The 43,115-nt window shown below is 46.0% G+C and carries 42 protein-coding genes, 1 tRNA gene and 2 pseudogenes; 21 read left to right on the top strand and 24 right to left on the bottom strand.

Going from position 1 to position 43,115, the window contains the following annotated elements; genetic code table 11:
- Positions 1-76: 76 nt before the first annotated feature.
- A pseudogene (locus QUA03_RS17465) lies at positions 77-394 on the top strand (cytochrome P450); the annotation flags it as partial.
- A 539-nt stretch (positions 395-933) separates the two neighbouring features.
- Here the strand turns inward: QUA03_RS17465 and QUA03_RS17470 are convergent.
- Complete coding sequence (locus QUA03_RS17470; RefSeq protein ID WP_006632921.1) at positions 934-1,221, bottom strand: hypothetical protein; 288 nt, start codon at positions 1,219-1,221, stop codon at positions 934-936.
- Positions 1,222-1,715: 494 nt separating this feature from the next.
- On the opposite strand from QUA03_RS17470, the gene QUA03_RS17475 reads away from it, so the two are divergent.
- The 3 genes from QUA03_RS17475 to QUA03_RS17485 all read left to right on the top strand — a co-directional run bounded on the left by QUA03_RS17475 (position 1,716) and on the right by QUA03_RS17485 (position 4,230).
- Positions 1,716-1,976, top strand: coding sequence for a MoaD/ThiS family protein (locus QUA03_RS17475; protein WP_333213508.1), 261 nt, complete (start codon positions 1,716-1,718; stop codon positions 1,974-1,976).
- 494 nt (positions 1,977-2,470) lie between these two features.
- Complete coding sequence (thrC, locus tag QUA03_RS17480; RefSeq protein ID WP_333213509.1) at positions 2,471-3,769, top strand: threonine synthase; 1,299 nt, start codon at positions 2,471-2,473, stop codon at positions 3,767-3,769.
- A 185-nt stretch (positions 3,770-3,954) separates the two neighbouring features.
- Positions 3,955-4,230, top strand: coding sequence for a MoaD/ThiS family protein (locus tag QUA03_RS17485; RefSeq protein WP_333054763.1), 276 nt, complete (start codon positions 3,955-3,957; stop codon positions 4,228-4,230).
- 227 nt (positions 4,231-4,457) lie between these two features.
- On the opposite strand, the gene QUA03_RS17490 is transcribed toward QUA03_RS17485, so the two are convergent.
- From QUA03_RS17490 to QUA03_RS17500, 3 genes are all read right to left on the bottom strand, one after another.
- Positions 4,458-6,332 carry a ribonuclease J gene (locus tag QUA03_RS17490; RefSeq protein ID WP_333213510.1) on the bottom strand — a complete coding sequence of 625 codons (1,875 nt, stop codon included), beginning with the start codon at positions 6,330-6,332 and terminating at the stop codon, positions 4,458-4,460.
- 267 nt (positions 6,333-6,599) lie between these two features.
- Positions 6,600-7,523 carry a 4-hydroxy-tetrahydrodipicolinate synthase gene (dapA, locus tag QUA03_RS17495; RefSeq protein ID WP_333187328.1) on the bottom strand — a complete coding sequence of 308 codons (924 nt, stop codon included), beginning with the start codon at positions 7,521-7,523 and terminating at the stop codon, positions 6,600-6,602.
- Between the two features lie 107 nt (positions 7,524-7,630).
- A complete protein-coding gene (locus QUA03_RS17500) occupies positions 7,631-8,674 on the bottom strand; it encodes an aspartate-semialdehyde dehydrogenase (protein WP_333213511.1) in 1,044 nt (347 codons plus the stop codon).
- A 118-nt stretch (positions 8,675-8,792) separates the two neighbouring features.
- Between QUA03_RS17500 and QUA03_RS17505 the strand changes: the two genes are divergently transcribed.
- The 5 genes from QUA03_RS17505 (at position 8,793) to clpX (ending at position 13,219) form a co-directional block, all read left to right on the top strand.
- Entirely contained in the window at positions 8,793-8,981 is a 189-nt protein-coding gene (locus QUA03_RS17505) for a hypothetical protein (RefSeq protein WP_333213512.1), read from the top strand.
- Between the two features lie 257 nt (positions 8,982-9,238).
- Positions 9,239-10,654: a trigger factor gene (tig, locus tag QUA03_RS17510; RefSeq protein ID WP_333213513.1), complete on the top strand. Its 1,416-nt coding sequence runs from the start codon at positions 9,239-9,241 to the stop codon at positions 10,652-10,654.
- Positions 10,655-10,782: 128 nt separating this feature from the next.
- Entirely contained in the window at positions 10,783-11,001 is a 219-nt protein-coding gene (locus QUA03_RS17515; RefSeq protein WP_333213514.1) for a hypothetical protein, read from the top strand.
- Between the two features lie 175 nt (positions 11,002-11,176).
- Positions 11,177-11,866 carry an ATP-dependent Clp endopeptidase proteolytic subunit ClpP gene (gene clpP / locus QUA03_RS17520; protein WP_333075055.1) on the top strand — a complete coding sequence of 230 codons (690 nt, stop codon included), beginning with the start codon at positions 11,177-11,179 and terminating at the stop codon, positions 11,864-11,866.
- Between the two features lie 9 nt (positions 11,867-11,875).
- The gene (gene clpX, locus QUA03_RS17525) at positions 11,876-13,219 is read left to right on the top strand and encodes an ATP-dependent protease ATP-binding subunit ClpX (RefSeq protein WP_333054758.1); all 1,344 of its coding nucleotides are present in this window, start codon (positions 11,876-11,878) and stop codon (positions 13,217-13,219) included.
- A gap of 240 nt (positions 13,220-13,459) precedes the next feature.
- Here clpX and QUA03_RS17530 read toward each other — a convergent pair whose 3' ends face one another.
- Positions 13,460-15,514 (bottom strand): DNA polymerase III subunit gamma/tau, encoded by a 2,055-nt coding sequence (locus tag QUA03_RS17530; RefSeq protein WP_333213515.1) that lies wholly within the window; start codon positions 15,512-15,514, stop codon positions 13,460-13,462.
- Here QUA03_RS17530 and QUA03_RS17535 point away from each other — a divergent pair.
- A complete protein-coding gene (locus QUA03_RS17535; protein WP_333213516.1) occupies positions 15,494-15,637 on the top strand; it encodes a hypothetical protein in 144 nt (47 codons plus the stop codon). The genes QUA03_RS17530 and QUA03_RS17535 overlap by 21 nt on opposite strands.
- A 415-nt stretch (positions 15,638-16,052) precedes the next feature.
- Positions 16,053-16,964, top strand: coding sequence for a hypothetical protein (locus tag QUA03_RS17540; protein ID WP_333213517.1), 912 nt, complete (start codon positions 16,053-16,055; stop codon positions 16,962-16,964).
- A 17-nt stretch (positions 16,965-16,981) separates the two neighbouring features.
- Here QUA03_RS17540 and QUA03_RS17545 read toward each other — a convergent pair whose 3' ends face one another.
- From QUA03_RS17545 to QUA03_RS17560, 4 genes are all read right to left on the bottom strand, one after another.
- A complete protein-coding gene (locus QUA03_RS17545; protein ID WP_333213518.1) occupies positions 16,982-17,704 on the bottom strand; it encodes a DevA family ABC transporter ATP-binding protein in 723 nt (240 codons plus the stop codon).
- A gap of 84 nt (positions 17,705-17,788) precedes the next feature.
- Complete coding sequence (gene devC / locus QUA03_RS17550) at positions 17,789-18,949, bottom strand: ABC transporter permease DevC (protein ID WP_333213519.1); 1,161 nt, start codon at positions 18,947-18,949, stop codon at positions 17,789-17,791.
- A gap of 172 nt (positions 18,950-19,121) precedes the next feature.
- Entirely contained in the window at positions 19,122-20,765 is a 1,644-nt protein-coding gene (locus QUA03_RS17555; protein ID WP_333213520.1) for an HlyD family efflux transporter periplasmic adaptor subunit, read from the bottom strand.
- A gap of 71 nt (positions 20,766-20,836) precedes the next feature.
- A complete protein-coding gene (locus QUA03_RS17560; protein WP_333213521.1) occupies positions 20,837-21,574 on the bottom strand; it encodes a phycocyanobilin:ferredoxin oxidoreductase in 738 nt (245 codons plus the stop codon).
- Positions 21,575-21,702: 128 nt separating this feature from the next.
- On the opposite strand from QUA03_RS17560, the gene tatA reads away from it, so the two are divergent.
- Entirely contained in the window at positions 21,703-21,894 is a 192-nt protein-coding gene (gene tatA / locus QUA03_RS17565; protein ID WP_006632937.1) for a twin-arginine translocase TatA/TatE family subunit, read from the top strand.
- 61 nt (positions 21,895-21,955) lie between these two features.
- On the opposite strand, the gene panB is transcribed toward tatA, so the two are convergent.
- The 7 genes from panB to QUA03_RS17600 form a co-directional block, all read right to left on the bottom strand.
- On the bottom strand, positions 21,956-22,732 hold the full coding sequence (gene panB / locus QUA03_RS17570; RefSeq protein ID WP_333213522.1) for a 3-methyl-2-oxobutanoate hydroxymethyltransferase: 777 nt from the start codon (positions 22,730-22,732) through the stop codon (positions 21,956-21,958).
- A gap of 155 nt (positions 22,733-22,887) precedes the next feature.
- A complete protein-coding gene (locus QUA03_RS17575) occupies positions 22,888-23,304 on the bottom strand; it encodes a retroviral-like aspartic protease family protein (protein WP_333213523.1) in 417 nt (138 codons plus the stop codon).
- 153 nt (positions 23,305-23,457) lie between these two features.
- Entirely contained in the window at positions 23,458-23,727 is a 270-nt protein-coding gene (locus QUA03_RS17580) for a hypothetical protein (protein ID WP_333213524.1), read from the bottom strand.
- A 249-nt stretch (positions 23,728-23,976) separates the two neighbouring features.
- Entirely contained in the window at positions 23,977-24,783 is an 807-nt protein-coding gene (locus tag QUA03_RS17585) for a hypothetical protein (protein ID WP_333213525.1), read from the bottom strand.
- Positions 24,784-24,878: 95 nt separating this feature from the next.
- Positions 24,879-25,358: a hypothetical protein gene (locus QUA03_RS17590; RefSeq protein ID WP_333213526.1), complete on the bottom strand. Its 480-nt coding sequence runs from the start codon at positions 25,356-25,358 to the stop codon at positions 24,879-24,881.
- A 19-nt stretch (positions 25,359-25,377) separates the two neighbouring features.
- Complete coding sequence (locus QUA03_RS17595; RefSeq protein WP_333213527.1) at positions 25,378-27,135, bottom strand: serine/threonine-protein kinase; 1,758 nt, start codon at positions 27,133-27,135, stop codon at positions 25,378-25,380.
- A 323-nt stretch (positions 27,136-27,458) separates the two neighbouring features.
- A complete protein-coding gene (locus QUA03_RS17600; RefSeq protein ID WP_333213528.1) occupies positions 27,459-27,701 on the bottom strand; it encodes a hypothetical protein in 243 nt (80 codons plus the stop codon).
- A 67-nt stretch (positions 27,702-27,768) separates the two neighbouring features.
- On the opposite strand from QUA03_RS17600, the gene QUA03_RS17605 reads away from it, so the two are divergent.
- The 3 genes from QUA03_RS17605 (at position 27,769) to QUA03_RS17615 (ending at position 30,127) form a co-directional block, all read left to right on the top strand.
- Positions 27,769-29,199 (top strand): form I ribulose bisphosphate carboxylase large subunit, encoded by a 1,431-nt coding sequence (locus QUA03_RS17605; RefSeq protein WP_333045238.1) that lies wholly within the window; start codon positions 27,769-27,771, stop codon positions 29,197-29,199.
- Positions 29,200-29,335: 136 nt separating this feature from the next.
- The gene (rcbX, locus tag QUA03_RS17610) at positions 29,336-29,746 is read left to right on the top strand and encodes a RuBisCO chaperone RbcX (RefSeq protein WP_333054738.1); all 411 of its coding nucleotides are present in this window, start codon (positions 29,336-29,338) and stop codon (positions 29,744-29,746) included.
- A gap of 45 nt (positions 29,747-29,791) precedes the next feature.
- Positions 29,792-30,127, top strand: coding sequence for a ribulose bisphosphate carboxylase small subunit (locus QUA03_RS17615; protein ID WP_190745620.1), 336 nt, complete (start codon positions 29,792-29,794; stop codon positions 30,125-30,127).
- 80 nt (positions 30,128-30,207) lie between these two features.
- Here QUA03_RS17615 and QUA03_RS17620 read toward each other — a convergent pair whose 3' ends face one another.
- From QUA03_RS17620 to QUA03_RS17630, 3 genes are all read right to left on the bottom strand, one after another.
- Entirely contained in the window at positions 30,208-30,846 is a 639-nt protein-coding gene (locus tag QUA03_RS17620) for a restriction endonuclease subunit R (protein WP_333213529.1), read from the bottom strand.
- 63 nt (positions 30,847-30,909) lie between these two features.
- Positions 30,910-31,143: a hypothetical protein gene (locus QUA03_RS17625; RefSeq protein WP_333213530.1), complete on the bottom strand. Its 234-nt coding sequence runs from the start codon at positions 31,141-31,143 to the stop codon at positions 30,910-30,912.
- Between the two features lie 10 nt (positions 31,144-31,153).
- Positions 31,154-32,377, bottom strand: a complete 1,224-nt coding sequence (locus tag QUA03_RS17630; protein WP_333213531.1) for a hypothetical protein — start codon at positions 32,375-32,377, stop codon at positions 31,154-31,156.
- 254 nt (positions 32,378-32,631) lie between these two features.
- Here QUA03_RS17630 and QUA03_RS17635 point away from each other — a divergent pair, with 254 nt between their 5' ends.
- A complete protein-coding gene (locus tag QUA03_RS17635) occupies positions 32,632-32,901 on the top strand; it encodes a hypothetical protein (protein ID WP_190660572.1) in 270 nt (89 codons plus the stop codon).
- Positions 32,902-33,007: 106 nt separating this feature from the next.
- Here the strand turns inward: QUA03_RS17635 and QUA03_RS17640 are convergent, their stop codons facing one another.
- The gene (locus QUA03_RS17640; RefSeq protein ID WP_333213532.1) at positions 33,008-33,382 is read right to left on the bottom strand and encodes a hypothetical protein; all 375 of its coding nucleotides are present in this window, start codon (positions 33,380-33,382) and stop codon (positions 33,008-33,010) included.
- Between the two features lie 261 nt (positions 33,383-33,643).
- Between QUA03_RS17640 and QUA03_RS17645 the strand changes: the two genes are divergently transcribed.
- On the top strand, positions 33,644-34,213 hold the full coding sequence (locus tag QUA03_RS17645) for a Uma2 family endonuclease (protein WP_333213533.1): 570 nt from the start codon (positions 33,644-33,646) through the stop codon (positions 34,211-34,213).
- Positions 34,214-34,220: 7 nt separating this feature from the next.
- Here the strand turns inward: QUA03_RS17645 and ruvC are convergent, their stop codons facing one another.
- On the bottom strand, positions 34,221-34,754 hold the full coding sequence (gene ruvC, locus QUA03_RS17650) for a crossover junction endodeoxyribonuclease RuvC (protein ID WP_333213534.1): 534 nt from the start codon (positions 34,752-34,754) through the stop codon (positions 34,221-34,223).
- A gap of 95 nt (positions 34,755-34,849) precedes the next feature.
- Positions 34,850-35,965 carry a magnesium chelatase ATPase subunit I gene (bchI, locus tag QUA03_RS17655; RefSeq protein ID WP_333213535.1) on the bottom strand — a complete coding sequence of 372 codons (1,116 nt, stop codon included), beginning with the start codon at positions 35,963-35,965 and terminating at the stop codon, positions 34,850-34,852.
- A gap of 228 nt (positions 35,966-36,193) precedes the next feature.
- On the opposite strand from bchI, the gene QUA03_RS17660 reads away from it, so the two are divergent.
- Positions 36,194-36,481 (top strand): hypothetical protein, encoded by a 288-nt coding sequence (locus QUA03_RS17660; protein ID WP_333213536.1) that lies wholly within the window; start codon positions 36,194-36,196, stop codon positions 36,479-36,481.
- A 454-nt stretch (positions 36,482-36,935) separates the two neighbouring features.
- Here QUA03_RS17660 and QUA03_RS17665 read toward each other — a convergent pair whose 3' ends face one another.
- Positions 36,936-37,604 (bottom strand): cadmium resistance transporter, encoded by a 669-nt coding sequence (locus QUA03_RS17665; RefSeq protein WP_333213537.1) that lies wholly within the window; start codon positions 37,602-37,604, stop codon positions 36,936-36,938.
- Positions 37,605-37,953: 349 nt separating this feature from the next.
- Between QUA03_RS17665 and QUA03_RS17670 the strand changes: the two genes are divergently transcribed.
- Positions 37,954-39,117: an aliphatic sulfonate ABC transporter substrate-binding protein gene (locus QUA03_RS17670; RefSeq protein ID WP_333213538.1), complete on the top strand. Its 1,164-nt coding sequence runs from the start codon at positions 37,954-37,956 to the stop codon at positions 39,115-39,117.
- A 318-nt stretch (positions 39,118-39,435) separates the two neighbouring features.
- Here the strand turns inward: QUA03_RS17670 and QUA03_RS17675 are convergent.
- Positions 39,436-39,508, bottom strand: a tRNA-Phe gene (locus QUA03_RS17675).
- A gap of 132 nt (positions 39,509-39,640) precedes the next feature.
- On the opposite strand from QUA03_RS17675, the gene QUA03_RS17680 reads away from it, so the two are divergent.
- Positions 39,641-42,340, top strand: coding sequence for a phospholipid carrier-dependent glycosyltransferase (locus tag QUA03_RS17680; RefSeq protein WP_333213539.1), 2,700 nt, complete (start codon positions 39,641-39,643; stop codon positions 42,338-42,340).
- 66 nt (positions 42,341-42,406) lie between these two features.
- Positions 42,407-43,039: pseudogene (locus tag QUA03_RS17685) on the top strand (ABC transporter substrate-binding protein); the annotation flags it as partial.
- Positions 43,040-43,115: the final 76 nt, after the last annotated feature.

Here is a 43,115-nt window from a genome sequence, read left to right on the forward strand (position 1 = left end):
CTGACCAGTTTTTTTTCAACAATTCTCTAAAAGCCTCTTGACAAAAGACTTACAGTCTTAACTTGTCACCAATGCCCACAGACGAGAGGATTTGTATCCAGAACCGCTGCAATTTAAACCGGAACGGTTTTTGGAGAGGCAATTCTCGCCTTACGAGTATTTGCCCTTTGGAGGCGGCAGCCGCCGCTGTATCGGCTTGGCGCTGGCGCAGTTGGAGATGAAACTTGTGCTGGCAACAATTTTGCGCGATTTCGACCTCGTATTGGCCGAGAAAAAGCCCGTACAGGCCAAACGCCGGGGGGTAACTTTAGGGCCTGCCGGCGGCGTGCGGATGGCCCTGCTGGGGCGGCGGATGCGGCAGCAGAAGCCTGAACCTGTCGCTACTGGGGTTTAAAGTCGCAGCGGTTACAGCGGGCGATCGAACTTTTTGCTGTGAGTGCTCACCATTTAGGGAGAAGGTGCGATCGTCCGCCAATGCCACCATTTTTTGTAGCACCCGCTACAGATAAATAGCTAGAATCCTTAACCTGTAAGCCTCCCCCCTCTCAATTTTCAAATTCTCAGTCTAAAATAATAGGAGCCTTGCAAACACAGCCTGAAAGCAAAAGTGGGTGATTGCAATAGTCCTCTTGATATCTCAAAAGCCTGCCTGCCATACTTTAAAAACATATGCATACCCTGTTATTCAGCAAGGTCGGAAGCGCGTTGGCATTGCCAGCAATCTTCCGGCCTCTTTATTTTTTGGGTTACTTAAGGCATTGGAGACAAGATGCAGAAGGCAAAGCAAAAGTATAAATTCTCCCCCTGTCCTCATCTCCCCCTATCCCCAATCTAGAGCTTGTGCCTCTAATTCCAATAGAATCCGATAGCAAGTTTAAGGAATCACTAAGGAATAATTAATAACTTGTTAAATTATCTCCTTTTGCCCTTATCTCAATCTTCAGTTTTCAGAAATTCCGATACCGAGACCGACTTTGGGAGACTCTCCAGATCTTGAATTTCGCTTTCGTGGGCAAAAAACTCGACTTCTTTGTCATCAATCTGGATCTGATAGCTAGCGGTAGCTGTCACAACCCGTCGCTTTTTTTTATCTTCTATTAAAACCCAACACACGACAGGTCTTACCCATCTCTCAACGTGCTGGCTTTGCTTCGTACTCCCAAAGGCATACCAGCCTTTAGCTTCAATAATTTGAAGCACTTTAAAATCGTTATTTGCCATATATCTCTATCGCATTAACTTCAGTATTGTTCTTAGATAAAAAGGCTATCTTGCTAAGCAGGGTAAAGGTTTGAACATCCCCAGCCGCACTTGATAACCTGATTTTTTGTCAGGAGAATCGGGTTGACAAGGCTTTGTATGCGTTGTGGCCCGCTAAATGTAGTGCGAGCTTTTTGTACTCTCCCACAATTACCGTAAAGTATCTATACCGCATCCTCAAAAAATATTCTCGCATTAGCCTCAACAGCAGCTAACTAGACCTTAGCTAGCTGCATATAACTGGATGCCAACTGCTTCTAACGCCTGGTTGGTGAGAGCGATCGGCATACAATATTGTTAAGACTTTTTGCTGTAATCAACTATCATCTTTACCCGATGGGGTAAAACTTAACTAGAGGTTGCCGCTTTCAATTCTAAGCCTCGGCGCGCCTAATTCCTAATTAATTGTATGGTGTAGTTGATAATTGCCAAACCGTCGATCGCACTCAACAGCCGTGTCTAACTCTTCTATTACCATCACCGTTAAACTGTTCGCCGCCTTCGGTGAAGCCTACGGCGTTTCGGAACTTACATTAGAACTTCCTCCCGAAACCCCAGTGTCTCATGTGCTCGAAAGCTCGATCGCCCAATATCCTCAATTAGAACAATGGCGAGATCGTACCCGCTTCGGGCTCAACCTGGAATTCGTCTCCCCCGACACCATCCTCCAAGACGGCGACGAAGTTGTCCTCATCCCTCCCGTCAGCGGCGGGTAGGCTAAGTTGGTTAATCTGAAATGTTGCACCATTCTCAATAAGCTTTTTATGAACAGGCAAGATGCCTGTTCCACAAGAAAATTCTTTGTGGAACAGGCATCTTGCCTGTTCTTGAGAATGGTGCAACATCTCAGTTAATCAAAATTTCGAGGTTTTGTAGTTGTGTTCGATCGCACGACTGCCCAATTGTTAGCCCAAAACAGATTTATTAAGTTTTGTAACAATTTCGTTGACCAATCATCCTTGAGATCGCTCACGCTGGCACGCGGGCCTGACAATCTGAATTCCCAGCCCAATACAGAAAACAAGTCAAATCCTTGTGGGGTGGGCGTCCCGCCCGCCCAAATATCAAAGTTAAATACACCACTGTTTAACCCAAAAGTAACTAAAAAATCAATCCCGACTAAAACAATCGGGTATGGTTGACGGGGTAAATTGACCGTGTTAATCTTGCACAAGACTAAGAAAACATCGCAAAACTAGAGAGTTGAGCTATGACCCAGGCGACCAGAACCCAATCCACAGCAGCAACCTTCACAGCCCTCAAATGTAAAGAATGCGGCGAAGAGTACGAACTCCAAGCCAAGCACGTCTGCGATTGCTGTTTTGGCCCGCTTGAAGTCAAGTACGACTACGACGCCATCCGCCGCACCGTCACTCGCCAAACCATCCAAGCCGGCCCCAACTCGATCTGGCGCTACCGCGCATTTTTACCAGTCGCTACAGATAACGTCATTGATGTCGGCACTGGGATGACTCCTCTATTAAAATCCCACCGCTTGGCGCGCCGCCTCGGTCTAAAAAATCTTTATATTAAAAACGATGCCGTCAATATGCCCACTCTCAGCTTTAAAGACAGAGTGGTGTCAGTCGCCCTCAGCAGAGCGAGAGAATTGGGTTTCACAACGGTATCCTGTGCCAGCACCGGCAATTTAGCTAACTCTACGGCTGCGATCGCCGCCCACGCCGGACTCGACTGCGTAGTCTTCATCCCCTCCGACTTAGAAGCAGGCAAAGTCCTCGGCACTCTGATTTACAATCCAACTGTCATGGCAGTTCACGGCAACTACGATCAAGTTAACAGACTCTGTTGCGAAGTCGCCAATACACATGGCTGGGGATTTGTCAATATCAACTTGCGTCCCTACTATTCCGAAGGCTCAAAAACCCTCGGCTACGAAGTTGCTGAACAGCTAGGCTGGCAATTGCCCGATCACATCGTCGCTCCCCTTGCATCCGGCTCTTTGTTCACAAAGATTTACAAAGGCTTTAATGAATTCATCGAAGTCGGTTTAGTGGACGAAAAGAAAGTCAGATTCAGCGGTGCCCAAGCTGACGGCTGTTCCCCAATCGCCCAAGCCTTCCGCGAAGGTCGCGATTTCGTCAAACCGGTGAAACCGAATACAATTGCTAAGTCGATCGCGATCGGTAATCCAGCCGACGGTATGTACGCCTTGGAAATCGCTCGCAAAACCAACGGCAACATTGAATCCGTCAGCGACACCGAAATCATCGAAGGCATGAAACTGCTAGCAGAAACCGAAGGCATATTCACTGAAACCGCAGGCGGCACGACAATCGCAGTCTTGAAGAAACTCGTAGAAGCAGGTAAAATCAATCCCGATGAAACCACCGTCGCTTACATCACGGGCAACGGTTTGAAAACGCAAGAAGCAGTTCAAGGCTACATCGGCGAACCCATCACCCTCGAACCGAAACTAGAAGCGTTCGAGCGCGCCCTAGAACGTGCCCGCACACTCGAACGCTTAGAATGGCAACAAGTTTCGGTTTAATAAATAGTCATTAGTCATTAGTTATTAAGCTGTTGACTAATGACTGAGGACTACTGATTAATAGTCATCAGTCATTAGTCATTAGTTATTAGTTATTAAGCTGCTGACTACTGACTACTGACTACTGACTACTGACTACTGACTAAGGACTACTGACTACTGACTACTGACTAAGGACTAAAAAAATGACCGTCAAAGTTTTAATTCCCACTCCCCTGCAAAAATTTACCAACAATCAAGCCACCATCGAATGCGCTGGCGATAACATTTCCGAACTAATTGAATCGCTGGAAACAAATTGTCCCGGCATCAAAAAAAGCCTGTGCGACGAAAAGGGAGAACCGCGCAGATTTCTCAACTTCTACGTCAACAGCGAAGACATCCGCTTTTTGGATGGCTCAAACACAGCCCTCCAAGATGGCGATGAAGTTAGCATTGTTCCAGCAGTTGCTGGTGGGTGATTTTGCAACCGCAGATGGTGGCCGATAAATACAGATGAACGCAGATAGAATTAATTACTATCTGCGTTCATTTGCGTTTATCGGCGGTTAAAAACTATTTTCTCACTTAGTGAGGAAATCTATTTGTGAAATCCCATCTAGGCTTGTAGTTGCGCTTGGGCATCCAAGCGCAACTACAAAACCTAAAACTCCTTTCTTGGTTCGCAGTGCGTCCGAGAATTACCGCCCTAAGAAGCTGCCCTTGCAGCAGTCCGGGGACGGCGCCGGCCCGTCACCTGATTGGCAGGAGATGGCAAGGATGGCGATGATGGCGATGGCGATGATGGCGAGGATAGTAGCTTAGGTGCTTCTAGGGAACCGGGAGATACTGCTGCTTTTTCCGATCGCACTGCTTCTTCAGGAATTTGCATCAGGAATACCAGCAGCGGATTGCTTTGCAGTTCCCGGCGCATCACCCGCTGAATTGCTTTTTCTATTTGGGTTTGCACTCCTACCCAGTCAATGTCAACTTGCGAGTCAGCAGTGGCGGGTTTGACAAATTCTGACCAGCGATCGCTCAAAACTGTTTCAATGGTTTGAGTGATTAATTTGATCACCTCCGCGCGATCGGCTGATGTCACTACACCTTTTAAGTGAACTTCTGGTTTGGCAACTAATTTGCCTTCCCAATTCAAAGCCGCCGCTACAGTTACAACGCCATCTCCGGCCAACTGCTGACGTTCCTTGAGGACGCTAGCTTTGACCACGCCCGATCGAGAAGCATCTACCAATTCAATTCCTGAAGGCACTTGACCAGCGACTCGCATTGAATTTTCAGTTAATTCTACGACATCGCCGTTATCAATAACCACCATATTGCTAGCGGGAATGCCCATGCTTTGAGCCGTCTTGGAGTGTTGGATCAGCATCCGGTGTTCTCCGTGAACCGGCAAGAAGAACTTAGGACGAGTCATGTTAATCATTAACTTTTGGTCTTCTTGACAACCGTGACCCGAAACGTGAATGCCTTTGTCGCGGCCGTAAACCACGTGAGCTCCCAGCATCATCAGTTTATCGATCGTGTTTACCACTGCGATCGTATTTCCCGGAATCGGATTAGCTGAGAAAATGACTGTATCGCCCTTTCTGATTTTCAGTTCGTGATGTTCGCCGTTAGCAATGCGAGTCATCGCCGCCATCGGTTCGCCTTGGGAACCCGTAGTTAAAATTAGTACCTTGTCTTCAGCCAAATTGCGGATTTCTTTCAGCGGTTTGAAAATACTATCTTCGCACTTGATGTAGCCGAGATTGCGGCAGTGAGCGATGACGTTAAGCATCGACCGGCCAACCACTCCGACATACCGATTGTTTTTCTTAGCCAAGTCCAAAACTATTTGCAATCGGTGTACCGACGAAGCAAAAGTCGTCAGCATCACTCGTCCCGGTGCTTGAGCGATAATTCTGTCTAAATTCGGCGCCACAGAACTTTCCGAAGCGGTAAAACCGGGAACTTCCGAGTTAGTAGAATCGCTGATCAAGCAAAGCACGCCTCTCTCGCCGTACTCGGCCAGCTTTTGCAAATCAAAATGCTCGCCGTCTACAGGAGTGTGGTCAATTTTAAAGTCTCCGGTGTGGATCACAATTCCGACAGGAGTGTGAATGGCCACAGTAAAACTGTCTGCCATCGAGTGAGTGTTGCGAATGTATTCGACTAAGAAATTCTTGCCAATTCTGACAGTATCCCTGGGTCGAACCGTTCTCAATTCAGTGCGGTGAGACACTCCGGCTTCTTCGAGTTTTCCGGCTAGCAAAGCCATCGCCAAACGGGGGCCGTAGATGACCGGAATTTCAAATTGTTTGAGGTGATAAGGGATACCGCCTATGTGGTCTTCGTGACCGTGAGTCACGATCATACCTTTAATTTTGTGGCTGTTTTCCCGCAAGTAAGTCATGTCTGGAAGGACAATATTTACCCCGTGCATTCCATCTGTCGGGAACGCTAAACCGGCATCTAAAAGAATGATTTCGTCGCCGTACTCGAACACACAAGTGTTTTTACCGATTTCGTGAAGCCCGCCGAGGGGAATAACTTTTAGAGCAGATGCAGTTGTATTTTTGATCATGCGTATCCTTTGTTAGTTATTTTTGTTATTGGTCTGTGGTCTTTGGTCTGTCGTCTTTCGTCTTTCGTCTACTGTTCGTTGGTAGGGCGATATTTTTCCAAATATTTATGGAAAAATCCCTGGCGGGTTTTACTATCCCGTACAGTCAGTTGTCTTTGGTCTTCATTCTTTTATCTTCAGTCTTTAATCCTTGACTGTTAGCTACTTACTAACACTTAATTACTAATGACTGATGACTCAGAACTAATGACTGATAACAACCAATATTCAGTTGTCTGAAAACTCGTTCTCGCTCGTCTTGCTAGCTGATACTGCTGCTAGCTGACTCAGTACGTCCTTTAACTTTTGAGTTACCTCAACGGGCGGATCGCACAGGGGCGGACGGGTGGAACCTACATCCCAGCCTTGAAGTTTAAGAGCTGTCTTGACGGGAATGGGATTTGTGGTGAGAAAAAGAGCTTTAAACAGGTCAAAAAGTTGCAAGTGAATCTGGGTAGCGACTTGAACTTGACCGGCCTCGAAAGCTTTGATCATCTGTTGCAGTTGCTCTCCTACCAGATGGCTGGCTACGCTAACTACACCAGATCCTCCTACCGCCAACATTGGCAAAGTTAAGGAATCATCTCCAGAATAGATGGCAAATTCAGGGGATGTCAAGCACCGAATTTGACTTGCTTGATCCAAGTTGCCACTTGCTTCTTTTACGGCCACAATGTTGGGGATTTCTGCCAATCGAGCCACCGTCTCCGGCAACATATTCTGACCAGTGCGACCGGGGATGTTATATAACATTATAGGCAATTCTGGAGCAGATTGCGCGATCGCCCGAAAATGATTGTACAAACCTTCTTGCGGGGGTTTGTTGTAATAAGGAACCACCTGCAAACAGCCGTCTAACCCGAGTTTAGCTGCTTTTTGGGTAGCTGCGACTGCTTCTGAAGTAGAATTCGATCCGGCTCCTGCGATTACCAACGCCTTACCGACCACCGCCTTTTGTACCACCTGAAATAATTCGTACTCTTCATCCCAGGTCATAGTGGGAGACTCGCCTGTAGTGCCGCACACTACCAAGCTATCTGTACCGCGATCAGCTAAATGAACTGCCAATTGTTCTGCTACCGCATAGTTAACACTGCCGTCTTCCTTAAACGGCGTAATCATTGCAGTCAGAACCCGTCCAAACTTTACCACACTTTCTCCGATTTTAGACTGTTGATTTTTGATTTTAAATTTTTGATTTCAGATGAAAGGTTTATCTAAAATCCCCAATTTCAATTTCCCAATTGCCAGGGTTCCCCCTAATTAGAAGCCACCGCCACTTGGGTTCGCAACAAATTTTTTTCTACCAGCAACTCAGCTATCTGCACCGCATTTAAAGCCGCCCCTTTGCGAATTTGATCGCCAGACAGCCACATCTCCAACCCGCAGGGGTGAGAAATATCTTGACGAATCCTGCCAACTAACACCTCATCCTTACCGCTAGCCTCGACAGGCATCGGGAAATAATTAGCTTGCCAGTCTTCTACCAGCTTAACCCCGCTTGCCTGCTTTAAGATTTCCCTGGCCTCGATCGCGCTAAACGGCTCTGCAAACTCTAGATTAATCGCTTCCGAATGAGCCCGCAGTACGGGAACCCGCACACAAGTTGCCGTAATTTTAATCTCGTCCGTACCAAATATCTTCCGAGTTTCGTTTACCATTTTCATCTCTTCTTCACAATACCCCAAATCGTTAATCGGGGTGTTGTGCGGAAACAAATTAAATGCTAACGGGTATGGAAATATATCTGTTTGGGGCGTTTCCCCCTGCAAAATTGCTCTTGCTTGAGCTTTCATTTCCTCCATTGCCCTCGCCCCCGCCCCGCTGGCAGACTGGTAAGTCGCTACAACGATGCGCTGTATCGGCCTAACTTTGTGAAGTGGCCAAACGGCAACCGCCATCAAAATAGTCGTGCAGTTGGGATTAGCAATTATACCTCGGTGAGTTGCTGCTGCTTGGGGATTGACTTCGGGAACCACTAGCGGTACCGTCGCATCCATGCGGAAAGCGCTAGAATTGTCAATGACCACTGCTCCGGCTGCCACTGCTTGCGGAGCCCATAATTTAGAAGTAGAACCGCCGGCAGAGGCGAGCACCAGATCTACATTATCAAACGATCGCGCCGAAACTGCTTCGACCGGCAGCATCTCGTCGCCAAAAGGCAAAGTTGTGCCTGCTGAACGTTCCGAAGCCAGCAGCTTCAAGTTAGAAATCGGAAAACTCCGGCTGTGCAATAGTTCTAGCAACTCGGCACCGACTGCGCCAGTAGCTCCTAAAATGGCAACTCGATAGGATTGAGACAAATTAGTTTCCTCCAAAAATTAAAGTCTAAAGGATCGAAATCAAAAAATTAAATAACTGCAATTCTCAATATCAAACTTAATTAATGTTATGCGATATCAGGAGCATGAGAGGATAGCAATGGTGCAGTTAACGGAAACGGCAGATCGAACTTCCCGATTGATCCGGGCGATCGTACCCAATGCCAGTTTAGCATCTTTCTGCCGCTCGCCCACGCCCAATCCGCATCCGGTTAAGTTTTGCGATATATCTGCATTTTCGCAGGCGCATCCATTGACCTTAACTAGCCGCAGAGACCGGCAAGATTGACATCACAGGGCGATATGTGCTATGGTGCATCGGCAATTAGTGGACTTCACCTCCACATTCCTAGCAGCAAAAGCTAGTATTCTCAAACCAAAACTATTTGGCAAGAGCCAAAAAAGTAGCCGGCAATGACTTACAGTCTCATCCGGTAAAGGTGTTGTAGTTGTGCCGTTACGAGTCAAAGCGTACAAAATTAAAATGCAGGCAAAGTCAGATTTGTATGTATTTTATGACACTATTGTTAAATATCACAAAAGCCGATGAAAGTAACCCAGGAAAAACTTCCAGCTAGCCAAATTGGTCTGGAAATCGAAGTACCGTCAGAAAAGTCAAAACAAGCTTACGAGCAAGTAATTAAACAATTTGCTCGCGAGGTTAGTATTCCTGGGTTCCGCAAAGGCAAAGTTCCCCGTCAAGTTTTGCTACAGCGCCTAGGCCAGAGTCGTTTGAAGGCGACGGCTTTGGAAAATTTGATTAATGATTCCCTGCAAAAAGCCCTAGAACAAGAAAAAATTGCGGCAATTGGCAGTTTTGAACTTCGCACCGAGTTTGAAGAATTATTAGAGAAGTTCGATCCAGAACAGCCTCTGATTTTTTCGGCGAAGGTTGATGTACAACCAGAAGTGAAAATGGGTCAGTACACAGGTTTGCAGCTTCAAGCAGAAGAAGCTAAGTATGATGAGACTCAGGTAGATGAGGTATTGGCAAAATATCGATCGGACAAAGCTACTTTAATCCCTGTAGAAGGCCGGCCGGCTCAGTTGGGAGACACGGCTTTGGTTGATTTCTCCGGTAGATTTGCAGAAGCAGCAGAAGGCGAAACTCCCGCAGAAATTCCTGGTGGCGAAGCAGAAGACTTCCAAGTAGAATTATCGGAAAATCAGTTTGTACCGGGCTTTATCCAAGGCATGATCGGGATGAATCCAGGAGAAACTAGAGAAGTTTCTGTGCAGTTCCCCGAAGAGTATAGCAGTGAAGAATTAGCCGGAAAACCCGCAGTCTTTACGATTACTCTCAAAGAACTTAAGGAAAAAGAATTGCCGGAGTTGGACGACGACTTCGCGCAAGAAGTCAGCGAGTTTGAAACTTTAGCCGAACTGCGCGAATCGCTCGAAACTCGGTTTAAAGCAGACCAAGAAAACAAGACATCCGCTAATAAGGAAAAAGCTATATCAGCAGCCCTCGTGCAGCTAATAGAAGTGGAAATTCCCGAAACAATGGTCGATCGCGAAATCGATTATTTGTTGAATCAACAAGCCGTCCAATTGAGAAATTACGGCATAGATATCAACCAACTGTTTACCGAAGAAAATATGGGCCCGATGCGGGAACGATCGCGCCCGGAAGCAATCGAGCGCCTCAAGCAGAATTTAGCTCTGGCAGAAGTAGCCAAGCTGGAATCCTTATCTGTTGAACCAGCAGAAGTAAAAGCAGAAGTAGCAAAAATCAGAAAGCAGTTTCCCAAAGGAGATTTTGACCCCCAAAGGTTGCAGGAATTTGTAGCAGAAGACTTGCTCAAACAAAAAACCCTGAAATGGTTGGAAGAAAAAGGAACAATCGAACTCGTACCTGAAGGCTCTCTGACTCCTGCAGCAGAAGAATCAGAAGAATCGGACGCTGAAGATTCAGCAGAAGCAGCCACGAGCGTTGAAGTGGAAGTCGTAGGCGAAGATTAGGGCGCAGAATCAAAGTAGTAGGGACACCGCACGCCAGCCCTTCTTCGTGTCAACAAACACGTTAAACCCGCAGTCCGGCAGGGGTTTAAACCCCTGCCTCAAAGCTAAAGTCCTCGCTATGAGGACTAATGAATTATTCAGTCCTCATAGCGAGGACTTTAGCTGTAAGCCCCGTGGAATTCATTCCCTGGCGGACTAGCGGGTCCACTGGTGGACTTGGCGGGCTGAAAGCTTCAGTGGACACTAATGGGGTATTGGAGTGTCCCTACGGCGGGGATCGATCGGGGGTATCTGAAGTGCGATCGAATTTTACGTTTAATGTCGAGCTACTGTTGAATTTGGGTTAAATAGTCACAAGATTTTTGCTCGACTATACCCAATGCCCAATGCCCCATTCCCCATTCCCCATTCCCCATTCCCCCGATATCTGTTCAGAAGAGGCATAATAGTTAAAAGCTGGCGGCTTAATTTAAAGCTTTCATCAGCAGCAGCAAATTGTCTAGAATCCTTGACTGGTGTCTTATGGTTGTATCTCAATCTTCCAATTACCTAATTACAAGCTATAACGATTTTGATGTCAGTTCCAGCCCCAGCAATGTAGTGCCGATGGTACTAGAACAGTCGGGGATGGGCGAGCGGGCTTTTGACATTTACTCGCGCTTGCTGCGGGAGCGAATTGTGTTTTTAGGAACTCCCGTAACCGACGAAGTTGCTGACTCAATAGTGGCTCAGCTATTGTATCTAGATGCCGAAGACCCAGAAAAAGATGTCCAAATGTACATTAATTCCCCCGGGGGCTCGGTGACGGCCGGCATGGCAATTTATGACACAATGCAGCAAATCCGCCCGGATGTGGTGACGATTTGTTACGGTTTGGCAGCGAGTATGGGCGCATTTCTACTGACAGCAGGAGCCCACGGTAAGCGGATGTCTCTTCCGAGTTCCCGAATTATGATTCACCAGCCGCTTGGAGGCGCTCAAGGTCAAGCAGTTGATATTGAGATTCAAGCCAAAGAAATCCTTTATCATAAGCGTAAGCTGAATCAACTGCTAGCGCACCACACGGGTCAACCGATCGACAAATTAGAGGCGGATACAGAGCGCGACTTTTTTATGTCAGCCGAGGAAGCCAAAAATTACGGTTTGGTCGATCGAGTTATCGCTAAAGAAAACCTTCCGGCGGCGGGAGAGAATGTCACTGCACTGAATTAAGAGGCTGTTATGTCTAAGTACGACTCCCATCTAAAATGTTCGTTTTGTGGCAAGTCTCAAGAGCAAGTACGCAAGTTGATCGCAGGACCAGGGGTGTATATCTGCGACGAATGCGTTGACTTATGCAATGAAATTTTAGATGAGGAGTTGTTTGATTCGAGTGCAGTACCCGCAGCGGCGGTGGCTCCGAAGCAGGAAACGACGCAAAAGCGCCGCGGTACTTCGGGCAAAAGTATGTCGCTGAGCCAAATTCCCAAGCCCAGGGAAATTAAAAATTATCTCGACGAAAATGCGATCGGGCAAGATGAGGCGAAAAAGGTGCTCTCGGTGGCAGTTTACAACCACTACAAGCGCCTCAGCTTTATCCATGCAAAAAATAGCGGCAAGCACCCGCCGGAAGAAGTAGAACTGCAAAAATCGAATATTTTGTTAATCGGGCCGACGGGCTGCGGAAAAACTCTGCTAGCTCAGACTTTGGCAGATATGCTGGACGTGCCGTTTGCTGTGGCTGACGCGACGACGCTGACGGAAGCGGGCTATGTCGGGGAAGATGTGGAAAATATTTTGCTGCGGCTGCTGCAAGTAGCAGATATGGACGTGGAAGAGGCGCAGCGCGGAATTATTTATATTGATGAAATTGACAAAATAGCCCGCAAGAGCGAAAATCCTTCGATTACGCGGGATGTGTCGGGTGAAGGTGTGCAGCAGGCGCTGCTGAAAATGCTTGAGGGGACGATCGCCAATGTACCTCCCCAAGGTGGCCGCAAGCATCCCTACCAAGACTGCATCCAAATTGATACCAGCAATATCATGTTTATCTGCGGCGGTGCTTTTGTCGGTCTTGAGAAAGTGATAGAGCAGAGAACGGGTAAAAAGTCAATGGGTTTTATTCAGCCCGGAGAAGCTCAGCCGAAGGAAAAGCGGGCTGCTGATGTACTCAAGCAACTGGAACCGGATGATTTAGTGAAGTTTGGGATGATTCCTGAGTTTATTGGGCGGGTGCCTGTGGCTGCGGTGCTGGAACCGCTGGATGAGGAAACGCTGATGGCGATTTTGACGGAACCGCGCAATGCTTTGGTTAAGCAGTATCAAAAGCTGCTGAAGATGGATAATGTGCAGTTGGACTTTAAGCCAGAGGCGATTCGGGCGATCGCCCAGGAAGCATACCGCCGCAAAACTGGAGCACGGGCGCTGCGGGGAATTGTCGAAGAATTGATGTTGGATGTGATGTACGAGTTGCCGTCGCGCAAGGATGTTGCCCGGTGTACGATTACTAAGGAAATGGTTGAGAAGCGATCGACTGCTGAGTTGTTGGTACTTCCGTCTTCGCTGCCCAAGCCAGAGTCAGCTTAAAAGTAGATATTCACAATCACTAGGTGACTCTAATTCAACCTAAAACTTTTAGGGTATTAAGGAACCTAGAAGGGCTGCTAGTCTTAGCAGCGCCCCTACTACAAAAACCGGGTTTCTCGGTTTTTTTTAGTGATCTATAGCAATCCTCGCATCATTTGTGAATGTCTTACTCCCTCCCCTTGGTAAGGAGAGGGTTGGGGTGGGGTAAAAAATTTACGACTCCTGCAAGGATTGCTATACTTACCAATCTATAAAATCATCCTCACCTAACTCAGAAGATAACTCGGAAAAATCCGGTTCAGATTCCAATCTAAAAGTTTCCGACTCCCAACTCTCCAAGTAATCCGACAAATCGACTACTTCCCCATCAAACATAGCAGCCAATTGCCTAGCCGTATTCGCGACATATTGAGCGTCATCACGCACCGCTATAGCCTGAGCTTTAGAGTCATTCTGAGAGTCGGTAGAGCCGTTGGATCGTGATTCGGAAATTAGGGGCACATTAACGGCGGTATTTTCAGGCTCTGGCGGGTGTTTTTGTTCTTCTCTCCTATTCCCCAAAAAATCATCTGGAATCTCCGAACTCGCCGAGTTCTGCACCTGTTGGCCGACATCATCCGCAGGATGAGAATTCCTGGGATTTTCGCCAACACGTCCGTTAGAACTTGGCAAATCCTTAGCGCGGGAATTATTAGTTTCAGCGGGATTTGTCAATCCCACTTTTACTGTTACTCGACGGTTAAAAATTTGCAAAAAAGCTTCTTCAATATTAGCTACTTTGTCTTTAACCATATTCAGCAACGGCTGGGAACTAATCTTAACATGAGCAGTATTATTGCTAAAAATGACTAGCTGTCCATGTTGGCGAAGCAGCGATTGAGTTCCATGCGGCCGCACGCGGTCAAGTACCTGTTCCCACACTCGATTTAAATCGATTTCATCGGCTGAATTAGTCGGTGAATAATTTGTTTGATTCGTTTCAGCAGTTGGTACAGGTGCGGGAATCGCTGCAGGAGGTGTGCTTTCTGTGCGATTAGTCACAGGCGGCGAAGTCGGTGGAGGATTTTGAGGTTTGGCAGCGGGAGGCGGTTCAATATTAGATGTCTGGCTCCCCCCCTTAGCAAGGGGGGGTTGGGGGGGGTGATTTTGTGGTGGTTGAGTAATATTTTTAGCTGGTTCCGCTGTTGGTTGCTGCTGAGTTCTAATTGCTGAAGGCAATAATCCCAATAGCGTTACTTCCAGCCACAAACGCGGCTGAGTAGTGTTTTTAATTTGCACTTCGTGGGTTTGCAAATGTTTCTGACCTGCCAAAATCAACTCCGCATCCCAATGGCGGGCAAAATCCCCCAGTTTTTCCCAAGTTGCCGATGTTAAAGCTACTAAATCTGACCGTTTCGGTGCAGCTTTGGCTATTAGTAAATCTCGGTAAAAGCTGGCGAGACTTTGCAGCACGATTAGGGGTTCCCGACCGCGATCCATGAGGTGGCGAGTCATGTCTATTAGTGCTGTAGCGTTATCTGTATCAATAGCTTGCAGCAAATCCATTAAATCATTTTCGGGGACTGCCCCGACTAAATCCCAAACTTTTTCGACTGTTACTTCACCCTGAAATAAGCTTAGTTGGTCGAGCAAACTTTCGGCATCTCGCAGACCTCCTTGGGCCATTTGAGCAACCATTTGTACGGCATCACTGGCAATATTGATATTTTCTAATTGGGCAATTTTGTGTAAGTGAGCAATCATTGCATCGAGGGGGATGCGGCGGAAGTCAAACTTTTGGCACCGAGAAATAATAGTTGGTAATACTCTTTGTGGGTCGGTTGTGGCGAGGACGAATACAACGCGATCGGGCGGCTCTTCTAATGTTTTTAATAAGGCATTAAATGCCTGGGTACTGAGCATATGAACTTCGTCGATTACATATACTTTATAGCGGCATTGTACGGGGGCAAATTGAGCTCGTTCGATCAAATCCCGAATGTTATCTACTCCGGTGTTGCTGGCTGCGTCAATTTCGATGACATCTAGTGTCGAACCTCGGGCAATTTCTTGGCAAACGTTGCATTTGCCACAGGGTGTCGGGGTAGGGGCAACCGTAGAAATACAGTTGAGAGATTTGGCGAAAATTCTGGCACTAGAGGTTTTACCGGTGCCTCTGGGGCCGGTGAATAGATATGCTGGTGCTATGCGCTCTTGTAGGATGGCGCTGGTGAGGGTTTGGGCGATCGCCTCTTGACCGACTAATTCGGCAAATGTCTGAGGGCGATATTTGTGATGCAGGGGTTCGTAGGTCACGATCGAATATTGGTGGTATTAGCTGTAATCTTAGCTAAGGAGACGTTGTTCGATCGCACCAGAGTTCGACTTTCACAGCAAGCAGCCCGGTGGGCTTACACGGCGTCCGTGACTCAACATTAGGAATTAGCACCCTCCTAACGTCCGCCCCTCGATCGTCCGGGCGATCGGCTGTTCTGCTTGATGTTTTCCGCTGCTGGCTCCCAGAGTTACTATTAATTTATGTGTATTTCTTTTTATTTTTCTAGAAAAGGAGACCCCCGAACAAACATTTTTTTTAGCTGTATTGGTATAATATATTACAGACAATTCACCATTTCAATTGGTCAGTACCAGCACGCGATTTTCCGATATTTCGGAAACTGGCTTGCAGTTAAAGATAAAGTATTAATTAGAGGGTGCGTGCTCCAGTTGCAGAAATCCAGTGGTACCAAGATGATGGTGGAATGATGTCAATGTTGGTTGATCCAGTTGCACTACCAGCTCTACTCTGGAGTCCTGTATAAATATAGCGTCAAATTTTACCCTTTAAAAGCCCATGTCAACCCAAATAATCCTTGTAGAACCAAGGTTGGCAGTAGCCTCTCCCAAACCTAAACAGGCTAAACCCGGAGATCCGTCCTCAGACCAACTCTTCATGGGAGCGTCGGGATTACTGTTGTTATTGCTTATCGGTTTAGCGGTGTTTACCAAGCTAAAACTCGACGATTTGAGTAAAAAGCTCAAATTTGAGGAGTTTAGAAATCGAGAACTCCAGAAAAAATACAAAATGGCTCTGGAAACCATGCTAAAGATGGAAAAGAATCCCGACCTTATCCACTCGCGAGACTTTAATTTAGACTACCTGAGAATGCGAATGGCGGAAGAAGTATTTCACTTTGCCATTGTGAACCAGATTAAGGTAAAAGTCAAAGAAAAAATTAGTATTGCCCTGCGTCCGACTCAGGGGGCAGTGGGAGATAAAAACGGGAATGCTGGTAGTGGCAGGCAAGTGGATTCGATGTTTGATATCGAATACGAAACTGGCGATCCGGCGGTAAAAATAGAAAAACGAGTGCTGTTTCGGATTCAAATTAAGCTGATGAAACTGCCGACTCAGGCAACATCAGCAACAATTAATCAAATTATTGACTGTTTGGAAACTTATCTGAGTCCTTCAGACGACCACGACAGTTGGCAGCCGACAATTCAAGGTCGCATCGTTCATATTGAGTGGGATCAAAAAGCCAAGCCGACGCCGATGTTGGTGCTGGAACAGTCGAATGAAGGGGTGAATGTTACCTTTAGGACTACGAGAACGCCTGCCGGCAGACCTACCAATGCCAATGATAGCCAATTGGTAGGAGCTAAGGGTCAAAAAAGTGGTAAAAGTAGTTCTAAAACTCCAGCTAAAGGTGCAACAAAAAGTCCTGCGAAGGTAGGAGCAAAGCGTCCCGGTTCTCGGAAATAAGTTGAGGTGGGTTAATATTATTTTTCCGAAAAAACGCCGGTTGTCACCGTTGTTGATGTATCTTGTGCGAGGTAGCCGTCTTCCATGTGAATAATGCGATCGGCTATGTCTAAAATGCGGTTGTCATGGGTGACAAGCAAAATAGTGCAGTGCTGTTCTTTGGCCAAACCTCGCATAATTTCTACCACATCTCGACCTGATTTACTGTCTAGTGCTGCTGTGGGTTCGTCTGCTAATACTAATTTCGGCTGGCTGACTAACGCCCGGGCGATCGCAACTCTTTGTTTCTGGCCACCAGAAAGACTGTCCGGGTAATAATCTATTCTTTCTCCCAAGCCTACAGCTTCCAGCATTCCTTCTATTTTATCATTAGTTTCTTGGGGAGAAAGATGGTTGTGCAGGTCGAGGGACATTTGCACATTTTGCCTAGCTGTCAAGCATTTGAGCAAATTGTGAGCTTGGAAAATATAGCCGATGTCGCGGCGGACTTTAACTAATTTATTTTTCGGCGTTCCCCGCAATTCTTGGTCGAGAATTTTCAGACTACCTTCTTGGATCGATCGCAAAGCTCCAATCAAGGTTAACAATGTGGTTTTACCAGACCCCGAAGGCCCAGTCATCAGCACGATTTCGCCCGGATAAATTTCGAGGTTGATATCAAATAATGTCTGTTTGCGAAGTTGTCCTTCGCCGAAAGAATGATTGAGATTTTTAATTGAGACAACTGGTAAAGTATTCATTCGTAATTTGTAGCTGTTAATTCGTAATTGATAATTGGTATTTCCTTCTTCCTTCTTTCTTCTTCCTTCTTTCTTCTTCCTTCCTTAAAAAATATCCGCCGGGTCAGCAGCCTGCAACTTCCTAACTGCGATCGCCCCGGACACAGCACACATGACAACTGTCATAATAAAAACAGTCATAGCTTTCGCCAAAGTCATATACATCGGTAAACTCGTAGCACTTCTCCCTAAATTGTACAGCACCAAAGAAACTCCAAACCCTGGCAAATAACCAATAATTGCCAAAATCAAAGCCTCTTGAAACACCACACCCAAAAAGTAAATATCCTTGTATCCCATCGCCTTTAGCGTAGCGTATTCGGGTAAATGATCGGTAACATCAGTATAAAGAATTTGATAAACAATCACTATCCCAACGATAAATCCCATTGCCGCGCCGAGAGTGAAAACAAATCCGATTGAGGTACTTTCCTGCCAATATTTTTTTTCAAAATCTACAAACTCTTCTTTAGTAGAAATCCTCACATCATTCGGCAACGTTGCCCTCATTTTATCAACAACAGCCTTAACATCTGTACCCGGCTGCAAGTGAACAATACCTATATCGATTAAACCTCTTGTTCTCCGCGTCGAAAAAATCCGCATAAAGTTCAAATCGCTGGTGACAAGATTCCCGTCGGCACCGAAAGAGGCTCCTATAGTAAATAAACCATCTACCTTAACGCGGCGATTGTCAACTTCAGTTTCAACAACTTTTCCCTGTTTGAAATATTCTGCTACCGGCCCAAACTCCGGGCGGGAAGCTTGGTCAAATAAAACCACATCTGAAATTTTGATTCTGTCCAAATTATTTTGGATTTCAGGCAGATCAAAAATGGGATGAGCGGGGTCAAAACCGATTACCATCAATTGGCGGGTATTTCGCTGGTTGGGATCGGGGTTTTTCCACAATCCAAAGCCTAAATATACCGGACTAATTGCTGTAACGCCGTCAAAACTCAAGGCTTGATACAAGCGACGCTGGGGAAAACTTTTCATGGCTATTAAAGCCGTTGACTGAGTGCTGGTGATAAAAATATCCCCTTTTAACTTTGAGTGAAAGGTGATGGAGCTTTCAAATAGCGCGTCTCTAAACCCGAACTGCATAAACATTAGCAAGTCGGCGAAGCCAATGCCTGCTAGTGCGACGGCTAAGCGCATTTTTTCGCGGGTTAACTGTGCCCAAGCTAGTGGTATTTTGGCCATAATCCTCCGATTTTAAATTTGAGATTTTGGGTTTTGGATTGAATAATTTTAGGATTTAAGCACGGGTGTTGAGGAAGCGGTTTTTTTACCCTTATATTTGATTCAAAACCTTAACCTCGGTTAAAAACCCCGTTGCTTGAGTCCCCATGCGTAAGTTCTGTCAAGGTAAAATTTAGATATCTATTTTGACTTCAACCTGCAAGTTTGTGAGGGCTGCAACTTTTTTGCTCGATTCCGGATCGAGGCGAATTCTTACTTCGATAACTCTCGCGTCGGTGTCGGCGGCGGGGTCTGTATTGAGGACATCTTTTTTGCCGATTTGTTTGCCGATGCGATCGACTGTTCCTTCCAAAGTGCCTGCAAATACGGGGCTGCTGACGGTAGCCCGCTGGCCGTTTCGCACTTTGGCGATGTCGGTTTCGTAAACTTCTGCTACGGCGTACATTTGGTCGGTGCCGCCTAGTTCTACGATGCCGTCTTGGGTGTTGACACGTTCTCCTTGTCGGCTGTGAACTTTGAGGATGTAGCCGGATACGGGTGCTTTGACGTAACTTAAGTTTAAGTCTACTTGAGCTTTTTGTTTGGTGGCGATCGCACTTTCTACGGCGGCTTGGGCTGCTTGCACGTCTTCGGGACGTACTTCGGCAATTTGGTCTAGATTTGCTTTGGCTTGATTGATTTGTTCTTGGCCAGTTTCTGCTTTTTGTTTGAGTATTGCTTCCGCTTGATTAATTTGTTCTCTACCAGTTTCTATCTTTTGATTTAAGGTTGCTCTGGCTTGGTTAATTTCCTGCCTACCTGTTTCTAACTTGCGTCTGAGATTGGCTCGGGATTGATTGATTTCCTGCTGGCCTGTTTCTACTGTTTGTTTGACTGTGGCTTTAGTTTCGACTATTTCCTCACGCAAAGTTTGCACTGTTTTTTCTAATATAGCTTGAGCTTCTTTGACTCTCTGGCGAGCCGTTTCTACTGCTAAGCGTTTGGTGTCGTAGGCGGAAGCAGAAATTGCGCCTGTTTCGGAGAGTTCTTTATTGCGTTGTTCCTCGGCTTCGGCGTTGGTTAATTCGGCTTTTAGTCGATCGACTGTAGCGTTTTGAGAGGCAATTTCGCCACGCAATTGAGCTTCTAGCCTAGCCAATTTGGATTGCTGCACCTCTGTTTCTCTTTGGAGTTGTGCCTCAAATTTGGCAAGATTAGCTTGTTCGGCTTCGGTTTCTCTTTGGAGTTGTGCCTCAAATTTGGCAAGATTAGCTTGTTCGGCTTCGGTTTCTCTTCGCAGTTGAGCTTCTAAGCGGGCGACATTCGCTGCTTCGCCTTCGGTTTCTCTTTGCACTTGTGCTTGAAACTTGGCAACTTCGGCTTTCCCAGCACCGATTTGACCAGTTTTTGCACCTGCTTGAATTTTCGCTAATTCTGCTTGTTTGACTTTGACTTCTTTGTCGGCTTGTTGGAGGATTGCTTGGAGTCGATCGCGCGTATCGAGAACTGCTATGATTTGTCCTTGACTGACTCGATCGCCCTCTTCCACCTGCAACTGTTCAATTCTTGCTCCCTCCGACGCCGAAGGGGCCGACAATTTGATGACTTCCCCCTGCGGAGTCAACCTACCCAAAGCGGTAACACTGGTGCGGGTAGCGACGGAAGTTGCAGCCGCCGTTGCAGCCGCCGCCTTTAACTCTTCGGCTTTTCTAATTTGAGATACTTGCCAAAAACCGACTCCTGTGGTAATGAGAGTTGCACCGATCGCTAAACCGATAATTCCTCGCCCTGGGGGTTTTAAAAATGATTTATCCTTGAGCCGTGATTCCTTGACCATTACTTATAAAGTAGGTGATTTCCTGATTAAGTTTTTTCCCCCTACTGTAAAGTATTGTAAACAATTTTCAGCTATTTAGGGATATCAAAAAGCACCTCGGTCATGTAATGTTCGGCCCAATCTTGACCGAAAGCTTTTTCGAGTACGCGGCGGGTTTTGTCGTTTTGCTGCTGCTGGGTGCAGTAGTAAATTTGAGCCTCTAGAATTTCCGATGCTTCGGCTGCAGAGACAGGTTCGGAAGCGACTGCCTGTTTGCAGTGAATTTCCACGTAGGATTCAACAATATCCAAAAACCGACTGTTTTCTTCGATGGACTCTGGTCGCACAAACAGGCAAAATTCTGAGAAAATATCCCCCCATTCGGGAATTTGGCGGGGACAAGAAAATTGCTTGATCGGCAAAATTCCCAGTTGGGTTCGGTAGCTTTGCGACAAAGTTCGATCTCGATTGAGGGGAGAAAGGTCTGCGATCGCTGCGCTAACTTGGCCTTTGCCTGCTACGATATCCGTACCGAACATCGGCAAAGCATAATTCGGTCTGGGAAACATCACGCAGTGCAGAATGTCAAGTACCGGCCCGACTTTAGCGAGTTCGAGGTGTATTTTTCGGAACTGGGGCGTTTGATAGCAGCGGTTTTCAATGATCAGTTTTTCTCCTTCCAACCGACCTTCTACGTATCCCAACTCAGCGGGCAGGTGGTAGGGTTCGAGGTCAAGATAGCGGTGCCATACTGCTTCCATCCGGTCTGCTAAATCGCGGATGAGATGGTGCTGTTGTTCGCGCAAAGAAGGCTGGGATATTTCTAACATTCCTATTTATCGGGGGATAGCTTAATAAAACTTGATTCTACTGTTGCAAGATGCAGGAAAAAAGGTAGATACTTTAACAATATCAGTAGATTGACTTACGATCGAGCAAGTTTTACAGGAGATTTTGTATGTTTGGTCTGGGATTGCCCGAAATGGGCATTATTGCGGTGGTGGCCATACTAATTTTCGGCCCCAAGAAGATTCCTGAGTTAGGAAATGCCTTGGGCAAAACGCTGCGGAGTTTTAAGGAAGGGGTTGGTCAATCTGAGGATGAAGCTGTTGAGAAGGATAAAGAGGAAGAGGGCCAGCCGAAAGTGTAAATTAGGTTTGTAGTGAGGATTTTAGTCCTCATTTTTAAGGGTTCAAGCCCTCACTACGAACCTATTCGGGAAATTTGCCTTCTCTAACTTCAAGGGAATAATCTTTCACAGCTTGGGTAATTGTTTCTCGCAAATTGGCGTAAGCTTTCGCAAAAGGTGGCTGTTTTTCGGAAAGTCCCAACAAATCGGAAGTAACTAAAACTTGACCGTCGCAGTGTGGCCCGGCGCCGATACCAATGGTGGGAATAGTTAATTTTTGGGTGATTTGAGCGGCTAAGTCTGCGGGAATGTGTTCTAAGACGATCGCAAAGGCACCTGCTTCTTGAAGGGCGATCGACTCTGCTATGATGCGATCGGCTGCTTGGGTCGTTTTTCCTTGTTTTTTGTAGCCGAGTTGGTGTACCGACTGCGGAGTTAAACCGACGTGTCCCATCACTGGAATTCCGGCAGATGTTAGCTGCGAAACTGTGGCGGCCATTGCTGGATATCCACCTTCCAATTTTACAGCTTGAGCGCCGGTTTCTTTCAAAACTCTCCCCGCCGAGTGCATGGCTTGCTGGGGACTTTCTTGGTAAGTCAAAAACGGCAAATCGACCACAATTAATCCTTGTTTAACTCCACGGCGCACTGCTTTAGCGTGGTGCAGCATCTCATCTAGGGTTATGGGTAGCGTTGTGTCGTACCCTAAGACTGTCATGGCGAGGGAATCGCCGACTAGGATGATATCTACGCCTGCTTGATCGATGAGTTGGGCGATCGCATAATCATAAGCTGTCAGAGCAACAATTGACCGCCCTTGTTGTTTCCACTGAATTAATTGATGAGTAGTGACTGACATTTTAGTGCAATAATATAATATTATTTCTGGATATTAGTAATCATATCAAATCCGGGTTCCATACTCCTCGATCATTCGGAGCTTGAAATCGCTTATTTTCCAACTAAGTCCGAGCAGAGAGAGACTAAGAGTAAGAGGCGAAAATTATCGGGATTTTATACCCGAATATAACTTTGGCTTCCCTCTGCTGGCAAAACAATCAACCGCTGATTTTTCAAATCCGCTTCTAAACCCAAATCTTGGAGGGGACTTAAGCCGAGTAAAGGTTCTTCTCCTGCGGGAATTTCTACACAATCATACCTGCCTTCTCGTCCAGCTACGGCAAGACCTACATTTTTGAACAGACGAAATTGTCTAGATCCTATTGCAGTATTTCCTTGGATTTCACCAACTAAAGTTAAACCTAACTGAGCGATAATATCTGCTGGTAAGCAGAGTCGAGTTGCGCCTGTATCAACTAAGACGTTATCGATGGTGATACAGCGTATTTGCTCTGCGGGGATGAACCCTCTTTCTGCTAGCATCTTGTCTACTTCGTTGGTGACGGTTATTGTTGCGGTGACTCTGCCCATTTTTTTATCCTTTTGTTTTGCTAGAGAATGTTTTCGTTGTCTTTCGACTAAATTATATACGATTCAGGGTGCATCTTCTATATTTTAACAATATTTGTAACTGAGAGCGCTGTTGTTATTTATTCTTTAAATTGGATTGACAAATATGGCAAATTAATAGCAAAAATGCTCTCTAATTATTGAATTGCGAAGATTCTGCCATTCTTGTTTAGAAACATCTGCACGAGTTTTGTCACCCGATGGATCGCGGAGCTCCCAAATTGTATCTGCAATGCGATCGAGCGATCGCCCATGAGAACGATAATCGAAGTCCCAGAAAGCATCACCGACGCAATCTCCTTGTGTAGTAATCATTTCTCGATCGACTGTACTACGAATAGCATTCCATTCGCGGATGTAGGCAGCAGAATCGTCATATCGCAATTTGCGACCTCCTAATTGAGGATTCACTCTATAAAAAAACCAATCCGTAAACCTATCCACAGCTTGAGTTCGTGATTCATAATCGCGCGCTGTAGCACTGTCTAGATTGGAACCAGCGAGTACAAGGGCTATAGCTAATGCACACACCCCTAAAAACTTCGATTTTGACTTAAGTGAAAGTGATTTAGTTAGCAAGATTAAACCCAATAAAAATTATCAATATCCCAGATATAGCTGGTAATAAATCTTCTATTGCCATCCATTTTTAGAACAAGAAACTCCTCCGGTTTTAGGTGCGAGCGTAGATAAACACCAATAATTTTTACCATCAAACACAACGCCTTTTTTGATATATTGTAACTCAGAGAGAGGTTGCCACGGTCGCTCGATATTAGACTCGTCATAATATCGATATAGTTTTCCCTTGACCTCTAAACCCTGATCCGTACCTCCCAACCAATAATGACCTTCTTCAATTATGTTTAATGACGATTTTTGTTGATTACTATCTGTCTTTTTCTCAATCCACCAATTCCTCACAAAACGTTTTGTATTTTCAGAACCTCTTGTTGTAGCGACTATAACTAGCAGTTCTCCTTGTTGATTGATAAACTCAAAACGACAAGGCCCCTCTCCTGTACCTGAACAATCCTTAATCTCTTTATATCCTAAATCAAATAGCTCTTTAACCGAACGATCTCTGAGGTTAGGTTGACCCTGTAAGCTGGGCTGCCACCCTTGTTGGATCAGGATTTGGCGCGCCTCTTTGTATGGCATACCTTGTTGAAGAGGTATTTTTTGAGTGGAATTTACAGAATTTTCAAGGCTGACTTGAACCTTTTCACTTAAAGCAACAATTGTTGAATTTTTGTCGGAATTATTGATGTAATTTTTTTGACTTCCTGTATCGACTTTCGCACTATTTATGCGGGGAATTTGTTGCTGTGGGGCAGCACCTGCAAAACTTGTAGATCCAATGGCGATTAGTCCCATCAATGGTGCAATAATTCTGGTTGTAATAAGAGTGCGATCGCCTATCCAACTTTTCATACTCATCGGTTAAAAACCTTTCTTTTTACAGAGTTGTGTAGAGATGACCTCTACTCTAGGAGTTATCTTCGATCAATGCTGCGCTGTAAGGCGATCGAATCTCACAGTCCACAATTAGAAATAAACATTTCGCGTCTAATTGCTGACCATTCACTAATGCCGATCCGATCGCTTTTGGGAATTTGCTGTCCGGTTCGTTGAGGATGGCGGCTATAAAAAATTGTATCTGCAAGTAAATCGTAGGTTTGCTCGTAGGTTTCGCCGTTAATTGTCGTGAATTCCCATCCTGTCTCTTCTGGGGCTGGCCTAAAACAGACTTCTTGTACCGACTTGACTCGTGGATCGATCGCTTCGCGCAATCTCCGCCATTGATTGCTATATTCGCGATCGCCCGCATGGAGTTTGCGATTGTTTAACTGAGGATTAACCCTGTAAAATAAGAAATCGGTCAATCGATCGACGGCTTGTTCTCGCGATTCGGCTTTGGCGAGATTGGGACTGCTGAGGACAAGGGCGATCGCCAGAGCACCAACCCTTGAAAATCTTGAGACAGACTTCATTGATAACAACTCGACTAACATAGTAATTTGGTGTTAATTCCTACTTCCAGCCCAACCACCTTAACAAAGGCACAACCAAATAATGACTAACTCCCAAACAAAGCCCGATCGCACTTCCCAACAAACCAAAAAACACAATAGAGCCCCAAACTTGCAGCCAGCCGAAGGTAACGTTAGACAGTGACAAAATCCCAAAGAAACTCCCCGGAAAAATGTTCCAAGCATTCAGCAACAGAAACATTCCCGTAGAAAAAACAGCGACTACCAAAGCGTGAACTAATTGATGGCTCCGCAAACCCATTCCCACAGTCAGAGAGGCGATCGCAAAAGCTCCCAAAATAACCCCCTGCACACCACTAGAAGCTGTTGCTTCCATCCAGCACAAACCCGCCAACAAATAGCCCTGAGCTCCCATCAATCCAGACAGCCAATACTGTTTTTGCTGGCGAAAACTCCCCGCATCCGTCAAACCGATCGCAGTTCCGAACCCGGCAAACCCAAACAGCAGCACTTCCGGCCCCACAGCGAAAGTGATGTTAGGAATTAATTGCTGCAAACCTTGATTCAGAAAACTGGCAATTTCCGGGCCTATAGGCGAAGCATAGCCCAAAACCAAACCGCCGATCGCCCCCGCAGTTCCACCAACGCCACCGAGTACCATTTCCCAGCCCGTATCCAGAGAAGCTACCACGATTTGGGCGATCGCGCCGAACACAACACCAGTCAGGCTGACAGTTTTTTGCGCCCCCGCCACCACTACTTGCCGGCAGAATTCTAAAATAGCTTGACCCGCAGGGGCGATCGCGATTTTGCCCTTACTCCTAGCATAAATCTCCTGCAAACGCGCCCGAACATCCCCAGCCGTCGCCGGACGTTCCCGCACGTTCGATCGCACCATATCGTCCAACAAATTCGCCAAAGGCGGACTCACAGATACAATGTGGCGCCACCGCAACTCACCCGTCATCGGATCTTCAATTTCCGCCGGATACTTCCCCGTCAGCAAATGAATACAAGTCCGCCCCAGCGCATAAAAATCCGTCGCCGGCACGACACCGCCGCCCACAATTTGTTCCGGCGGACTGTACCCGGGCGAAATCAACCGCGTCGAACTCCGAGAATCTTTCCCGCCGGATTCGACACCGCCCATCTGTTTAACTCCCCCAAAGTCGATCGTCACCAATTGCAGTCCGCCCAAACCCTTGCTTAGCAAAACTTGGGGCGATTCCGGGTCTCGCAGCATCAAATTTGAGGGTTTAATGTCGCGGTGAATAATCTGACACCTGTGCAACTCCTCTAAAATTTCCACAGCTTGACTCAGCCAACTAAACACCCATTCCTGCGGACATCCTTGAGGGTGCTCGTCGAGAACCTCTTCTAAAGTTTTGCCGTGAATCTTTTCCATTACCAAACAAGGCAGCCGCTTCGCCGCAGGATTTCCCTCCCCGCCTGCAAAATTTTGCGTTTGAACGTGAAAATAACCATCAGGCTCGACTCTAGGGACACCAGGGTGCCGCAAAAGTGCCAAAACCCAAGCTTCTTGCTCGAACAGTTTCAGCGCTTTCGGGGCAGTTTCGAGTAACACTTTCAGGACGCGCTCGGTTTCAGTTTCTGTGTCCCAAACTGTGAAAATGGCTGCAAAACCCCCGGAACCCAGGCTTTGTAGAGGCACGTAGCGATTTTTTAGCCGCAGGGGAGCCCCGCAACTATGACAAAAATTGTTGCCCCAAGTCTGAGGGTAGGGCCTTGGGCAATCTGGATTGATGCAGTGAACGGCTTTTGAAGGGGGGTGAGGCACAACCAGAGTAAAAATGGGACTAAATATCCATACTAGACTTACGCGCAGTTAAGGCAGAAACCAGGTTTTCAGCGAGGTTAAATTGCTGTAACGACGGATTTGGTTTGAGACACGAGCTTGCTCTTGCTGCACAAGCCCTGTCCATATTATGTGGTATGCTGTCGATTTTTGAGTTGGTGGTCTCCGATTAACGGGATTTGAGATTTGAGATTTTGGATTTTGGATTGCTACATACTGAATAACAGTTGAGATCGGGCGATCGATCTTAACTCCCAACCATAACTTTAGGTATTTCTAACTACTTCCCCCTTGCCGATTACCGATTACCAATTCTGATTTTTAAGTATTAAATTCTTTACATAAACCGTATTGATCCGCTGTTCGGCTCGCTGCACAATATATTTCGATCGCCCAAAATTCCCCCCCACTCTGCGATCCCCAGCCTTTCCTCCTGCATCCTTCGCCACGGGAATTTCATAAGATATGTTACAAATATTTTCGGAATGTAAAGCAAAATAAACAATACTTATGATGATTAAAAGAATATTAAAATTGGAGAGTGACACTTTGTTGATATATTTTTAACAGCCTGCGATCGGGCAAAAAAATTAAGCGAATACTAGGAAGCGAGATATGGCTTACGCGCAAACCCAAACTCAATCAAAGGCTGGGTATAAAGCCGGAGTTCAAGACTATAAACTAACGTATTACACGCCGGACTACACGCCGAAAGATACAGATATTTTGGCTGCCTTCCGCGTCACACCGCAGCCGGGAGTTCCCCCAGAAGAAGCTGGAGCTGCTGTGGCTGCTGAATCTTCTACAGGTACATGGACGACTGTTTGGACTGACCTCCTGACCGACCTCGACCGCTACAAAGGTCGCTGCTATGACATCGAGCCAGTTCCTGGTGAAGACAACCAATACATCTGCTTCATTGCCTATCCTTTGGATTTGTTTGAAGAAGGTTCAGTCACCAACTTGCTGACCTCTTTGGTGGGTAACGTGTTCGGTTTCAAAGCTCTGCGTGCTCTGCGGTTGGAAGACTTGCGGATTCCCATTGCTTACCTGAAAACCTTCCAAGGCCCTCCTCACGGTATTACCGTTGAGCGGGACAAGTTGAACAAGTACGGCCGTCCTTTGCTGGGTTGTACAATTAAGCCCAAATTGGGTCTGTCTGCTAAGAACTACGGCCGTGCCGTTTACGAAGTTCTGCGCGGCGGTTTGGACTTCACCAAAGACGACGAAAACATCAACTCGCAACCGTTCATGCGTTGGCGCGATCGTTTCTTGTTCGTTCAAGAAGCTATTGAAAAAGCCCAAGCAGAAACCGGCGAAGTCAAGGGTCACTACCTCAACGTAACTGCCCCTACCTGCGAAGAAATGATGGAGCGGGCTGAGTTCGCTAAGGAAATCAAAACCCCCATCATCATGCACGACTACCTGACCGGTGGTTTCACTGCAAACACCACCTTGGCTAAATGGTGCCGCCGCAACGGTATTTTGCTGCACATTCACCGCGCCATGCACGCAGTTATCGACCGTCAGAAAAACCACGGTATCCACTTCCGCGTGCTTGCCAAGTGCTTGCGGATGTCCGGCGGCGACCACCTGCACTCCGGTACAGTTGTGGGTAAACTCGAAGGCGAAAAAGGCATCACGATGGGCTTCGTAGACTTGATGCGCGAAGACCACATCGAAGAAGACCGCAGCCGCGGTATTTACTTCACCCAAGATTGGGCCTCCATGCCTGGTGTCATGCCAGTTGCATCCGGTGGTATCCACATCTGGCACATGCCAGCCTTGGTTGAAATCTTCGGCGACGACTCCTGCTTACAGTTCGGCGGCGGCACCTTGGGCCACCCTTGGGGTAATGCACCTGGTGCAACTGCTAACCGCGTTGCTTTGGAAGCTTGCGTCCAAGCTCGTAACGAAGGCCGCAACTTGATGCGCGAAGGCGGCGACGTAATTCGCGAAGCTTGCAAATGGTCTCCTGAACTCGCTGTTGCTTGCGAACTCTGGAAAGAAATCAAGTTTGAGTTTGAGGCAATGGATACCCTTTAAGAATTTTTGGTTTGAGATTTTAGGTTTTAGGTAGCAAACTTGCTGTGGAGTCTTTATCTTTGAAGAAGATTTACAAGTAAGTTTGCATCCAAAATCTAAAATCCAAAATCTAAAATTTGAGGGGGCTGGGGTCAAAATGGATCTCAAACAAGTTGCGAAAGACACCGCTAAGGTGCTGGCAAGTTACCTAACCTATCAATCCGTGCGGATGGTGGTCGCTCAGTTGAGCGAAACCAATCCTCCTCTGGCAATCTGGTTGAATGACTTTTCCACTAAGGGCAAGATCCAAGATGGAGAAGCTTATATTCAAGAGTTGCTTTTGGAAAATCAAGATTTAGGCTTTCGGATCATGACTGTGCGAGAGTATCTGGCTCACGATGTGACGGAATTTTTGCCAGAAATGGTTTGTACTGGCATTCAGCAGGCGAATATGGAACACAGACGCCAGCATTTAGAGCGAACTACGCAACTTAATTGGTCTGTTTCTAGCAGTAATCCTGAAACATCAATAGATTCTGAACCGAATCTGGATAATTTGTCGAGTTAATCGATCGACAAGTGCGATCGAACACACACCTTAGAGATACAAAAAATGAAGACTTTACCTAAAGAGCGTCGTTACGAAACTCTGTCCTATTTGCCCCCGCTGACAGACGCGCAAATTGCCAAGCAACTCCAATACATCTTGGATCAAGGCTACATTCCCGGCGTAGAATTCAACGAAACCTCTGCTGCTGAAATGCGCTACTGGACTTTGTGGAAGTTGCCTTTGTTTGGTGCTCGCAGCGTCCAAGAAATCATGGCTGAAGTTCAAGCTTGCCGTCAAGAAAATCCTAGCTGCTACATCCGCGTCATGGGTTTTGACAACGTGAAGCAATGCCAAGTGCTCAGCTTCATCGTCCACAAGCCTAACACCAGAGGCTACTAAAAAGTATTGGCTGGCTAATCTAACTTTTAGGTTAACAGTCATTGCAGATTGGAGGCGGGGAATGCTCCCTGCCTCTTTTTTTATAGTTTGCAAATAGCTTTTAAAACTTGCAGCAACAAAACTGACGATTCTGGCTCCATCAGGTTTAGCAAAGGCATTAGCTGATAGGTTGGGTTGTGGCCCCCCTGAATATTGACGAACTGATAGTGCATTCCGTTGGTTGTCAAACCCCAGATTGTGTCTTGATATTTTGAATTTTGATAAGCATAGGTTAGCAATTGGGATAAACCCATCAATGCGTTAATTCCAGAATTTTTACTTTCAATCACCAAAACCCAAAAATATGTATCGCTTCTGATGGGTTTTATTTTGTTGACAGCCAAGATATCAAATCGTCCTTTAATGATTGTATCTTCATCTTCAATGCTAATTTCGGCGATGTCTTGTTCTAAACTAATTTTAATCGGGCGGCGGTAGAAGCCAGCCAATCGCATTAGGGGAAAGGTAGTCAGAGCTTTTACCAGTCCTTCAGAAACTCGATCAGTTGAAATGTAGTCATCGAAATCATCCCTAGTTTGTATAAGTTCCTGCTGTTCGTGTTCTGTTATATCTTCAAGGGATAACAGAGAGGTAAATGAGTTCGTGTACTGCTTTTGAAAGTTGAATAGACGGTGTACTTCTGCTAATGTTAGGTTTTTGGCATTAATAGTTGTCGTCATATTTTAATAGTTATTGAATTTTTATTTATAATTATAACATAGACATTGCGGTAGTCCACGAACCTAATTTATCCTTTCCCCCACAATTCCATCAACTATTTCATAACCCCAATTAAAATGTCGATTTGCCAACTGCTGGGCCATGTCATATTCGCCTAAATTGCAGAGTTCAACTAACTTTTGATATCCTTCATCTCTTTCTCGCTGCAACCTTTCCCGCCGCAGTTTTTCCCTCTCTTCCTCAGAAGGATTTGGTCGCTCTTCTCCCAGCGGATTAATCTCGCTAACTCGTTTCATATCAGCCTCATTAAAAAGGGATTGATTCGACTATTTCACCGTCAACTATTTCGTACCCCCATTCTGGGTTGGCAGCGATTTGTTTTTCGACTATACTTCGACCCAGAGGAGTTTGGTAAGCTTTTTGCAAAGAGGAAATACTGGGGGTTTCGGCGACTGTTGGCAGCTCTTTTTGTTCGAGTTTTGGCGGTTCAGCAATTGTTTCAGATGTGGATTGATTGAGGGCTAATTGCGGCGCGATCGCCCCTAACTTCCGCATTACACTATCCTTGGTGATTTGCGGTTTTTCGTTGAAGGAAGATGGCAGATATGGTGTGTCAACGCCCTGCTGTTTTGCTTTGAGTGCATCATCGGCAAGGCGATCGCACTTTCGCAAAAATCCCTCCCACAAATCTTTGCCCAAAACCGGGTTTCTCAAATCAGCACGGGCTTTAGAGACTGCGGCTTCCAGCGGTTCGCCTTTGTGCACGTAATACTGAATTCGCTCCTCTTCAAAAGCAGGATAAGGCACTTCTGGTTCGATTTCCCAATCTCGCTTAACTTTCTGACTTTCTCCTAAAGGAATTCCGGCGATAAATTCATCCCAAAAAGTCGAGGTTAAGCCTTTTGTCATGCTGTCAATAATTTTAAATGCCCATCCAGAAGGATTGCCAAATCCTAAGTTGCGCTCTTGAGCATAGGCTTCTAAGGATCGTTGAAAGTTGTGAAGTTCTTCTTGGGAATTCCAAGGGCCGCTAAATCGGTAATTAGGGGTGACAGCCACAGCTATTTGTTGGCGGGGTTGCCCGAAATATTTGTCGGTTTTAACTACATGATTTGGGTGTGATGTTTCGCGGAAAATTTCTACAGGGTGATTGTTGTTTTCGCAACTTATCGGTGTTATAATATCTGGCGGATTCGGTGACCAAAAGTTATTTAGTTTTTCCTCGAAAGCGTCAATGTCCGCCCAGAGTTCTAGGGTGTCCGTGTTGGGATTTGTTAATTTTTCTTTCAGGAGCGATCGCACTTTTAGCAGGCGTCTCGCGAGTTCTTGTTCTTCGCGATTTAAACCAGTAGCTTTTTCAATTTCGCTGTTGTTAGTTTTCACCCATTCGCCGGAGTTGGACTGTTGTGATTGCCATTGCAATAATTGGCAAAGAAAAATACTCGCCGCGACTCCGCCGGTAATTGGGGCAAGTTTGGGATAGTAGATGGCGGGGTTTCCTAGATTTCCTAAAAATATTCCTATTTTCATTTTGTATATTCTTAATTCCCTTGAATCTTAGGGTTATTATTGGCGCAGCTTAGCTTGCATTCTCGGGGGCGCATTGGGACAACTTACCTCGACTAAACTAGCATGGAGAAACTTAAGATTTTCTTTAAGCTTCTGTCTATTCCTGACTGAATGGAGTTTCTAGAGTTAAAACGGGGATCGCTTATTCGATCGCCTGATTGACAGGAGTGAGTTAAACGTAATAATAAATTATTTACTGTAAAGCTCCTGCCAAAATGAATCCAGAACGTCAAGAGGCTTATTTGAACTTAATCGAGCGAGTGCTTACCTGTCCCAACGGCCAAGAACCAGAGGTCTTAAGTTCCTGTTCCGATTTAATTGATGCGGGATTTGTGCAAATGCTAATCCAGATATCGGCTTCAATGGCGCGCGAAGGTGACGAAGATACTGCTAATTTTTTAGTGCAACTTGCTCGTTTGCTGGGGAAATCTTTGGGTTTGTCGCCGGATTTGAGGCCGGCTGGCTACAGTAGTGCAAAGGGGTAGAGAAGAGTTGCCATCGCCTCGTTGTATCATGTTTTGAGAAATGAGGGCGATTCCCTACCCTTCGGGATAGCTGTGTTTCACCTAATTTTTAAATGCAGCGATGGCTTTACAGTTTATATTCGAGAGGTTCACAAAACTCATTCACCCCAGTTTTAAATACATAAATAATCACGGAAGTCACCAAAATATCAGGGCAAATTTTTGCTGCCACTAAATCTCTAAATGCAGCATTCAATTGTCCGTTTTTCAACTCTTCTTTAACCTCTGATTTGCAGATAGCAACCCGGCATCTTTTGGCCAATCCGTCTAACCAATTTTCCGAGATATTCGGTTCTTGCCCGGCTTGAATTGCTAGAGATATCGCTGCATCTTCGATGTTACCTTCGCAGTCTTCGATTGCGTCTAGGGCTTTTAGGGCTTCGGGATATTCCGCTAATTGCGAGCGAAATTGGGCAATTTGTTGTGAGGTAATAATCACCATATTATTTTCCTGTGTTCTCTGTTGGCGGGATAAGTTTAGCAATTAAAGTTGCTATTATAGCATTTTTTGATGGAGGTGGGAATTGGGCGATCGAACTTAATTACATTTTCAAATAATATTTTGCACTTCGCAATAGTCTGGCTGGGGCTTAAGCCCTCGTATTAAAGCTTAAGTCCGAGCTAGGAGGAGTGATGTTAAAATTGACCAAATGCGGCGCTAAAATAGGTTGGCAGGACTCATATTTATAAAGAGTTAGGAAAAATGACAATCATTACTTTAAACTTAGATACTGTCGAACTAACCGATGAACAGTTTTACCGTTTATGCCAGATGAATCGAGATTGGCAATTTGAACGGACACCTAAAGGAGAAATCATTATTATGTCACCCGCAGGCGGAGTTAGTGGCAATCGAAAAGCCTATTTAATTACAGATTTGGGCTTGTGGAACCGTAAAACCCAGCTAGGGAGAGTGTTTAGTTCTTCTACACTTTTTCGCTTGCCTAATAATGGCTATCGAGCTCCAGACGTGGCTTGGGTTAGCTTAGAAAGATGGTCTGCTTTAACACCAGAACAACAAGAGAAATTTCCGCCAATTTGTCCTGATTTTGCCATTGAATTGCGATCGCGTCCAGACCCCCTGCGGCCTCTTCAGGAGAAAATGCAGGAGTATCTAAACAGCGGTTTACGCTTGGGTTGGTTAATTAATCCTCTAGACGAAAAAGTAGAAATTTATCGCCCTTCTCGCGAAGTAGAGATTGTACAATTTCCTGTAAGTTTATCGGGAGAAGATGTGTTGCCCGGATTTGTGCTTAATTTGCCCATGATTTGATATTGTATCAAATTTTTCCTGTTTCCAACTGTATTTTCTTCGGACAAATATCATCATCGTACCAACCAGTCAAAGCCACCGCCAAAGCATCCGCTGCATCGTCCGGTTTCGGAATATAAGCCAACTCTAACTCCCGCGCCACGGCCTCTTGCACTTCAGATTTATCCGCATTACCGCGGCCGGTCAAAGCTTGCTTAATTTGAGCCGGCGTAAACTCGAACAGTGGCACTCCACACTGCGCTAATACTAGCGTCAAAACGCCGCGCGCTTGGGCTACCAGTATGGTATTTCCCATCTTGTAAAAGAACAGTTTTTCGGCAATTGCTATATCAGGTTTAATCTGTTCAATTACCTCGTGCAAATCGTCGTAAATTGTTTTCAAGCGCTGTCCCATTTCCTGTTTGGGTGTTGTTTGTATGACGCCACAATCAATCATGGAAACGCTGTTTTTATCTTGTTTACCGGGGACAATTTGACAGGAAATTGCCCCGTAGCCGAGATTTGCTAAGCCAGGATCTAATCCTAAAATTCGTTTTTCCATTGCCCGAATTAGTAATTGGAAATGGGGAATTAGGTATGAAAATTTGGGAAGGTTTCATCACCACCAATTACCCATTACCAACTACCAATTACTAATTACCCCTCAGTTGATTCCAGACCGAATACCCGATCGAACACTTTAGTCACTTTATACCCCGAATCTATTGATTCTAGCGGGTCTTTCCGCAACCGGTGCCGCAAACACAGAGTCATCACCCGGCGAATATCGTCCACAGTCACCTCTGTGCGGCATTCCAAAGCCGTGAAAGCTTTCGCAGCCCGATTCGTCACCAAATCGCCCCGCAGCCCGTCTACGTCCAATTCCGCGCAAACTTGGGAGATTTTTACCCGCAACTCTCGATCGATAGTTACCGATTTCAACCTTTCCTGGGCTTCCACCAACTTCTGCTGCATTTCATCTTGTTCGCGCTGATATTTTGCGAGAAACTCCGGCGGATTTTGGTCAAAACTCGATCGCTGTTCGACAATTTCCACTCTTAAATTAGGGTCTTTTACAGTGCGAATTTCTGCGTGCATCCCGAATCTGTCGAGTAACTGCGGCCGCAATTCTCCTTCTTCTGGATTTCCGGAACCGATTAAAATAAACTTAGCCGGGTGGCGGATCGAAATGCCTTCTCTTTCAACCGTATTCCAACCGCTGGCGGCCGAGTCGAGCAAAACATCGACTAAATGATCGTCGAGCAAATTGACTTCATCCACGTACAGAATGCCGCGGTTAGCTTTAGCTAAAAGACCGGGTTCAAAAGCTTTAACACCTTCCGACAAAGCTTTCTCGATGTCGATCGTACCGCAAACTCGGTCTTCGGTAGCGCCCAGAGGCAAGTCTACCATTTGGACTTTTTTGCGGGCGATTTTAATGTCAGTTTGAGATAAAGTGCGATCGCGCACCTCATCACTCATCAAATCTGGATCAGTGGGATGACTGTTAAAAGGATCGTCAGCCACCACCTCAATTTCCGGCAGCAAGTCAGTGAGGGCGCGGATTGTGGTAGATTTGCCAGTACCTCGATCGCCCATAATCATCACCCCGCCAATTTTGGGATCGATGACATTCAACAGCAGCGCCAGTTTCATCTCCTCCTGGCCAACAATTGCAGTGAAGGGAAAAACAGCGCGGCGGGCTGCGGTAGCGGTAACGGTTGGTAGAGCGCCCGCATTTAGGGTATTGCTGACTTCGGCAGTAGGACTCACAGGATAACTCAAAATATAATAATTGCTTGTTTATTGTAGGGGATAAGGGATTGTCTGGAGCGATTCCCTACCGCAACGGGCCCGCACGCGCGTTCGGGATAGCTTCGCTTTAGGCAGTTGTAGGATGCCCACAGAGCACGGGGCCCCTTCAACAGGATAACGAGTACGAGTGTTTATTTTAAAAAGTTTCAATCAACTTGGCACATCCGGCACTGTCGAGCAATTTTTATGGACGATCGCACGGCCCAGAACGATCGGCGCGATGGGACGATATTGATGAGATCCCGTCAAATTATCCCAACCATGAATAATTGGCCGAAATTCCTCCCCGATCCTACATCGTGCGCCAGAGGGTTTGCCTTAAGCATTAGCTTTTGGCTGATTGTTTCTTTACTGTGGCCCAATGCTTACTACTATCCAAATTGCAATTATGGGAGATTGAGGAAATCACAGCCCGAACCAAAGTGCGGCGCGGGGAAGCCGAGTGGCAGCGCGGCGGTGAAATTCCAGAATTAGCGTCGTACCTCACTCAAAAATAAGACAGTTAAATAATTCACTCTCAAAACTATTCTCGTCGGAGTTGAACGCTTCTCCACAGCTTTAAATATTCAGGTCGAACAGATTCATCAATCTCGTAAGCTAAACTTTCAGGCAAATGGAGTTCGATAAATGAGACTTGAAGTCGTGACACGTGGATTTTCAGTCCACTGCTCCCGATCGATTGCTTGCATAGTAACTGCGAAGTCACAATAGGAATCCGGCAAACAATTGAAGCTACGCCGCTACTCTCTCAAAAGTAACTGCAAGATAGGGAATGGCAAGGAGATTAAATTGATAGACCACTAATTTGGGATTACGGTCTAGCTTTTTTTGGTATTCATCTATTATGTTAAAGTCTTTTTTATTCCTTTATTGTATAGAATGGTACTGTTGTCATGGATTTTTTCCATGCTTCGATCGCCTTTGTCTGTCAAGTGTTTGGTAGAAAAAGACGATAGGATTCGCTGTCTATCAGAATTCGGAAACCCAGCCACATTAGCACAAAAGGGAAAATCTTGCTCGCATAACGGCTGAGAACCAAAGCAATACCAGGTAGATGCGTCAGAGTATAGGACATAAACAGCCAGCAGCAAACAATAAAATAGCAAATCGGTACGATCACAGCCAGATTTTGAATACTGCTACTAGCAAATAGGGGAATATAGATGCCAAGATTGTTACCACCATTAGAAATCGTGACCGCAGAAACGCGATAAGTTTGCGGATCGCGAATTATTTCCCAGAGCGATCGCTGCCGAGAATCAAATCCGTGAAATTTAGAGTTTCTTTTCAGATTAGCTGACTTATCTTCGGCTGAATCATCCTTGTTAAGGTTGAGTAAATTATTCAAGCCAATCAGTATCGGCAAAATCCCCAGTAACCCCGTCCAAGTTGACGGAATTGCTAGCCCCAGCAAGAAACCAACTAAACTTACCGTGATTAATGCCGTGAACCCTATAAGCTCACCCACCACAATGTGTTTAGGACGAAAAGTACGATTAACCTCACTGAAGAAGGCCGTCAGATAAATGTTGTCGTCAAACGTTGTTGCGACAGCAACAGCCAGTCCAATCTTAATTGTTGCAATTAACCAATCCATTACCGTCTCTCACTCAATACCTATCCCATCGCCGAAACTACTGATTTCTCAACCGTCGTGAAAAATCACCATAATCTCGATATGATAATGTGAGTATCCCATATTGGGTGTAACAAGTGAGCAAATTTGGTAGTTTATCCGTATCAAGCGGTGCTTTGAATTGATCCCGGAGCTTCAACTCATCCCAGAATGTCCATCACCTGTGTTTATCAAAGGAGTCATTATGATTAGCCGTTTGATTGACCGTGTGCCTAGAGGCACAGGTCACAATATCTTACGGTCGCTCAGTTCGGCCACTCGTATATCGGCCACCTATCGGTTTGTAGGTCTGTTTTGTATCGGCCTGGTCTTGGTTTTAGTCTTGAGTCTGGCTTTTGACAGTCATGCTGTTGCCACTCCAGCCTCTGGCAATGTACTCTCCCCTCTAGTCATCAGTCAGGTAAATCAGGTCAAATTGTCTAAAGACTCAACAATCCGGTTACTGGAAACGGTGGGACTGTTTGTGGGGGGCATACTTTTCTGTGTCGTTTTGGATCGCTGGTTTTCTAATCGTTCTGCTCATTCGGGCAATACACCCTTAGCTGAGCAAGCGCGGCGGCTCAAGCAACTCAAAATCGGTTATCCAGAGGGTATGACGAATCTGGAAGTCCTGCGTGCTCAAGGTTTGCTCGAAAGCCGTTTGCGACCATTTGGGCTGATTGTTACTTGGACAAGCTTCTTATCAGCTTCTGCTCTGATAGAAGCATTAAGCAATGGGACGATCGATTTCTGCGGCGGCGGTGGTACGGCCAGCATCTTCTCTCAAGCAGCAGATCATGTGTTTGTGCGGGTGGCTAAAGAAAAATATACTGCTCCTAAAGGTCAAGCGATTCTAGTACCAGAAGATTCGCCAATTCAGACGGTTGCCGACCTGAAGGGTAAAAAGATAGCTTTTGACAAAGGCTCAAGCGCTCATTATGTGCTGGTGCGAGCACTGGCAAAAGTGGGATTAGAGTTTAGTGACATTGAGCCAATTTATCTGACCCAGCCACAGGCGCTGCCCCTATTCCGCGCGGGTGAGGTGGATGCTTGGGTGATTTGGGTTCCCTACACGACAACTCAAGTCCGAAGTGCTTATCCAGGGCGCTCGATTGCAGACTTAGAGAGTATCTTTGGTGACAAAGCCTCTTTAGAAGTTCCGACCTATTACTACGCAATTCCAGAGTTGGTACGCGACTATCCCGACTTGCTCAAGGTGATTTTAGAAGAGGTAAACGAAGCTGGAGCTTGGGCTAAGAAACAGGAATTAGAAGCTGCTGTGCGATTGGCAGAACAGCATGAAATAGATCCATCCATTGTAGAAATTTTACAGCGACGTAGTGCCGAGCGCGCTATTATCCCGATCGACGACCAATCGCTCACGGCCCTACAGCACCAGGCAAATATGTTTAAAGATTTAGATCTGATTCCTGAGCGGGTGAATGTGAAAGATGGAACCTATAGCTTGCAGACCAAGCAAAACTGGACTTATTAATCTGACAACTATACTCAAGTGTAATTTTTGTCTGATATCAAATCCGCACTTAATCGTCGGGCGTAAAATCGAGTCAACATTCAACACTCAACCATCATTCAGTTTTTCGACCCGCCCGTCAACAGTCAACAATCATCTGGCTCGTGCAACCGGAATTGATCTGACCTATCTTTTTTTAGCACAAGTCCGTCAAATATCAGCTCTGTCTGAGTTTCCGGCGGGGCTTTCACCCCGCCATCGGCAAACCTACATCTTGATTAGCTGAATTGCCCGCATTTTTCCTAAAAAAAAACCCTCAACTTTGTGAGGGCTTTGCGATGCCAGGAACGAGACTTGAACTCGTGACACGTGGATTTTCAGTCCACTGCTCTACCAACTGAGCTATCCCGGCTTGTTTTTTCGCGCTTTACTATCTTAGCAGACACATACAGAATTTAGCAAGCACTTTTTCAAATTAATTTTCGATCACCCGGAACCGCCCACCTGTAAGCTAAAAGCTGCAACCTAAAATCCAAGAATCGCAATGGCACAGCAACATCGGGACAGCGAGGGCAAGAGTCTGCTTGTCTTAGGCATAATTTGGCTGCTGGGGGCAATTAGCGATCGCCTCTGGTTTGCCCTTGATCGATCTGTCCCGGCGTGGGATCAAGCAGATTACCTGACTAGCACCCTGAAATACTTGCAGGCGTTGCAGCATCCTCAGTGGCTTTCCGGGGAGTGGTGGACAAACTTCTGGCTGCTTTCGACGAAAATTCCGCCCTTGGCATACATCTTGACGGTGCCGTTTCTTCAAGTTTTCGGTACTGGGGGCGATCGGGCAACCCTCGTTCATCTATTATTTAGTGCAATTCTCCTCGCTTCAGTCTACAGTCTTGGTGTCCAATTATTTAACAGGCAAGTCGGTTTGTGGGCCGCTGCAATTTGCGTTTTGTTACCGGGACTTTATCGGTTCCGCTTGCAATTTTTACTCGACTATCCCCTCACTGCGGCGATTACTTTGGCTTTCTATTGTTTGACCATGTGGAAGGCTTCTGAAGGAAGAAGTTCGGCAACGGATTCTGTAACGGATGTAACGGATGTAAAGGATGTAACCGATAGAAATCAGTTGAAAGAACGAACGAATAAAAAATATAAATTCTTCCCCTCTTCCAGTTCCTCTCTCTCCCCCTCCCCCACTCTCCCCCTCTCCCCGTCGTCTTTCTTTTGGGCAATCGCCTTTGGAATTTCTCTCGGTTTATCAATATTAGTTAAACACACTACCGTATTATTTCTATTTACCCCGATTGTCTGGTTAGCTGTGGGTGCTGTGCGACAAAAAGCTTGGGGAAGATTAGCTCAATTAGCAGGTAGTTTGTTGCTGTCGGTGGCGGTGTTTGGGCCGTGGGCAAAAACTAATTGGCTGTTAATTTTGACCGGGGGAAAACGGGCAACAGTGGATTCTGCGATCGCCGAAGGAGATCCGGCCCTCAATACGATCGACGCTTGGATTTACTACGGTAAACACTTACCAGAACACATTTCTTGGCCTCTGTTACTTATTCCCTTAGTAGGATTGATACTTTATTGGCGTCGTCGGCAAGAGAGTTCGTCCATCTTTTATCTCAACTCCTGTCGCTGGCTGGCTGTTTTCTGGGTAGGAGCTTATTTAATTAATTCTCTAAATATTAACAAAGACGACCGATATGGTATACCTTATTTGCCAGTTTTATCTATTTTCTTAGCCTACTGTTTAACGCTGTGGCCTTCTCGGTGGGGACGAGAAATTCGCTGGGGTACAATTGGCTTGGGAATTCTGGCAATGCTATTGCATATGTGGCCGCTGGGAGGGGCTTTTGGACATAGCTTAGTTCAAATTATCAGTCCCGGCAATTCTCACTATCCTTACTGGGGGAAAGAGTGGCCGCACCGAGAGATAATTGCCGAAATTATTGATAGGGAACCTTATTTGCAGTCTACTTTAGGCGTGTTGCCTTCGACCCCGGAAATTAACCAGCATAATTTGAATTTTTACGGTGCTTTGGCGAATTTTCAGGTTTATGGGCGGCAGGTGGGAACGAATTTAAAAGACGTGCCGCAAGATGTGCGATCGCTCTCTTGGTTTGTAACTAAAAGCGGCCCCCAAGGTTCGATTCGCGAACGTATTAAACAAGCTCAAAATGCAGCAGTAACGGCAATTGAAAAAGGTGATAAATTTGAGTTAGATAAAACTTGGATTTTGCCCGATTATACTAATTTAAATCTTTATCGCAAGCGAGTGCAGCCTGTCGAAATACAGCCGTTAAATGAAGCGCGATCGCAAGTACAATTAGATCGAGTTACTGTCGCTGCAAAAGCAGTTCCCGGACTCGCGCTACCGGTTACTTATACTTGGTCTGGGCCTTGGCAGCAGTTGCAGTCTGGTTTAGTGTTGGTAACGTGGCAAAATCAGCAGTCGGGCGATATTCCACCGGGACAGACTTTCAGGATTTTACACGATCGCGCGATCGGCCAGGCGACTTTGCATCCGGGGATACTGGAAGCGGATAAATTTGCTGTGGGGTTTCGAGTTGTAGATCGCACGGCGATGCTTCCTCCTGCTAATATTGCACCGGGAACTTACAATCTGCAAGCTACTTATCTAAATCGGAAAACCGGTGAAACTTATCCGATTAATGTGCCGACAGTGAGTGTTAAAATAGAGGCAGAGCCTCTGGATATGCGTTCTCAGGCAGAGCGGGGGAACGAGGATTATAAAGATAAGCCTGAGTTAGATTTGGTGACTCAATTGCGGGCGATGGCGGTTAATTTACCCAAAGGATTGCCAGGTTTAGAACCCGTGTTCGAGCAGATTGGGCGCATCAATCAGTACGATCCAATTCAAGATTATACCGTGCAAGCGGAACAAGCGTTAGAATATCGGTTGAAACAGGAACCAAATAATCTAGAATTGGCTTATGCTTTGGCATTTTCTCGGGTATTGCAGCAGAATGTCAAAAGTTCGATTGCCGTCTTAGAAAAAGTTACTCAACTCGACTCAAAAAACCCTTACGCTTACGCCTATCTCGCTTTCGTACACCTGTACGGCTGGCATCCCAAAGCTGCTCAAACAGCCTTAAAACCTGCTCTCGCTCTCAACTCCAACCTACCGGAAATTAGAGTTTTAAACGGTGTAGCGGCTCTGATGCAAGGTAATCTCATTCACGCATGGCAAGATTTGCAATACTTAAAAAAACTAAAAATTTAACAATCCCTTTTACTGTGGCACGGGCGTCTCGCCTGTGCTTCCGAAGCGGTAAAAAACAGAAAACCAATGAACCAACCAAGAATAATCTCTCTAATTCCCAGTGCCACCGAAATTGTAGCACTTTTAGGATTAACCGATGCAATTGTGGGCCGTTCCCACGAATGCGATTATCCCCCAGAAATCCAAAATTTACCTGTTTGCACTCAGCCTAAATTCAATCCCGAAGGAACTAGCAGCGAAATTCACAACCGCGTGACAGAATTGTTGCAAAATGCGCTGAGTGTGTATAAAGTAGAAATAGAGACTTTGGAAAAATTGCAGCCGACTCACATTATTACTCAAGCTCAATGTGAAGTCTGCGCTTGTTCTCTGACAGAGGTTGAACAAGCAGTAAGCACGCTGGTAAATAGTAAGCCGGAAATTATTTCTTTGCAGCCGAATCTGCTAGCAGAAATTTGGACGGATATTCAGCGAGTTGCTGATGCTTTGGGCGTAAATGGAAAAAGTGCGATCGACCTTTTGCAATCCCGCATTGATGCTATTACCTCCCAAACACAAGCATCCTCTATTATTACCACAAAACAGAGACTTCCCAAAGTAGCCTGCATCGAATGGATTGAACCTTTGATGGCTGCGGGTAACTGGATTCCCGAATTAGTGGCAATGGCGGGAGGCAATTCGCTGTTTGGAATTGTCGGGCATTGGTGACAAGTTAAGGAAAAAGGGAAATTGTCAAGGGTAGTATTTGCATGGGTCTGGGATCGTGGGAAACTTA

The organism is Microcoleus sp. S36b_A4 (assembly GCF_036700645.1).
Taxonomy (GTDB): domain Bacteria; phylum Cyanobacteriota; class Cyanobacteriia; order Cyanobacteriales; family Microcoleaceae; genus Microcoleus.

Excerpts from the sequence above, each read along its gene's own strand:
- QUA03_RS17470 (WP_006632921.1), bottom strand. The coding sequence starts at position 1,221 with ATGGCAAATAACGATTTTAAAGTGCTTCAAATTATTGAAGCTAAAGGC.
- thrC (WP_333213509.1), top strand. The coding sequence starts at position 2,471 with ATGACCCAGGCGACCAGAACCCAATCCACAGCAGCAACCTTCACAGCC.
- QUA03_RS17485 (WP_333054763.1), top strand. The coding sequence starts at position 3,955 with ATGACCGTCAAAGTTTTAATTCCCACTCCCCTGCAAAAATTTACCAAC.
- QUA03_RS17490 (WP_333213510.1), bottom strand. The coding sequence starts at position 6,332 with ATGATCAAAAATACAACTGCATCTGCTCTAAAAGTTATTCCCCTCGGC.
- QUA03_RS17505 (WP_333213512.1), top strand. The coding sequence starts at position 8,793 with ATGGTGCAGTTAACGGAAACGGCAGATCGAACTTCCCGATTGATCCGG.
- tig (WP_333213513.1), top strand. The coding sequence starts at position 9,239 with ATGAAAGTAACCCAGGAAAAACTTCCAGCTAGCCAAATTGGTCTGGAA.
- QUA03_RS17515 (WP_333213514.1), top strand. The coding sequence starts at position 10,783 with ATGAATTATTCAGTCCTCATAGCGAGGACTTTAGCTGTAAGCCCCGTG.
- clpP (WP_333075055.1), top strand. The coding sequence starts at position 11,177 with ATGGTTGTATCTCAATCTTCCAATTACCTAATTACAAGCTATAACGAT.
- clpX (WP_333054758.1), top strand. The coding sequence starts at position 11,876 with ATGTCTAAGTACGACTCCCATCTAAAATGTTCGTTTTGTGGCAAGTCT.
- QUA03_RS17535 (WP_333213516.1), top strand. The coding sequence starts at position 15,494 with ATGCAGGGGTTCGTAGGTCACGATCGAATATTGGTGGTATTAGCTGTA.
- QUA03_RS17540 (WP_333213517.1), top strand. The coding sequence starts at position 16,053 with ATGTCAACCCAAATAATCCTTGTAGAACCAAGGTTGGCAGTAGCCTCT.
- QUA03_RS17545 (WP_333213518.1), bottom strand. The coding sequence starts at position 17,704 with ATGAATACTTTACCAGTTGTCTCAATTAAAAATCTCAATCATTCTTTC.
- devC (WP_333213519.1), bottom strand. The coding sequence starts at position 18,949 with ATGGCCAAAATACCACTAGCTTGGGCACAGTTAACCCGCGAAAAAATG.
- QUA03_RS17555 (WP_333213520.1), bottom strand. The coding sequence starts at position 20,765 with ATGGTCAAGGAATCACGGCTCAAGGATAAATCATTTTTAAAACCCCCA.
- QUA03_RS17560 (WP_333213521.1), bottom strand. The coding sequence starts at position 21,574 with ATGTTAGAAATATCCCAGCCTTCTTTGCGCGAACAACAGCACCATCTC.
- tatA (WP_006632937.1), top strand. The coding sequence starts at position 21,703 with ATGTTTGGTCTGGGATTGCCCGAAATGGGCATTATTGCGGTGGTGGCC.
- panB (WP_333213522.1), bottom strand. The coding sequence starts at position 22,732 with ATGTCAGTCACTACTCATCAATTAATTCAGTGGAAACAACAAGGGCGG.
- QUA03_RS17575 (WP_333213523.1), bottom strand. The coding sequence starts at position 23,304 with ATGGGCAGAGTCACCGCAACAATAACCGTCACCAACGAAGTAGACAAG.
- QUA03_RS17585 (WP_333213525.1), bottom strand. The coding sequence starts at position 24,783 with ATGAGTATGAAAAGTTGGATAGGCGATCGCACTCTTATTACAACCAGA.
- QUA03_RS17590 (WP_333213526.1), bottom strand. The coding sequence starts at position 25,358 with ATGTTAGTCGAGTTGTTATCAATGAAGTCTGTCTCAAGATTTTCAAGG.
- QUA03_RS17605 (WP_333045238.1), top strand. The coding sequence starts at position 27,769 with ATGGCTTACGCGCAAACCCAAACTCAATCAAAGGCTGGGTATAAAGCC.
- rcbX (WP_333054738.1), top strand. The coding sequence starts at position 29,336 with ATGGATCTCAAACAAGTTGCGAAAGACACCGCTAAGGTGCTGGCAAGT.
- QUA03_RS17615 (WP_190745620.1), top strand. The coding sequence starts at position 29,792 with ATGAAGACTTTACCTAAAGAGCGTCGTTACGAAACTCTGTCCTATTTG.
- QUA03_RS17620 (WP_333213529.1), bottom strand. The coding sequence starts at position 30,846 with ATGACGACAACTATTAATGCCAAAAACCTAACATTAGCAGAAGTACAC.
- QUA03_RS17625 (WP_333213530.1), bottom strand. The coding sequence starts at position 31,143 with ATGAAACGAGTTAGCGAGATTAATCCGCTGGGAGAAGAGCGACCAAAT.
- QUA03_RS17630 (WP_333213531.1), bottom strand. The coding sequence starts at position 32,377 with ATGAAAATAGGAATATTTTTAGGAAATCTAGGAAACCCCGCCATCTAC.
- QUA03_RS17635 (WP_190660572.1), top strand. The coding sequence starts at position 32,632 with ATGAATCCAGAACGTCAAGAGGCTTATTTGAACTTAATCGAGCGAGTG.
- QUA03_RS17640 (WP_333213532.1), bottom strand. The coding sequence starts at position 33,382 with ATGGTGATTATTACCTCACAACAAATTGCCCAATTTCGCTCGCAATTA.
- QUA03_RS17645 (WP_333213533.1), top strand. The coding sequence starts at position 33,644 with ATGACAATCATTACTTTAAACTTAGATACTGTCGAACTAACCGATGAA.
- ruvC (WP_333213534.1), bottom strand. The coding sequence starts at position 34,754 with ATGGAAAAACGAATTTTAGGATTAGATCCTGGCTTAGCAAATCTCGGC.
- QUA03_RS17660 (WP_333213536.1), top strand. The coding sequence starts at position 36,194 with ATGGACGATCGCACGGCCCAGAACGATCGGCGCGATGGGACGATATTG.
- QUA03_RS17665 (WP_333213537.1), bottom strand. The coding sequence starts at position 37,604 with ATGGATTGGTTAATTGCAACAATTAAGATTGGACTGGCTGTTGCTGTC.
- QUA03_RS17680 (WP_333213539.1), top strand. The coding sequence starts at position 39,641 with ATGGCACAGCAACATCGGGACAGCGAGGGCAAGAGTCTGCTTGTCTTA.